This window comes from Saccharopolyspora sp. NPDC002578 (assembly GCF_053592695.1).
Genome location: NZ_JBSFWJ010000026.1, coordinates 1 through 54,420, shown reverse-complemented (window position 1 = coordinate 54,420; position 54,420 = coordinate 1). Strand labels below are relative to the sequence as shown.

General features: G+C 71.6%; 63 protein-coding genes and 2 tRNA genes (1 of these 65 only partly in view). 45 read left to right on the top strand and 20 right to left on the bottom strand.

Annotation, left to right across the window (positions count from 1 at the left end; genetic code table 11):
• From ACWD38_RS14970 to ACWD38_RS14940, 7 genes are all read left to right on the top strand, one after another.
• Positions 1–992, top strand: partial view of a sensor histidine kinase gene (locus ACWD38_RS14970; RefSeq protein WP_184476518.1) — the 3' portion only. The gene continues 223 nt to the left of window position 1, outside the view; 992 of the gene's 1,215 nt are visible here — the last part of the coding sequence; its start codon lies beyond the left edge, outside the window; its stop codon occupies positions 990–992.
• Complete coding sequence (locus tag ACWD38_RS14965) at positions 989–1,642, top strand: response regulator (RefSeq protein ID WP_450124248.1); 654 nt, start codon at positions 989–991, stop codon at positions 1,640–1,642. Before ACWD38_RS14970 ends, ACWD38_RS14965 begins: the two co-directional genes overlap by 4 nt.
• A 364-nt stretch (positions 1,643–2,006) precedes the next feature.
• Positions 2,007–2,459 carry a fluoride efflux transporter CrcB gene (gene crcB / locus ACWD38_RS14960; protein WP_450124247.1) on the top strand — a complete coding sequence of 151 codons (453 nt, stop codon included), beginning with the start codon at positions 2,007–2,009 and terminating at the stop codon, positions 2,457–2,459.
• Position 2,460: 1 nt separating this feature from the next.
• Positions 2,461–2,787 carry a DUF190 domain-containing protein gene (locus ACWD38_RS14955; RefSeq protein WP_184476524.1) on the top strand — a complete coding sequence of 109 codons (327 nt, stop codon included), beginning with the start codon at positions 2,461–2,463 and terminating at the stop codon, positions 2,785–2,787.
• Positions 2,784–3,152: a fluoride efflux transporter CrcB gene (crcB, locus tag ACWD38_RS14950; RefSeq protein ID WP_450124246.1), complete on the top strand. Its 369-nt coding sequence runs from the start codon at positions 2,784–2,786 to the stop codon at positions 3,150–3,152. The genes ACWD38_RS14955 and crcB (ACWD38_RS14950) overlap by 4 nt, the downstream gene beginning before the upstream one ends.
• Before the next feature lie 164 nt (positions 3,153–3,316).
• Entirely contained in the window at positions 3,317–3,985 is a 669-nt protein-coding gene (locus ACWD38_RS14945; RefSeq protein ID WP_184476528.1) for an HAD-IA family hydrolase, read from the top strand.
• A 300-nt stretch (positions 3,986–4,285) separates the two neighbouring features.
• A complete protein-coding gene (locus ACWD38_RS14940; protein ID WP_184476530.1) occupies positions 4,286–5,482 on the top strand; it encodes a VanZ family protein in 1,197 nt (398 codons plus the stop codon).
• 27 nt (positions 5,483–5,509) lie between these two features.
• Here the strand turns inward: ACWD38_RS14940 and ACWD38_RS14935 are convergent, their stop codons facing one another.
• From ACWD38_RS14935 to ACWD38_RS14925, 3 genes are all read right to left on the bottom strand, one after another.
• Positions 5,510–6,661: a cytochrome P450 gene (locus ACWD38_RS14935; protein ID WP_450124245.1), complete on the bottom strand. Its 1,152-nt coding sequence runs from the start codon at positions 6,659–6,661 to the stop codon at positions 5,510–5,512.
• 144 nt (positions 6,662–6,805) lie between these two features.
• Entirely contained in the window at positions 6,806–7,000 is a 195-nt protein-coding gene (locus ACWD38_RS14930; RefSeq protein ID WP_450124244.1) for a DUF397 domain-containing protein, read from the bottom strand.
• A 5-nt stretch (positions 7,001–7,005) separates the two neighbouring features.
• Positions 7,006–7,851 (bottom strand): helix-turn-helix domain-containing protein, encoded by an 846-nt coding sequence (locus tag ACWD38_RS14925; RefSeq protein WP_184476536.1) that lies wholly within the window; start codon positions 7,849–7,851, stop codon positions 7,006–7,008.
• Positions 7,852–8,010: 159 nt separating this feature from the next.
• Here ACWD38_RS14925 and ACWD38_RS14920 point away from each other — a divergent pair, with 159 nt between their 5' ends.
• On the top strand, positions 8,011–8,262 hold the full coding sequence (locus ACWD38_RS14920) for a hypothetical protein (RefSeq protein WP_184476538.1): 252 nt from the start codon (positions 8,011–8,013) through the stop codon (positions 8,260–8,262).
• Positions 8,259–8,654 (top strand): hypothetical protein, encoded by a 396-nt coding sequence (locus ACWD38_RS14915; protein ID WP_450124243.1) that lies wholly within the window; start codon positions 8,259–8,261, stop codon positions 8,652–8,654. The genes ACWD38_RS14920 and ACWD38_RS14915 overlap by 4 nt, the downstream gene beginning before the upstream one ends.
• Before the next feature lie 180 nt (positions 8,655–8,834).
• Here the strand turns inward: ACWD38_RS14915 and ACWD38_RS14910 are convergent, their stop codons facing one another.
• Positions 8,835–9,686, bottom strand: a complete 852-nt coding sequence (locus ACWD38_RS14910) for a helix-turn-helix transcriptional regulator (protein ID WP_450124242.1) — start codon at positions 9,684–9,686, stop codon at positions 8,835–8,837.
• 125 nt (positions 9,687–9,811) lie between these two features.
• Between ACWD38_RS14910 and ACWD38_RS14905 the strand changes: the two genes are divergently transcribed.
• Together ACWD38_RS14905 and ACWD38_RS14900 are read left to right on the top strand one after the other, a co-directional pair.
• Positions 9,812–10,804: an aldo/keto reductase gene (locus ACWD38_RS14905; RefSeq protein ID WP_184476544.1), complete on the top strand. Its 993-nt coding sequence runs from the start codon at positions 9,812–9,814 to the stop codon at positions 10,802–10,804.
• Between the two features lie 137 nt (positions 10,805–10,941).
• Complete coding sequence (locus ACWD38_RS14900) at positions 10,942–11,277, top strand: hypothetical protein (RefSeq protein WP_184476546.1); 336 nt, start codon at positions 10,942–10,944, stop codon at positions 11,275–11,277.
• 30 nt (positions 11,278–11,307) lie between these two features.
• On the opposite strand, the gene ACWD38_RS14895 is transcribed toward ACWD38_RS14900, so the two are convergent.
• Positions 11,308–13,047 (bottom strand): transglycosylase domain-containing protein, encoded by a 1,740-nt coding sequence (locus ACWD38_RS14895; RefSeq protein WP_450124241.1) that lies wholly within the window; start codon positions 13,045–13,047, stop codon positions 11,308–11,310.
• 226 nt (positions 13,048–13,273) lie between these two features.
• On the opposite strand from ACWD38_RS14895, the gene ACWD38_RS14890 reads away from it, so the two are divergent.
• Entirely contained in the window at positions 13,274–13,768 is a 495-nt protein-coding gene (locus ACWD38_RS14890) for a hypothetical protein (RefSeq protein WP_184476550.1), read from the top strand.
• 44 nt (positions 13,769–13,812) lie between these two features.
• Here the strand turns inward: ACWD38_RS14890 and ACWD38_RS14885 are convergent, their stop codons facing one another.
• Complete coding sequence (locus ACWD38_RS14885; protein ID WP_184476552.1) at positions 13,813–14,157, bottom strand: hypothetical protein; 345 nt, start codon at positions 14,155–14,157, stop codon at positions 13,813–13,815.
• 206 nt (positions 14,158–14,363) lie between these two features.
• Here ACWD38_RS14885 and ACWD38_RS14880 point away from each other — a divergent pair, with 206 nt between their 5' ends.
• The 3 genes from ACWD38_RS14880 to ACWD38_RS14870 are packed head-to-tail and all read left to right on the top strand — an operon-like array spanning position 14,364 to position 16,469.
• The gene (locus ACWD38_RS14880; protein WP_184476554.1) at positions 14,364–15,029 is read left to right on the top strand and encodes a response regulator; all 666 of its coding nucleotides are present in this window, start codon (positions 14,364–14,366) and stop codon (positions 15,027–15,029) included.
• Positions 15,026–16,174, top strand: coding sequence for a sensor histidine kinase (locus ACWD38_RS14875; protein WP_450124240.1), 1,149 nt, complete (start codon positions 15,026–15,028; stop codon positions 16,172–16,174). Before ACWD38_RS14880 ends, ACWD38_RS14875 begins: the two co-directional genes overlap by 4 nt.
• Before the next feature lie 37 nt (positions 16,175–16,211).
• Positions 16,212–16,469, top strand: coding sequence for a hypothetical protein (locus ACWD38_RS14870; RefSeq protein WP_221315673.1), 258 nt, complete (start codon positions 16,212–16,214; stop codon positions 16,467–16,469).
• Positions 16,470–16,600: 131 nt separating this feature from the next.
• Here ACWD38_RS14870 and ACWD38_RS14865 read toward each other — a convergent pair whose 3' ends face one another.
• Entirely contained in the window at positions 16,601–17,572 is a 972-nt protein-coding gene (locus tag ACWD38_RS14865) for a ferritin-like domain-containing protein (protein WP_450124239.1), read from the bottom strand.
• Positions 17,573–17,954: 382 nt separating this feature from the next.
• On the opposite strand from ACWD38_RS14865, the gene ACWD38_RS14860 reads away from it, so the two are divergent.
• Positions 17,955–18,836 (top strand): phosphotransferase family protein, encoded by an 882-nt coding sequence (locus tag ACWD38_RS14860; RefSeq protein WP_450124238.1) that lies wholly within the window; start codon positions 17,955–17,957, stop codon positions 18,834–18,836.
• A 72-nt stretch (positions 18,837–18,908) separates the two neighbouring features.
• Here the strand turns inward: ACWD38_RS14860 and ACWD38_RS14855 are convergent.
• Positions 18,909–18,981, bottom strand: a tRNA-Arg gene (locus ACWD38_RS14855).
• Positions 18,982–19,142: 161 nt separating this feature from the next.
• Here ACWD38_RS14855 and ACWD38_RS14850 point away from each other — a divergent pair.
• The gene (locus ACWD38_RS14850; RefSeq protein WP_450124237.1) at positions 19,143–21,173 is read left to right on the top strand and encodes an AAA family ATPase; all 2,031 of its coding nucleotides are present in this window, start codon (positions 19,143–19,145) and stop codon (positions 21,171–21,173) included.
• Here the strand turns inward: ACWD38_RS14850 and ACWD38_RS14845 are convergent.
• The 7 genes from ACWD38_RS14845 to rpmB form a co-directional block, all read right to left on the bottom strand.
• Positions 21,170–22,330, bottom strand: a complete 1,161-nt coding sequence (locus tag ACWD38_RS14845) for a hypothetical protein (protein ID WP_450124236.1) — start codon at positions 22,328–22,330, stop codon at positions 21,170–21,172. The genes ACWD38_RS14850 and ACWD38_RS14845 overlap by 4 nt on opposite strands.
• Positions 22,331–22,506: 176 nt before the next feature.
• Positions 22,507–23,997 carry a GGDEF domain-containing protein gene (locus ACWD38_RS14840; protein WP_184476562.1) on the bottom strand — a complete coding sequence of 497 codons (1,491 nt, stop codon included), beginning with the start codon at positions 23,995–23,997 and terminating at the stop codon, positions 22,507–22,509.
• A gap of 74 nt (positions 23,998–24,071) precedes the next feature.
• Positions 24,072–24,740 carry a 5,6-dimethylbenzimidazole synthase gene (bluB, locus tag ACWD38_RS14835; RefSeq protein WP_184476564.1) on the bottom strand — a complete coding sequence of 223 codons (669 nt, stop codon included), beginning with the start codon at positions 24,738–24,740 and terminating at the stop codon, positions 24,072–24,074.
• Between the two features lie 328 nt (positions 24,741–25,068).
• Positions 25,069–25,308: a 30S ribosomal protein S18 gene (rpsR, locus tag ACWD38_RS14830; RefSeq protein ID WP_184476567.1), complete on the bottom strand. Its 240-nt coding sequence runs from the start codon at positions 25,306–25,308 to the stop codon at positions 25,069–25,071.
• 5 nt (positions 25,309–25,313) lie between these two features.
• A complete protein-coding gene (gene rpsN, locus ACWD38_RS14825; RefSeq protein ID WP_184476569.1) occupies positions 25,314–25,619 on the bottom strand; it encodes a 30S ribosomal protein S14 in 306 nt (101 codons plus the stop codon).
• 29 nt (positions 25,620–25,648) lie between these two features.
• On the bottom strand, positions 25,649–25,813 hold the full coding sequence (rpmG, locus tag ACWD38_RS14820; protein ID WP_184476571.1) for a 50S ribosomal protein L33: 165 nt from the start codon (positions 25,811–25,813) through the stop codon (positions 25,649–25,651).
• Complete coding sequence (rpmB, locus tag ACWD38_RS14815) at positions 25,813–26,049, bottom strand: 50S ribosomal protein L28 (protein WP_184476573.1); 237 nt, start codon at positions 26,047–26,049, stop codon at positions 25,813–25,815. The genes rpmG and rpmB overlap by 1 nt, the downstream gene beginning before the upstream one ends.
• Positions 26,050–26,135: 86 nt before the next feature.
• Here rpmB and mrf point away from each other — a divergent pair, with 86 nt between their 5' ends.
• The 9 genes from mrf to ACWD38_RS14770 all read left to right on the top strand — a co-directional run bounded on the left by mrf (position 26,136) and on the right by ACWD38_RS14770 (position 34,780).
• A complete protein-coding gene (gene mrf, locus ACWD38_RS14810) occupies positions 26,136–27,395 on the top strand; it encodes a ribosome hibernation factor-recruiting GTPase MRF (protein WP_450124235.1) in 1,260 nt (419 codons plus the stop codon).
• Between the two features lie 100 nt (positions 27,396–27,495).
• Positions 27,496–27,747 (top strand): type B 50S ribosomal protein L31, encoded by a 252-nt coding sequence (locus ACWD38_RS14805; protein WP_184476575.1) that lies wholly within the window; start codon positions 27,496–27,498, stop codon positions 27,745–27,747.
• Positions 27,748–27,759: 12 nt separating this feature from the next.
• Positions 27,760–27,912, top strand: coding sequence for a 50S ribosomal protein L32 (rpmF, locus tag ACWD38_RS14800; protein ID WP_184476577.1), 153 nt, complete (start codon positions 27,760–27,762; stop codon positions 27,910–27,912).
• A 194-nt stretch (positions 27,913–28,106) separates the two neighbouring features.
• Positions 28,107–28,802, top strand: coding sequence for a response regulator transcription factor (locus tag ACWD38_RS14795; RefSeq protein WP_184476579.1), 696 nt, complete (start codon positions 28,107–28,109; stop codon positions 28,800–28,802).
• The gene (locus ACWD38_RS14790; RefSeq protein ID WP_343071170.1) at positions 28,799–30,202 is read left to right on the top strand and encodes a sensor histidine kinase; all 1,404 of its coding nucleotides are present in this window, start codon (positions 28,799–28,801) and stop codon (positions 30,200–30,202) included. The genes ACWD38_RS14795 and ACWD38_RS14790 overlap by 4 nt, the downstream gene beginning before the upstream one ends.
• Positions 30,203–30,572: 370 nt before the next feature.
• A complete protein-coding gene (locus tag ACWD38_RS14785; RefSeq protein ID WP_184476581.1) occupies positions 30,573–31,418 on the top strand; it encodes a DeoR family transcriptional regulator in 846 nt (281 codons plus the stop codon).
• On the top strand, positions 31,415–32,491 hold the full coding sequence (galT, locus tag ACWD38_RS14780; RefSeq protein WP_184476583.1) for a galactose-1-phosphate uridylyltransferase: 1,077 nt from the start codon (positions 31,415–31,417) through the stop codon (positions 32,489–32,491). The genes ACWD38_RS14785 and galT overlap by 4 nt, the downstream gene beginning before the upstream one ends.
• 160 nt (positions 32,492–32,651) lie before the next feature.
• Entirely contained in the window at positions 32,652–34,088 is a 1,437-nt protein-coding gene (locus ACWD38_RS14775) for a S1C family serine protease (RefSeq protein ID WP_246456652.1), read from the top strand.
• A 191-nt stretch (positions 34,089–34,279) separates the two neighbouring features.
• Positions 34,280–34,780: a MogA/MoaB family molybdenum cofactor biosynthesis protein gene (locus tag ACWD38_RS14770; protein ID WP_184476585.1), complete on the top strand. Its 501-nt coding sequence runs from the start codon at positions 34,280–34,282 to the stop codon at positions 34,778–34,780.
• 72 nt (positions 34,781–34,852) lie between these two features.
• On the opposite strand, the gene ACWD38_RS14765 is transcribed toward ACWD38_RS14770, so the two are convergent.
• Positions 34,853–35,224 (bottom strand): antitoxin, encoded by a 372-nt coding sequence (locus ACWD38_RS14765; protein WP_450124234.1) that lies wholly within the window; start codon positions 35,222–35,224, stop codon positions 34,853–34,855.
• Positions 35,225–35,412: 188 nt separating this feature from the next.
• Here ACWD38_RS14765 and ACWD38_RS14760 point away from each other — a divergent pair, with 188 nt between their 5' ends.
• Complete coding sequence (locus ACWD38_RS14760; protein WP_184476589.1) at positions 35,413–35,601, top strand: hypothetical protein; 189 nt, start codon at positions 35,413–35,415, stop codon at positions 35,599–35,601.
• 17 nt (positions 35,602–35,618) lie between these two features.
• On the opposite strand, the gene mscL is transcribed toward ACWD38_RS14760, so the two are convergent.
• From mscL to ACWD38_RS14740, 4 genes are all read right to left on the bottom strand, one after another.
• Complete coding sequence (mscL, locus tag ACWD38_RS14755; RefSeq protein ID WP_184484620.1) at positions 35,619–36,110, bottom strand: large conductance mechanosensitive channel protein MscL; 492 nt, start codon at positions 36,108–36,110, stop codon at positions 35,619–35,621.
• Positions 36,111–36,200: 90 nt separating this feature from the next.
• The gene (locus ACWD38_RS14750; RefSeq protein ID WP_450124233.1) at positions 36,201–36,923 is read right to left on the bottom strand and encodes a hypothetical protein; all 723 of its coding nucleotides are present in this window, start codon (positions 36,921–36,923) and stop codon (positions 36,201–36,203) included.
• A 198-nt stretch (positions 36,924–37,121) separates the two neighbouring features.
• Entirely contained in the window at positions 37,122–37,472 is a 351-nt protein-coding gene (locus ACWD38_RS14745; protein ID WP_450124232.1) for an FmdB family zinc ribbon protein, read from the bottom strand.
• Positions 37,473–37,571: 99 nt separating this feature from the next.
• A complete protein-coding gene (locus ACWD38_RS14740) occupies positions 37,572–38,189 on the bottom strand; it encodes a 5-formyltetrahydrofolate cyclo-ligase (protein WP_425503511.1) in 618 nt (205 codons plus the stop codon).
• A gap of 37 nt (positions 38,190–38,226) precedes the next feature.
• Between ACWD38_RS14740 and ACWD38_RS14735 the strand changes: the two genes are divergently transcribed.
• The 18 genes from ACWD38_RS14735 (at position 38,227) to ACWD38_RS14650 (ending at position 54,312) form a co-directional block, all read left to right on the top strand.
• Complete coding sequence (locus ACWD38_RS14735) at positions 38,227–39,126, top strand: UTP--glucose-1-phosphate uridylyltransferase (protein ID WP_184476597.1); 900 nt, start codon at positions 38,227–38,229, stop codon at positions 39,124–39,126.
• A gap of 42 nt (positions 39,127–39,168) precedes the next feature.
• Positions 39,169–40,392, top strand: a complete 1,224-nt coding sequence (gene glp / locus ACWD38_RS14730; protein WP_450124231.1) for a molybdotransferase-like divisome protein Glp — start codon at positions 39,169–39,171, stop codon at positions 40,390–40,392.
• A gap of 8 nt (positions 40,393–40,400) precedes the next feature.
• A complete protein-coding gene (locus ACWD38_RS14725; protein WP_184484622.1) occupies positions 40,401–41,063 on the top strand; it encodes a GNAT family N-acetyltransferase in 663 nt (220 codons plus the stop codon).
• A 263-nt stretch (positions 41,064–41,326) separates the two neighbouring features.
• The gene (gene sepX / locus ACWD38_RS14720) at positions 41,327–42,100 is read left to right on the top strand and encodes a divisome protein SepX/GlpR (protein WP_450124230.1); all 774 of its coding nucleotides are present in this window, start codon (positions 41,327–41,329) and stop codon (positions 42,098–42,100) included.
• A gap of 76 nt (positions 42,101–42,176) precedes the next feature.
• Positions 42,177–42,249, top strand: a tRNA-Ala gene (locus ACWD38_RS14715).
• A gap of 943 nt (positions 42,250–43,192) precedes the next feature.
• A complete protein-coding gene (locus ACWD38_RS14710; RefSeq protein WP_184476602.1) occupies positions 43,193–43,954 on the top strand; it encodes an AfsR/SARP family transcriptional regulator in 762 nt (253 codons plus the stop codon).
• A 65-nt stretch (positions 43,955–44,019) separates the two neighbouring features.
• Complete coding sequence (locus tag ACWD38_RS14705) at positions 44,020–44,820, top strand: BTAD domain-containing putative transcriptional regulator (protein WP_184476604.1); 801 nt, start codon at positions 44,020–44,022, stop codon at positions 44,818–44,820.
• Positions 44,821–44,962: 142 nt separating this feature from the next.
• On the top strand, positions 44,963–45,226 hold the full coding sequence (locus ACWD38_RS14700; RefSeq protein WP_184476606.1) for an acyl carrier protein: 264 nt from the start codon (positions 44,963–44,965) through the stop codon (positions 45,224–45,226).
• Positions 45,227–45,253: 27 nt separating this feature from the next.
• Positions 45,254–46,498 (top strand): beta-ketoacyl synthase N-terminal-like domain-containing protein, encoded by a 1,245-nt coding sequence (locus ACWD38_RS14695; protein WP_184476608.1) that lies wholly within the window; start codon positions 45,254–45,256, stop codon positions 46,496–46,498.
• On the top strand, positions 46,491–47,291 hold the full coding sequence (locus tag ACWD38_RS14690; RefSeq protein WP_450124229.1) for an alpha/beta fold hydrolase: 801 nt from the start codon (positions 46,491–46,493) through the stop codon (positions 47,289–47,291). The genes ACWD38_RS14695 and ACWD38_RS14690 overlap by 8 nt, the downstream gene beginning before the upstream one ends.
• Positions 47,288–48,265 (top strand): hypothetical protein, encoded by a 978-nt coding sequence (locus ACWD38_RS14685; protein ID WP_450124228.1) that lies wholly within the window; start codon positions 47,288–47,290, stop codon positions 48,263–48,265. Before ACWD38_RS14690 ends, ACWD38_RS14685 begins: the two co-directional genes overlap by 4 nt.
• On the top strand, positions 48,262–49,386 hold the full coding sequence (locus ACWD38_RS14680) for a beta-ketoacyl synthase N-terminal-like domain-containing protein (protein WP_184476612.1): 1,125 nt from the start codon (positions 48,262–48,264) through the stop codon (positions 49,384–49,386). The genes ACWD38_RS14685 and ACWD38_RS14680 overlap by 4 nt, the downstream gene beginning before the upstream one ends.
• Positions 49,383–49,739 (top strand): hypothetical protein, encoded by a 357-nt coding sequence (locus tag ACWD38_RS14675; RefSeq protein WP_450124227.1) that lies wholly within the window; start codon positions 49,383–49,385, stop codon positions 49,737–49,739. Before ACWD38_RS14680 ends, ACWD38_RS14675 begins: the two co-directional genes overlap by 4 nt.
• Complete coding sequence (locus ACWD38_RS14670; protein WP_184476617.1) at positions 49,736–50,224, top strand: 3-hydroxyacyl-ACP dehydratase; 489 nt, start codon at positions 49,736–49,738, stop codon at positions 50,222–50,224. The genes ACWD38_RS14675 and ACWD38_RS14670 overlap by 4 nt, the downstream gene beginning before the upstream one ends.
• A gap of 296 nt (positions 50,225–50,520) precedes the next feature.
• A complete protein-coding gene (gene fabG, locus ACWD38_RS14665; protein ID WP_184476619.1) occupies positions 50,521–51,267 on the top strand; it encodes a 3-oxoacyl-ACP reductase FabG in 747 nt (248 codons plus the stop codon).
• Positions 51,264–51,962: a DsbA family protein gene (locus ACWD38_RS14660; protein ID WP_184476621.1), complete on the top strand. Its 699-nt coding sequence runs from the start codon at positions 51,264–51,266 to the stop codon at positions 51,960–51,962. Before fabG ends, ACWD38_RS14660 begins: the two co-directional genes overlap by 4 nt.
• 257 nt (positions 51,963–52,219) lie before the next feature.
• Positions 52,220–53,200: a LysR family transcriptional regulator gene (locus ACWD38_RS14655; protein ID WP_450124226.1), complete on the top strand. Its 981-nt coding sequence runs from the start codon at positions 52,220–52,222 to the stop codon at positions 53,198–53,200.
• Positions 53,201–53,382: 182 nt separating this feature from the next.
• A complete protein-coding gene (locus ACWD38_RS14650) occupies positions 53,383–54,312 on the top strand; it encodes a 3-oxoacyl-[acyl-carrier-protein] synthase III C-terminal domain-containing protein (protein ID WP_450124225.1) in 930 nt (309 codons plus the stop codon).
• The last annotated feature ends 108 nt before the right edge of the window (positions 54,313–54,420 follow it).

Sequence of the window (54,420 nt, the reverse complement as noted above, 5' to 3'; positions counted from 1 at the left end):
TGGAGGCCGCGGCGGTGCGCGCGCTGCTCGACGATCCCGCACCGGACGCGGAGGTCGACGGCCCGGCGGTGCGGGGGCGGGCGAGCGCGCTGTTCGTCGCGCACGCGCTCATCGGAGGGGTGATGAGCGCGCTGAGCGTGGTGCTGCCGGTGCTGTTCGTGCTGTCGGTGCCGGCACCGTTCACCGGGTTGCTCGGGCTGGGGCCGGGCGCGGAGGTGGCGGTGCCGACGGGGTGGGCCGGTGCCTGGGTGCCTGCAGCGGCACTGCTGGGGGTAGTGCTGCTGCTCGGCGCGATCGCAGGCACCGGCGGGTTGTTCCGCCGCGCCGCCGCCGCGCTGCTCGGAGTGCCCGCGGGGCAGCGCATCGCGCAGCTGGAGCAGCGGGCCGAGCAGCACGCGGAACGCACGCGGCTGGCCCGCGAGCTGCACGATTCCGTCGGTCACGCGCTGAGCGTGGTGTCGGTGCAGGCCGGGGCCGCTCGCCGCGTGCTGGCGCGCGATCGGGAGGCCGCTGAAGCGGCGCTGCTGGCGATCGAGGAATCGGCCCGCGCCGCGCAGGACGACCTCGACCACGTCCTCGGGTTGCTGCGGGACGAGGCGCCGCGGGAGCCGGTGGGCCTGGCCCGGTTGCCCGCGTTGCTGGCCGCGACCGAGGACGCCGGGCTCCCGGTGGACGCCGAGCTGCGCGGCGACCTGCTCGCCGTGGGCCCGGAGGTGTCCGGCGCCGCGTTCCGGATCGTTCAGGAAAGCCTGACCAACGTGCTGCGCCACGCCGGTAAGGTCCCGGTCGAGCTGCGGGTGGACGTCGAAGGCGGGCAGCTGGCGGTGGTCGTGCGCAATCCGCGCGGCGGCGCCCGGCTCCGCGCCGCAGGGGGCGGTCGCGGCTTGGCGGGCATCGCCGAACGCGTGGAGCTGCTGCGCGGGGAGTTCCACGCGGGACCGCGTGGCCAGGACTGGGAGGTCGCGGTGCGGATTCCGCTGGGGCGCTCGTGAACCGCATCGGCGTGCTGCTGGTCGACGACGAACCGCTGATCCGGTCGGGGCTGCGCGCGATCCTGGACTCCGAACCGGACATCGTCGTGGTCGGTGAAGCGGCCGACGGGGCGGAGGTGCCCGGCCAGGTGCGCCGGGCGCGGCCCGACGTGGTGCTGATGGACGTGCGGATGCCCGCCGTGGACGGCATCCGCGCCACCGAGCACTTGCTGTCCGCTGTGGATGGTTCGCTGAAGGTGCTGGTGGTGACGACCTTCGAGAACGACGATCACGTCTACGACGCGCTGCGGGCGGGCGCCAGCGGTTTCCTGCTGAAGCGGGCCGGGCCGGAGCAGATCGTCGCCGCGGTGCGCACCGTCGCCGCCGGCGAATCGCTGCTGTTCCCCGCCGCGATCCGGCGCCTCGCCGCCCGCCACGCCCACACGGCGAGCGGACTCGACGACGCCGGGCTCAGCGGTCGCGAAGCGGAGGTGCTGCGCCTGATGGCGACCGGCCTGTCCAACGGCGAGATCGCCCAGCACCTGTTCCTGGGCGTGCAGACGGTCAAGACCCACGTCGGAAACGTCTTGGCCAAACTAGGCGCCCGAGACCGAACCCAAGCAGTAATCAGAGCCTTCGAATCAGGCTTCATCCCACCCACCGAACCCTGACAACACCGACGCAGGACGGGCGAAGCCCCGTCTGCCTCGCGGCCGAAGGCCGTGCCTGTATGTGCGAAGCACATAGCCCACGTCGAAAAGCCGACCACCGGCGGGTTCTCAGTTGCTTCCTCGCGAGGACAGCTTTTTCCCCCGTGGCGGAGCCACTCGGGAAAAAGATCCCGCAGCGAGAGACCGGCTGAGGTTCCGCCACCCGACCACCCAAGCCACACGAGCCGTGCAAACACCCCAGGTAGAATCGGCCTAGCGGCGGTGGGACTCGCCGTATCGGGCTCCGGAGAACCGCGGCAACGGCGCCGCCGATGGTCCCTGCTGGCCCCGGCGAACGTCGCCGGGTGCACGTAGGAGGCTGCGCATGGCGAACGAGACCGCGGACGTCCAGACCCCCGCACATCGACGGCGATTCACGCGCTCCCAGGGTGCGGTGTTGCTGGTCATCGCCTTGGGCGGTGGTCTCGGAGCCGTCGCCCGCTACGGAATCCTGCGGTGGCTGCCGACCGCTCCCGGGCAGTTCCCGTGGGGGACGTTCGCGATCAACGTGCTCGGTTGCCTGCTCATCGGCGTGCTGATGGTGCTGATCACCGAGGTGTGGACGGCGCATCCGCTGGTGCGGCCGTTCCTCGGTGTCGGCGTGCTCGGTGGCTTCACCACTTTCTCCACCTACGCGGTGGAATTCAGCGAGCTGCTGCGGCCGGGCGACGTCGTGGTCGCCGCCGCTTACCTGGCGGGGACGCTGGTGTGCGCGCTGCTCGCGGTGCTCCTCGGAGTCGCGGTCACCCGGTGGGCGATCTCCCGGAAGGAGAGCTGAGATGGCACTGCGCATGTCGATCTTCCTCGGGGCCGACGACCGCTGGCACCACAAGCCGCTCTACCACGAGATCGTCAAGCGGGCGCGCGACGCGGGCCTGGCCGGGGCGACGGTGCTGCGCGGCGTCGAGGGCTACGGGACGTCGTCGCGGGTGCACACCACGCGGCTGCTCGACCTCGCCGAAGACCTGCCGATCCTGGTGGTCGTCGTCGACTCGGAGCAGCGGATCCGGGCGTTCCTGCCGGAGCTGGACGAGCTGATCACCGATGGCGCGGTGATCCTCGACGAAGTCGAGGCCATCACCTACCGAGGGGGCAGGCGATCGTGACCGCCGCACTGGTGTTCCTCGGGGCGATGGTCGGCGCCCCGCTGCGCTACCTCGCGGACCGGGCGGTGCAGTCCCGCCACGACACGCTGTTCCCGTGGGGGACGTTGACCGTCAACGTGCTGGGTTCGCTGGTGCTGGGCGGGCTCACCGCGGCGGGAACGGTGCTGCCGCCCGCGGTGTCCGCGGTCGTCGGGGTCGGGTTCTGCGGTGCGCTGACGACCTACAGCACGTTCGGCTACGAGACGCTGCGGCTGGCGCAGGACGAGGCGTACTTCTACGCCGCGCTCAACGTGGTCGTGAGCGTGTTCGCGTCGGTGGGCGCGGCGCTGCTCGGCCGGGTCGCCGTGCTGGCCGTGCTCGGGTGAGCCGTCCGGCTCGAACCTCGTCGTGAACGGGCCGGATTCGCGATCGGGCGATTCGCGGGCGGTGGAATCGCGTGCCGGTTCTCGGCGATTCGGCGGGGTCTGGTGCGCGATGCCGAACACCGCGATGGTGGTAGCGCACGAATCCGGGAACAGGAAGGACCGCCATGCCCGCTCCGCTCACCTCGCGCGCACTGCTGTTCGACATGGACGGCACGCTCGTCGACTCCACCGCAGTGATCGAGCGGACGTGGCGCTGCTTCGCCGATCGGCACGGCCTGGACGTGGCGGACATCCTCGCGGATTCGCACGGCCGCCGTGGTGAGGAGACCATCGCGCGCCACCTGCCCGACGGCGCCGACCTCGCCGCGGAGATCGCCCTCGTCGATGAGCAGGAGATGCGGGACCTCGACGGCGTGGTCGCCGTTGCGGGGGCCGCCGAACTGCTCGGCGAACTGCCCGCGGGCCGGTGGGCGCTGGTCACCTCCGCGAATGCGGCTCTGGCGCAGCGGCGGATGTCCGCGGTCGGGTTGCCGATGCCGGACGTGGTGGTCACCGCCGACGACGTGAGCCTGGGCAAACCCGACCCTGAGGGGTACCGCAAGGCCGCCGCCGCGATCGGCGTGCTGCCCGAGCAGACCGTGATCTTCGAGGACGCCGAGGCCGGGGTCGCCGCCGCGCTCGCCGCGGGCGGGCGCACGGTGGTCGTCGGGTCGCACGCGGGCCCGGCGACGTCCGGCCTGGCCCGCATCCAGGACTTCCGCGGCGTCCGCGTGCGCCACGAACAGACGGGACTAGTCGTCGAGCTGTCCACGGACCAGCCGGCACGACGTTGAGCCTGCGTTCGGTCTCAGCCTGGTTAGGGGGCGGGTGGCGGAACCTCAGTGGCTTCCTCGCTGCGGGATCATTTTTCCAAGTGGCTCCGCCACGAGGAAAAATGCTGTCCTCGCGAGGAAGCCACTGAGAACCCGCTGCGGTGCCGGTTGCTCAAGCTGGTCACTGCTCAGCGGCTTCGCCGCTGACGGGGTGAGGACTTCGCTCGCTCGGGACGCGGCGGTGATTCTCGGCCCAATGGCCGGGGTGGGCGTGCCTAACGGCCGAAGCGCGGTGGGGCGTCCGGGCGGGACGCTGCTGCGGTGGCCGACGCGTACCTGCTCCCGATCCGCACCGCCGCGGTGCTGTTCCCGCTGCTCGCCTTCCTGCTGCTGGTCCCGGTGGCGGTGGTGCTCTACCGCAGGCACGGGGTGATGCGCTGGTGGGCGCTGTCGTTCTACGCGTTCCTCTACTACCTGATCACCGCGTACTGCCTGGTGCTGATGCCGCTGCCCAGCCCTTCGCTGGACGTGTGCGCCGAATATCCGCGGATGCGCGCGTGGCAGCTGATGCCGGGCAACACGTTCCGGGATGTGTGGAAGGAAGCCGAGCACCGCGTCACCTTCGGTGATCTCGTGCTGCACAACTCGGCGGTGATCGAGACCGGGTTCAACCTGCTCCTGCTGCTGCCGCTGGGCGTGTTCCTGCGCTACCACTTCCGCCGCGGTCCGCTGGTGTCGCTCGCGATCGCGGCCGGGGTGGCGCTGTCGTTCGAGGTGACGCAAGGGACCGGCGTGTTCGGGCTCTACGAGTGCCCGTACCGGCTGTTCGACGTGGACGACCTGGTGGTGAACGTCGCCGGTGCGATGCTCGGCTGGGTGATCGGCGGCCCGGTGTCCCGCGCGCTGCCGCAACTGACCACATTGGACGGACGAGTGCTGGCGCGGCATCCCGTTCCGTTCGGCCGCCGCGTGGTGGCGCTGCTGGTCGACTTCGGGGCGACGGTCGTGCTGAGCGGGTTCGGCCTGCTGGCCGCGCTCGTCCTGGACCTGCCGCTGTGGCTGCCGCCGTTCGCGGTGCTCGGCGCGTGGTTCGTGGTGCTGCCCGCGCTGACGGGCGCGACACCGGGCAAGCGCCTGCTGCTGCTGGAACTCGTCGACGCCGAGGGACGCCGACCGGCGGTGTGGCGCCTGCTGGTGCGGGCGGTGGTGCTGGCGGTGCCGTTCCTGCCGCCGCTGGTTCCCGTGCTGCTGGTGGCCGAGCGGGGAGCGCTCGCCGACCTCGTCCGGTTCGCGCGGGCCGGGGAGATCGACACGGATGTGCTGCTCGTGGTGGCGCTGGGGGTGGCGATCGAGTTCGTTTCGCTGTTCCTCGTGCTCACCTATGCGCTCGTGGTGCGGTTCCACCCGAGGGACCGCAGCGTCCACGACCTCGTCTCGGGCGTCAGCAACCGCGCGTTGCCGCACCACAACGCGGATCGGCGGACCGCCGAGGACCGCGAATCCGTCCTGACCGGATAGCCGGTCGGCACGCCATCGAGACCGGCCTCAGGAGTCGAGCGCCACCACGAGTCCGCGGAGCTCGTAGCCGCTGATGGCGTCGTTGAACGAGACCCGAGGCGACGACTCCATCCGCACCGGCAGGCTCAGCAGCCGGTGCAGGAACACGTCGGTCTCCAAGACCGCGAGGTGCGCGCCGGGGCACTTGTGCGGCCCATCCCCGAACGACAATCCCGCCGCCCCGCTGGGAATCGCCCGGCCGGGCCGCAGCTCCAGCGGTTCGTCGCCGACCTCCGCCGCGTCCGCGTTGGCGTCGTCGAGCACGAGTTCCACGGTCGATCCGGCCGGGATCACGTCGTTCCCGGGGAGTTCCACGGCGGCGGTGGTGCGCCGCCGGAGCCGGCCGATCACCGGCTCCAGGCGCAGGATCTCGTGCAGCAGCCCCAGCCGATCCGCCTCCGGCGCCGCCAGGTAGCGCCCGCGCAGCTCCGCGTCGGAGAGCAGGTGCCACGCGGCGAGGTTGATGAACTCCCGCGTCGTCACCATGCCCGCGGCGGCGAACGTGATGCACTCGCCGAGGACTTCCGCGTCGGAGCAGCCCTCGTCGAGCAGGTGCGAGATCAGGTCGTCGCGCCGCTGCCGCCGCCGCTCCCGCACCGCGGGCCGCACGTCGCGGAAGTAGATCGCGCTCCAGTTCCGCGCCTGCCGCCACACCCACGTGAGGCCGGTCCAGCTGGTGAAACCGGGTGCGTCGAACTCCTCCGGGAAGAACCGCTCCAACCGGCCGCGGATGCCGGGGCGGCTCTCGGTCAACCCGATCACGGCGGAGGTGACGCCGATCGCGAGCTCGAACCCCAGGTCCGCCAAGTGCGCCCGCCCGTCCCGGCGCAGCACCGCGAGCTGCGCCTCGGTGACGTCGCCCATGAGCTCGCGGTACTGCTCGTCGACGCGCCGCGGGGTGAAGAACCGCGCCGTCTGCCGCCGGTGCTCCCGGTGTTCGGGCCCGTCCCGGTAGAGCACCGGACGCCGGATGCCCGAGGGCATGTGCCGCATCGTCTCCACGCCCAGCCCGGCCTGCTCGGCGTCCGCGCGGCGCAGCACCGTCCGCGCCGCCGCCTGCCCGCGGATCCGCCACACGCCGTCGGAATCGAGCTGCACCGGGCAGCCCCCGGTGTCCGGTCGGTCCACTTTGCGCACCATGCGAACGCCTCCCCGCGGCTCGTGCGGTTCTTGCGTAGCAGCCGACGCGGTGCCCCGACCACACCTCACCCCCGACCGGCCTAGCGCCGCACCGGACGCGCGAAGCCCCGGCGGGGGTTGTGCCGCCGGGGCTTCGGGTGGTGGTCAGATGTCGAAGCGGCCGTTCTTGGTGGCGGCCAGGAACGCGGACCACTGCGCGGTGTCGGCGGTGAAGTGCCCGGCGTCCCGGTCCTTGCTGTCCCGAACCGCCGCACCGCCGAGAACCCTGCCGACCTCGACGCACGCTGTCTGCTGGCCGGAGCGGGTGGATTTCCGCCAGCCCGTCACCTGGATGTCCATGAGTCCTACCCCTCTAAGCGCTCGATCTGGGAGGAGATGAAGTCGGCCGTCTGCTCCTCGTCCATCGCTTCCTGGCGGAGGGTACCGACCGCGTCGCGGTATGCCTTGATCGTCGCCGGGCGGGAGATGAACACGCCGGTCGCGAACATCTCCACGTGCACGATCGGCGCTGCCTGCGGGAATTCGAAGAACATGAAGTGGCCGCCGCGCATCGGTGTCCACCGGTGCAGGCCAGCGGCGAGCACGTGAAGTGAGACGTTCGGCTTCTGCGCTGCATTCAAGAGGTGGCGGAGCTGATCGGCCTGTTCCTCCGGGCCGCATACTTGGTCGGTGAGGGCCTGCTCGGCGATCAGGGCCTCGAACTTCGGCCCCTTGCGCTTGTCCAGCAGGTCACGCCGACCCGCGCGCATTCCGATCTTCGCTTCGCGTTCGCCTACCGGGAGATCTTTCATGACCGCGCGGGCGTAGTCCGACGTCTGCAGGAGACCTGGGATCAGCAGCGGAGCGACTTCGGTGATCTGGGTGGCGGTCCGCTCGTACTCGATCAGCGTCACCAGCTCGTCGCGCACGCCGGGGATGCCGGGCCTGATCCAGTCCGGATCGTCGGCTTCCCGCGCCATTTCGACCAGGCGCTCGCGTTCACCGCTGGAGATCTCCAGCGCGGACAGGATCGAGCTGACGTCTTCCGCGGTGATCGGACGCGAACCGGCCTCGGTACGAGTGATCCAACCGTGCGAAACGCCGATCCGGCGAGCCAGTTCGCGCACGCCGACACCGGTGTCGATGCGTAGTTTTCGCAGTTCTGCGGCGAGAGTTCGCGCTTTCGGGCTGCCAGCTGTGGATCGTGCCATGAACCAGATCCAAGCAGGTCATCGGCATATTCGCTGTCACCTGGTCGGGGAATTGCCGTGGAGCGCCCGGTCGCTCAAAGTGGATTGCGATACACCGAGCGGATCGAGATACGGTCTCGCGGAATCGAGCGACTGCTCTGGACATCTCAGGAGGCCTTCATGGGCGTCGGTGACGTCGTGCGCGTGCGGTTTCGGCCGGGAGTGGTCGGGGAGGCGGCACGCGTCGTCCACCAGGCGGTGGTCCTGCCGACCGGGGCCTGCTTCTCCTTGTGCGAGGCCGTGATCGGGGAGTCGGAGGCCGAATTCCTCGACGGGGTCGGCGGAATGCCGTGCATGGTGTGCGTCCGCGTGATGGCCCTGCGGTCGTCCGCCGGAGGACGCGAACTCGACGCACCGGGCGCGGCCTCGTGATCGGGCGGGCGTGGCTCACCTCGGAGTGGTGCTCGACCTGGCACGTCGTGGATCGGGCGGCGCGCGGGACGCTGATCGTCGCCACGTGCGGGCATCCGCTCACCGGCCGCATGTCCCGAGTCCTCGACGGCCCGCCGCCGCCGGACGGGCGCGAGGTGTGCCAGTCCTGCGTCGCGGTGACCGGGAACGAGCACGTGCCGGGATGGGCCTCCGCGTTCGACGTCGCCTTGGTGGTGCTGGCGGAGCGCCGTTCCTTCCGCGCCGCGCTCCCGCCCGAACCGCGGATCGACTGGCCGGAGCGGGATCCGGACGCGCCGGGGCTCGTGCCGCGTCCGCAGTGGCTGCCACCGATTCCAGGCTTCGGCCGCCGCGCGCTCGCAGCGGTGGCCTGACCCCGACCGCGATCCACCGCTTCCCCCGGCGGTGGACCGCGCCTCGCCGGAAGCGGCTCGCGACCCCGACCGCGAACGCTCCGGCGAGGCATCCGGCGCCCGGCCCTCCTCCCCGGCGGGCGCTGGAAGGCCGGACCGGTGAGCGGCCCACACCTCACCGGTCCGGCCACCCCGCGGGGGTCACCTGTCCGGTGTGGACTCCGCCGGGAACTCCTCGGTGCCGAGGACGCGGAGCAGGTCCAGGCGTTCGCGGGACTCGGCGTCGGCGGCGGTGAGCACCAGGAGTTCCTGGCGCTGGTCCGGGGTGACGAGGGTTTCGCAGTCCACCAGCACCGGGCCGACCCTCGGGTGCACCACCGTCTTGCGGTCGGCGCGGCGCACACCCACCTCGTGCTCGTCCCAGCGGCGGCGGAAGTCCTCGCTGACCGCCCGCAGCCGCTCCACGAACGCCGCGACCTCCGGATCACCGGAACGCCTGCCTGCCGTCGCGCGCAGGTCGGCGACGAGCTCGCGGGAATGCCGCTCGCGCTCCTCCGGCAGCTGGGCGTGGTCCTCGGACTCGGTGAACCAGCGGTAGGCGAGGTGGCGGCGATCGCCGGTGAAACCCATCTGATCGCCCATCAGCAGGACGCCCATCCGGTTCTGCGCCAGCACCTCCCCGAGGTCGGAGAGCACCGCCGCCGGAACGTCGCCGAGCAGGTCGAGCATGCGCAGCAACCCCGCTCGGGCCAACCGGGCCGCGCTCTCCGCGAACGGCGGATGGTGCCCGGCGAGGTGGAAAAGGTGGTCGCGCTCGTCATCGGTGAGCCGCAGCGCGCGAGCCAGCGCGCCGATCAGCTGCTCCGACGGCTGGCTGCTGCGGCCCTGTTCGAGCCGCACCACGTAGTCCACGGACATGCCCGCCAGCATCGCCACCTCCTCGCGGCGCAGCCCGGCGGTGCGGCGACGCGGGCCCTCGGTGATGCCGACATCGGCCGGACGCACCGATTCCCGGCGCCGGCGCAGGAAGTGGGCCAACTGCTCGCGCTGCATGCCCCCATGCTCCTCGGCCGCCTCGGCGCGAGCCAGGGAGCGGCTCTCCCACGATGAACGCTCGCTGCCACCACGCCCCGTCGCGGCCCAAGGTGGACGGCAGGACGACGACAGAGGAGCACACCATGCAGACACGCCACCTGGGCAGCACCGGACCGACGACCTCCGCACTCGGGCTGGGGGCGATGGGCATGTCCGGCGCCTACGGCGACACCGACCGGGCGGAGAGCATCGCCACCGTGCACGCCGCGCTCGACGCGGGCGTCACCCTGATCGACACCGGCGACTTCTACGGCGTGGGCCACAACGAACTGCTGCTCGCCGAAGCCCTGCGCGACCGCGACCGCGACGACTACCAGCTGAGCGTCAAGTTCGGCGCCCTCAGCGGACCCGACGGCATCCCCCGCGGCTACGACGGGCGGCCCGAAGCGGTGCGCAACTCGCTGGCCCACAGCCTCACCCGGCTCGGCACCGACCACATCGACCTCTACCGCCCCGCCCGCCTCGACCCGGCCGTGCCCATCGAGGACACCGTCGGCGCCATCAAGGACATGGTCGAAGCCGGGTACGTGCGCCACATCGGACTCTCCGAGGTCGACGCCGACACGATCCGCCGGGCGCACGCCGTGCACCCGATCGCCGACCTGCAGATCGAGTACTCGCTGCTGTCCCGCGCGGTGGAGGCTGAGGTGCTGCCGGTGCTGCGCGAACTCGGCATCGGCCTGACCGCCTACGGCGTGCTCGGGCGAGGGCTCATCTCCGGGCACTGGAGCGCGGACCGCAACGCTCCCGGCGACCACCGCGTGCTGTCGCCCCGGTTCAGCAGCGGCAACGTCGAGCACAACCTCGCCCTGGTGGAGGCGCTGCGGCGAGTCGCGGAAGCCAAGGACTGCACCGTCGCCCAGCTCGCCATCGCATGGGTCGCCGCGCAGGGCGAGGACATCGTGCCCCTGGTCGGCGCCCGCACCCGCGAGCGCCTGAACGAGGCGCTGCCCGCCGAGCGGGTGCTGCTCACCGCGGAGGACCTGGCGGAGATCGAGCGGGCGGTGCCGCGCGGATCGGCCCGCGGCGACCGGTACCCGACGGCGTTCATGGCCGACCTCGGCGTCGGCAACTGAGCGCCGACCCGGGCCCCGGGCCCCGCGTTGCTCTGAACGAGTGAACATCGACTTCGTGGGCTTGGGGAATGTGCGCCTGTGGCAGGGTCCTGCGCTTGCAACGACACCGTCAACAGGAGCAACCGATGGGGGTTTCCATGAGAACAGGTCACAGGCGGCTCGCCCTGGTCGCAGCCTTATGCGCGCTCGGCTTCACCGCGATGGCACCGGCGGCGCTGTCCGCCTCGCCGCGCGGTGGCGAGGGGGACTACCTGGTGGACGGCGCGGCGATCCGGCCCGAGCCGAACAGGAGCAAGGGGCCGATCGGGTCCGGTTACGTCGCGCACCAGGTCGACATGCACTGCGGGGCGTACGGCGAGGAGATCGACGGACGCTCCGATTGGTACTTCCACACCGATGTCACCACCGGCGTGACCGGATGGACGCACGGCTCGGCCGTCGACCCGTACTCCGACTACTTGCCGGAGTGCTGACCTAGGACGGTCACCGGGAACGACGCCCCGCTACTCGACCACGCTGATCATGAACTGCTCCCAGATCTTCTCCGCGGTGGATTCGCCGGGGAGCGGGCGGCCGTCGGCGTCGACGAGCGAGCGGGGTTTGTTCTCCGCGTCGGCGGCGCTGAGCACGATCGACGTCGCGTACCGCGAGGTGAACCCGTTCGCCCACGCCGTCATCGAGTAGTAGCGCCCCGATTCGAGCGCCGCCGGCCGCGGACGGACCTCCGGCCAGATCGTGCGGGTGATGCCGCTCGCCACGCGGCCGGTGTCGCCGTCGAAAGCGGGCCGGGAATCCGGGGTGGTGGAGAAGATCTCGCGGCCGTCCCGGTCGACGATCGCCGCGAGGAAGTGCGGCCGGGCCCGGTGGCCGTCGACGAGCGCGGCGTAGGCGGTCGCGAAATCGGTCGCGCTCAGCGGGTGCTCGCCCGCGAGCAGGTCGACGACGTCGGCCCGGCCCGCCTCGTCGCCGAGCAGCCCCAGCCGGATCGCGGTGTCCCGGACGGAATCCGGGTCGGTCGGGGTGGCCTGCGCCGACTCGCCGCAGTCCAGCCCGTCGCACGCCACGACCGCGGTGGGACCTTCGCGCACCTGGGCCACGCGGACCACGGGATCCACCGCAGTGCCGGGTTGCTGCGGGGCCGCGGCCCAGTCGTAGCCGCCGACGGTGTCGGTGCCGCTGTGGTACGCGCGCACCGCGCCGGTGCCCGGTTCGACGGCGACCAGCGCGGCGTGCAGCTCGGGGCCGCCGACGCCCGCGACGGCCCCCTCGGCGGCCCGCTGCGCGTCGGCGTCGATGGTGGTGACGAGCGAGGCGCCGTTGCGCTGGAGCAGGTCCTCGGTGAAACCGGCGCGTTCGGCTTCCGCCAGCGCGAGCTGCCGGACGTGGTAAGCGGTGCCGGTGGTGTTCTCCTGCTTCCACTCGGTGCGACCGCGGGTCTCGGGCAGCCGCATGTCCGCCGGGGCGTCGACGAGGCCGTGGCGCTGCATCTGCCCGGCGACGTACTCCCAGCGCGCCCGCCCCTGCTCCGGGTCGTACGCCGGATCGTTCTCGGTGGGGCGCTGCACCATTCCCGCCAGCAGCGCGGATTCGCTCGGATCGAGGTCGCGGGGCAGCTTCCCGAAGTACGCCTCGGCGGCGGCGTGGATCCCGTAGGCGCCGCGCCCGTAGTAGGCGGTGTTCATGTAGGCCTTGAGGATGTCGTCCTTGGACAGCTCGTTGGTCACCTTGAACGCGAGCACCACCTCCTTGAACTTCCGGAAGTAGCTGTGCTCGTCGGCGCCGGTGGCGAGCTTGATGTACTGCTGGGTGATCGTGGAGCCGCCCCCGGCGCTGCCCGTCGCCTGCGCCCACATCGCCCGGAGGATGCCGGCGACGTCGAAACCCGGGTTGCGGTAGAAGGAGATGTCCTCGGCGGCGAGGGTGGCGTCGCGCATCGGCCGCGACACCTCCCCGTGCAGGTCCGCCACCATCGTCCGGTCGCCGGAGGGCGGCACGATCCGCGTCATCTCGGTTCGATCGGAGTGCAGCACCGCCACGGACTGGTTCGTCTCCGCCGCGATCAGCCGAGGATCGGGGGTGGGCCAGATCCAGTAGCCGATCCCGAAGGCGACGGCGCCGACGAGCAGCACCGCACCCGCGGCGCCGAGCACGACCCTGCGCACCGTCCGCCACGGCCGTCGCACCCGCCCGGCACCCCGCTCGTCCGCCGCACCGCGCACGCGTCCCCCGATCCCTCGCTCCACCGACCAGCCCCTGGAAGGGCCGTGACACCACTGATCATGGTCGGGTTCGCGGAGCCGTGCCTCGGCCGTTCGGCCGCGGAAGGCGGTTGCGGCCTCGGCTGAGCGGCCGGATCCGCACCCCCGCCGGAGGAAGTGGACGAGCCGCCCGTGCACGGGGCCCGGTTCTGGTTTGCTGATGGCGCAAGCGAAACGCGCCGGGACGTTCCCGGGGGGAGAGGGGCGAGTCGTGGGATCGACGGAGGAACCGCGCGAGACCGGACGCGACGAGGACGCCCCGCCCGCGCCGGCCCGCGGCGACATGCCCTACGGCGGAGCACCCGGGGCGCTCGTCGACTACGTCGAGTACGTCGTCCAGGTCGCGTCCTACGTGGGGGCCGCCGGTCTAGGTGGCGTGATCGGCAACCGCGCGGACGCCTCCACCGTGGCCGCCGCCAAAGCGCTGTTCCGGTCGGCGACCTCGCGCTGGCATCGGCGGCGCGAGGACGCGGCCGACGCGGCGCTCACCGAACAGGAGGCCCGCGACATCGCCCGCGGTGCCGCCCTGACGATGCACTGGGTAGGCGAGGATTCCCTGCTGGAGGTCGTGGAATCCGAGCGCCACGGGCAATCCTGGACGGTGCGCCTGCGGCACCGGCGCAGCGGCGGCGCGGCCGAGATCCTCCACGTCACCGTCGGTTCCGGTGATCCCGGACAGGCGCGGATCATCGTCGTCGCGGGTTAGCGGAACGGCTCCCCGACGTGCCAGGACGTCGGGGAGCCGAACGGTCACTCGCCTGCCGGGTTCGCGGGGACGGCGGGCGTGCCCGGCTCCAGCTCGACCGGCAGCGACTGGATCGGCTGCGCGGGAACGGCGGGCGTGCCCGGCTCCAGCGGGACCGACGGCGCGCACTCGACCGGCGTGCCCGGCTGGTCCTGCGCCGCACCGATCTGCTTCGCGGGCTCGGTCTTCAAGCCGGGGGCGCCGCGCTCCAACGGGACGGACGGCGAGCACTCCAGCGGCGGGGTCGGTGCGGAGTCCGACCCGGCGAACGCGACGGCGCCGCCCGCGCCACCGAGCACGATGGCGAGACCGGCAGCGGCGACGACGACCTTCTTGCGCAGAGCGAGCATGGGAATGTCCTTTCCTGGTGCGGAAATCCGCCCGGCGGCCGATCCGCCGGAGGTGAACCTCGGCGGTGCGCCGCGTTCGGAACCCATGAAGCCAGACCGGGGTTATCGCGGGTGTCTGGCGATCTCCATATGTCCGCCATATGCCCGCGGGTGGACGATGTGCACGCTCCCGCCAGGTGGAGCGCGGGCGCGGAAAGGGCGGCACAGTGCGGGTGTTGGTCGTGGAGGACGAGGACTTCCTCGCCGAGGCGTTGCGGTCCGGCCTGCACAAGGAGGGCATGGCCGTGGACATCGCCGGGGACGGGATCACCGCGCTGGAGAGCGTCGCCGTCAACGAGTACGACGTGATGGTGCTGGACCGGGACATCCCCGGTGTGCACGGCGACGACGTCTGCCGGCAGGTGGTCGCCGAACACCCCGAATGCCGCATCCTGATGCTCACCGCCGCCGGGCGCCTCGCCGACAAGGTCGACGGGCTCTCCCTCGGCTCGGACGACTACCTGGTCAAACCGTTCGACTTCCCCGAACTCGTCGCCCGGCTGCACGCCCTGCGCCGCCGCGCCGCGCCCGCGGCACCACCCGTGCTGCACCACGGCGACCTGCGGCTCGACCCCGCGCGCCGCGACGCGCACCGCGGCGACCGGCCGCTGCGGCTGACCCGCAAGGAATTCGCCGTGCTGGAACTGCTGATGCGCGCCGACGGCGCGGTGCTCAGCGCCGAGCAGCTGCTGGAGAAGGCGTGGGACGAGCACGCCGACCCGTTCACCAACGCGGTGCGCATCACCGTCTCCACGCTGCGCCGCAAGCTCGGCGACCCGCCGATCCTGCGCACCGCCACCGGAGTCGGCTACTACCTGGGAGCCACCGCGTGAGCATCTCGGCGACCCTGCGGCGCAGCCGGATGTCCATCCGCGTCCGGCTCACCCTGCTGCTGGGCGGGGCCGTGCTGGCCTGCGGATTGCTGCTGCTGGCCACCGTCTACGCCCTGATGCGCTACGTCCCGCGCTACGCCCCGGCGCCGAGCACGCTGCTGCAACGACCGGGCACGCCGTCCGACGGCGCGATCGCGATCCGCCCCGCCTTCGAGGCGACCATCGCCACCAGGGACGACTTCCTGGACGTGCTGCTGCAGGTCTCCAGCGTCGCGCTCATCGGATTGGCGCTGGTCGCGTTCCTGCTCGGCTGGATCATCGCCGGGCGCATCCTCGCCCCCGTCCACCGCATCGCCTCCACCGCGCGCACCGTCGCGGGCGACAACCTGCACGAACGCATCCAGCTCGACGGCCGCCGCGACGAGTTCACCGAACTCGCCGACACCATCGACACGATGCTCGACCGCCTGCACACCAGCTTCGAAGCCCAGCAGCGCTTCGCCGCCAACGCCTCGCACGAACTGCGCACCCCGCTGGCCACCACCCGCACCATGCTGCAAGTGGCCCTCGCCCACCCCGCGGACCACGAACTCGCCGCGCTCGCCCCGAAACTGCTCGCCACCAACGACCGCAGCATCACGACAGTGGAGTCCCTGCTCGCCCTGTCCCGCGCCGACCACGGCATCGCGGACCCGCACCCCGTCGACCTCACCGCCGTCGCCGAGCACGCCCTGGACCAGGTGCGCGACGAAGCGGCCGCGAGCGGTATCGACCTCCGCGCCGACCTGCGCCCCGCCCGCGTGGACGGCGACCAGGACCTGCTGCACCACCTGGTGATCAACCTGCTGCAGAACGCCGTCCGCCACAACCACCCCGGCGGCAGCGCGCACCTGACCATCGCGACGTCGGAGGGCGCGGTGACCATCCGCGTCACCAACACCGGCGAGCCGATCCCCGCCGAAGCCGCCGACCGGCTCTTCGAGGCGTTCCACCGCCACCGCACCCGCACCCGATCCCGCGGCCACGGCCTCGGCCTCACCCTCGTCCGCGCCATCGCGGGCAGCCACCACGGCACCGCCACCGCCACCGCGCGCCCCGACGGCGGCCTCACCATCGAGGTCGACCTGCCCGGACCGATCGGCTGATGCCGGTGCGGTCGGCGCACTGGCACCGTCGATACCCATGGGAATGTTCGAGATGAAACCGAAGCTCGCCACCGTGAAGGGGCGGGCCGTCCGATGCGTGGTGTGCGGGCACGACGCGTTCTGGTCCCGCGAGGTCAAGCTGAACTCCTCGGGAGCCGAGCTGATCAGCATGGCGTGGGCGAACCAGTCCGCCGTGGGCCTGATCTGCGCCGACTGCGGCTACGTGCACGAATTCGCCGGCAAGCGCCCGAAGCTGTGGAGCCAGAAGCGCGGTTACCCGGAGGGCGCGAAGTGATCGGCCGGTGCCGCTCCGCGAGGTGAAGGCCGTTCGGCGGCGGACGCCGGGTGCCGCCCGGGCATCGTGCCGACGCTGGCCGATCCGCCCGACCCGGGGAGCCGCACCGGGCCAGGCGAACCGGCGCGCGCTCAGCCGTTGGCGGCGCTCGTGTTGATCTCGCCGTTGACCCCGCGCGGGAAGAACCCGCCCGAGGTCGCCTCCTTGTTGGTCAGGTACACGATGTTGAGCACCTGACCGGCGCTGCGGCTGTAGGTGACGCCGAACTGATCGGTGGGCACGATGTTGGCCCGCCCGTTCTCGTCCACGACGCCCTGATCGAGATCGTCGGCGCCGTCCAAGGAGTCCCGGGCATCGGAGAGCTTGACCGAAGCTTCCTTGAGGTCGCGGCCGAGCAGCCCCGTCCCCAGCAGACCGGTGTCCTTCGAGTACAGCGCACTGCGGATGTTCGCCGCGTGATAGGCCTCGGCCGCGAGAATCCCCGCCGCCGCCTCCAGATAAGTCTTGTTCGACACCAGCGGCGCGGCACCCTTGTACGCGCTCACCCCGACGTCTTCGAACAAGTAGGCCGCCAGCAGGAAGTTGTCCTCGTTGGCGAACGGGTCGAACGCCTCCCCGGACCGGACCAGACCGGCGGCCTGCGCCGCGGCGGTGAAGCTGTTCTGCAGATCGATCTCCGGCTGCGCCACCGCGGCCGAGCCCAGCGCGCTGCGCAGGAACTCCACGTGCGCCCGCTCGTCCGCCGCGATCTCCTCGGCGTACTGGCGGACCATCTTGCTCTCGAACCGCACGGAGTGGCCGCCGGTCACCCCGCCGCGAGCCCCCGCACCACCGGTCAGCTTGTCCGGGATGCCCGCTCCGGTCACGGCGTAGGAGTAGAACTGCGCTTCCAGGTACTCCAGGTTGAGCGCGAAGTTGAGGACCGCCCCATCGCTGGGCGCCTCCGCCGCGGTGGCCGCCGGAGCGAACACCGCGGACGACATCGTGGTGGCACCGACCACCCCCAGACCGCCCAACCCGGCACTGCGCAGGAAGCGGCGCCGATCAGTCTGGTTCTCCGAGCTCCGGTTGATCATCTTGACGACTTGGTTCCGACCGAACACGTGGTTCCTTCCCCCACCCCGGCGGCTTCGACCGCGTCACCCGGCCACCGCCCGAATGGTCATCTCGACGGACACCGGAGATTCGTCACCGATCACCCCGGCGCTTGGTCGACGGCGAGGGTCGTTGCACCAGGCGGTGGGAAAGGCGCCAGGCGGCACCGACGGGTGGCACCTGATCGGGGCGGTGCCCCGGGCCAGTCCCCGGCGAGCGTGCGGGATGCACGATCGACGCCATCCGCCGCGCCGGATACGCCGTCGACGCTGAGCTGTGGATCGTGGACGCCTACAAGTGCGGTAGCTGCCACGAGGAAGGCAATTGCGCTGCGTCGGGCACGGACGGCAACGAGAACACCGACACCCGCAAGTGATCGAAGGGGCCGACGTGACCACCTGGCAGGAACTTCCCGGCGAGGTGCGGGATTTCGTGCGGGGGCACGTCGGCCCCGTCTCGTCCGCGGTTGACATCACCAACGGGCGCAGCAGCGACCTCGCCGCGGTGCTCGACACCGCCGCCGGGCGCGTGTTCGTCAAGGGCGTCGAAGGCGTCAGTCGGCGAATGCGGCACCTGCGCAACGAGATCACCACCAGCACGCTCGCCGGAGACTTGGCGCCCGCTGTGCTGTTTTCCGAGGACATCGGGGAATGGCTCGTGGTCGGGTTCGAGTACCTGACCGGTCGCCCCGCGGATCTGAGCACCGGATCGGTCGATCTGCCGGTCGTAGCTGACGTGGTCAATCGGATCGGGGCTCGCCCCGGTGACGACACGCGGCCCTTGCGGAAGCGGTTCGGCGCTTACGATTGGTGGGGACGCCTCGACGCCGATGCGCCTGAGCTCATCGAAGGGTGGGACCTAGCCGATGCGGCTCGATGGTCGGCTGCGTTCCCGACGCTGGTCGACGGTGATCGGCTCGTGCACACCGACCTGCACGGGGATCAGATCATCATCGGCGACGGCCCCGCCCGCGTGATCGACTGGGCGTTCCCCGGCGCGGGAGCTGCCTGGGTCGATCCGGCGTTCATCGTTCTCCGGCTGATCGAAGCCGGACACGAGCCAGCCGACGCCGAGCAGTGGGCGCGCACCCACTTGAAGGGGTTGCAGGGCACCGACGACGCGCACCTGACCGCGTTCGCCGTCTACCTCGCGGGCATGTGGACGCACTGGACGATCACTCGCACCGGCCCCGGCCTGCACCACCGGGCCGGTCTCGCCCGCGACTACGCGGCATGGCGACTCGCACAGGAATCCGAGGCGTCGGAGAACTGATCTCGATTGCAGGGTTCAGCGGGGGTCGATCTTGAACCGACCGAATCCTCGCGTCCTTCACCAGCGAAAATGCGCCCCCGGCAGGATTCGAACCTGCGACACCGGCTTTAGGAGAGCCGTGCTCTATCCCCTGAGCTACGGGGGCGTGCGTCGACGTGTCGACCCTCGGAGGGTACCGGCCGGGGATCGCCGGGCGACAGCAGGGAGTGGTGAAGCGGCCGTTGGTGATCGAGTGGTCGCGTATGGTGAGGTGATCGTCACTGGAGAGCCGAGCCGGCCGTGCCGATGCGGTCTGGGGGAGTGGGCATGGGCAACGAGAACCGCGGCGACGTCGAGCAGCTCATCCAGGCAGGGTCGATCGGGCAGGTGCACGTCCACCAGCGGGTTCCGGTGGCGTTGCGCGCGGAGGAGATGCCGCCGGGGCAGGCCGGGTTCGTGGACCGCGAAACCGAGCGCGCCGAGCTGGATGCGGCGGTGGCTCGCAGCGGGGACTACCCGGCCTGCGTGCTGGTCACCGGGCCGCGGGGGTCAGGGAAGACGGCACTGGTGCGGCAGTGGATGCACGAGTCTTCGCAGGTCTTCCGGCACGTGGTCCGCATCGATCTGCAGGATCGGCCCGCGTCGAAGCAGCGGGTGATCGAGCACTGCCTGCGCGCCTTCGGGCTGGAGGTGCCCGTCGACGCGGACTCGGCCGAGGGGCGGTTCCGCAGCTTCACCCGCGAGCACGACGTGGCGCTGGTGCTCGACAACGTGGCGGCACCAGCGGAGTTCCTGCCGTTGGTGCCGACCTCGGCCAACGGCTTGCTGGTGCTCATCGGGTGGCGGCAGTGGCCGGAGCTCGTCGTCCGGGGCGTGGTTCCGCTGGGGTTGCGGCGGCTCGACGCGGAATCCGGTGTGGAGCTGCTGCGCGTCGGGGCCCGGGAACGGGTGGACGACGAGCCGGAACAGGCGCGGCGGCTCGTGGAGCTGTGCGGCGGGTTGCCGATCGCGCTCCGGATCACCGCGGGCCTGCTGGCGAAGCGGCCGGGGCGCGCGTTGGCGCGGGTCGTGGCCGACCTGGAAGGCGAAGGGCGGCTGGAGAAGTTCATCGAGGACGGTGTGCCGGTCGTGCTGGAGCACTTCGAGCAGGTACTCGCCGCGCTCACCGAGCGGCAGCGCGAGCTGTACCGGTCGCTGGGGCACGTGCCCGGGCCGACCTTCTCCGCCGAGGTCGTCGCCGCGCTCGCCGAGATCTCCTCCGACGACGCCGAAGACCTGCTCTACGACCTGCACGACGCGAACTTGCTGGAGTGCACCGACCGGGGCGAATACCGGTTCCACGACCTCGTCCGCCTCCACGCCGCACGGTTGCGCGGTGAGGACGGCGGCGCGCTGCGGCGGCTCGTGGACTGGTACCGGGCACGGGGTGCCTACGCGGACCGTGCCGTCATGGAGCCGGACCGGCTGCGGATCGGGCAGGACGACCCGCTGGTCGCGGGGCCGCAACCGTTCACGCGGGACGCCGCGCTGGCGTGGCTGGAGCGGGAGCGGGTGAACCTCGTCCACGTCCTCGCCGCCGCTTTCGAGCACGGGTGGGACCGTGCGGTGATCTCGCTCTGCGACAGTCCGCTGTGGACTCTGCACCACCAGCACAAGTACTACGCGGACATGGTGCCCGCGCTGGAGCTCGGCGTAGCCGCGGCCGAGCGGTGCGGTGACGCCGTCGCCGAGTCGCGGCTGCGCACGCTGCAGACCCAGCTCCTGCTGGAACTGCGGGACTTCGCGGCGGCGCGGCGATCCGGTGAACGGGCGCGGACGCTCGCGGAGCAGGCCGGGCACCGGCGGGTGCTCGCCTCGGCGCTGGAATTCCTCGGCAAGGAGCGGGCCGCGGTGCAGGACTGGGACGGGGCGCTGGCGCTGTTCGCGCAGTCCCGGGAGATCAACCTCGAACTCGGCAAACCCCGTGCCGTCGCGCTGCAGGAATACCTCATCGGGCGGTCGCTGGTCGGGCGGGGAGATCCGCGGGCTGCGCTGGAGGCGTTGGACTCCGCGCGGCACCGGCTCCGGGAGTTCCCGAACGATCGGCGCACGCCCGGCCGCATCCGGGTCGTCGCCGCACGCGCGCACCAGGCGCTGGGACGGCACGCGGAGGCGATCGAGGAACTGCGCGTCGCCGAAGCCGGGATCCGGGCGGGCGGCGGAGGACACGACCTGGCCGAACCGCTCGAACTGCTCGCGAAGTCCTTGCGCCACAACGGGAACGAGGCCGCGGCCCGGGACGCGTTGGCGGAGGCGGTCGACATCCTGGAGACCGAGCACGACCCGGACGCCCCGCGCCTGCGCGCGCTGCTCGACTAGTCGAGCCAGGGCTGCGGGGTGAACGGGGTGACCGGTTCCGGGGCGGCCGGGAACGCGGGTTCCGGCAGGCCCAGCCGGTCGTAGAGGACCGCGCGGAGCCGGGACACCGCGTTCAGCGGCGGCAGGAAGGCCCGCGCCTCCAGGTCCTCGTGGCCGGGGACCGGTGTCGCGCCGTCCACCTGGCGCACGAGATCTCCCGCGCGCAGCCGCCGCGCTCGCGCGCCGAGCTCCGCGATCGGCGTGCCCGGCGCGACCTCGGTGTCGCCGAAACCCGCCGACAGCAGCGGTTTCCCGAGCGCCGCCGCGTACAGCGCCAGCGAACCGTGGTCGGCCACGACCACGTCCGCGGCCACCAGCGCAGCGCGCCAACCCCGCTGCGGCGGGACCACGACCAGCCCCGCCCGCCGCGCCCGGCGGGTCCACTGGCCCAGCTGCCACGTGCCGTGCCGGGACCAGACGTTCGGGTGCAGCACCAGCACGACCTGCGAATCCGGGAACATCGCGGCGAATTCCGCGGGCAGCTCCGGGTGGCGGGCGAACAACGAGTGCGGGCCCCAGGTCGAACTGATCAGCACCGTCCGCCGCCCGCCCAGTTCCGCGCGGTAGTGCTCGCGCATCGGCAGGCTCGCTCGGAGCCGGGCGTAGCAGGGATCGCCGACGACGATCGCGCGCTCGGCCGCCTCGGGGCAGGAATCGCGCAGCAGCGCCAGCTGGTTCTCGTGCGAGAGCGCCAGCACCTCCGGGACCACTCGGCCCCCGTGCAGCAGCTGCTCCGGCGACAGACCGGAAATCCCCCGCGCCACACCCGAATCCGTCGGGCGGAGCTTGTGGTAGCCCGCGCCGTGCGGGAGCGTCAGCACCGGGACGTCCAGCTCGTGCAGGGCGCCGTTGCTGCTGGGGGAGATCGCCAGGTCGACGTGGTCCTTCGTCGCGTCCCGCCACGGCAGCGAACGCATCCGTGCCGCGTCCAAGTGGTCCTGCAGATCCGCCTCGAACTCCGAACCGGCCGCGACGGTGAAGCGCGCCTCCACGCGGAAATCGTCCGCGAGCACGGCGAAGACGTCGTGCAACCGGTCCAGCGCGGTCAAGGTGCGGACCACCCCGAGCACCCGGCGGCGAACCGGGATCGTGGACCAGCGATCCGCCCGCTCAGCCACGACAGCCCCCGCTCCGGGACTCCGGGACTCCGGGACTCCGGGACTCCGGGACTCCGGGACTCCGGGACTCCGGGACTCCGGGACTCCGGGACTCCGGGACTCCGGGGCGGATTGTCCACGCGTGATCGGGGAGTCCGCGTCGGGGGCGGCGTCGGCGGCGGGCACGGCCGCCGATCCTAACCGCCCTGGATCTCCGGCCGGTCCTGCTCCGGATCTCCCCGGTCGATCTCCACCCGGTTCCGCCCGGCCCGTTTCGCCCGGTACAGCGCGATGTCCGCCGCCGCGAACAGGTGGTCCAGCTTCGCGGGGCCACCGGCGACGCCGATGCTCACCGTCGGCGGCTGCCGGGTGCGGCCCAGCACCAGGCGCCAATCGTGCCGGTCCACGGCCGCGCGGATCCGTTCCGCGACGACCGGGCCCGCATGGCGGGGATCCTCCGCGTCGTCCACCAGCAGCACCACGAACTCGTCCCCGGCCCAGCGGCAGAGCAGGTCGTCCGCGCGGCACTCCCGTCGCAACAAGTGCGCGACCTCCTGCAACGTCGCGTCGCCTGCCGCATGACCTGCAAGATCGTTGACATCCTTGAACCAGTCCACGTCGAGCAGGACCAACCACGGGATGCGCCCCTGGGACGCCGTGGTCTCCAGCAGGACCGGCGCCTGGCGCTGCAGGCCGAGGCGGTTCACCAGGCCCGTCAGCGGATCCCGCACCGCGGCCTCCTGCGCGGCCGTCGCCATCCGCTGCGCCTGCACCGCGACCCGCCGCTGCTCCAGCGCCTGCCCCAGACCCTCCTGCAAGGTCTCCACCGCGATCCCGCTCGCGCGCACCGTGCGCCGCAGCGCCGCCGCCTCGCCCACCGCGTCGCCGAGCTGCACGCAGATCGCGGCCAAGTCCAGCGAATACCGCATCATCTGCATCGTGTCGCCGATGCTCTCGGCGTTGTCCAGCGCGCGGCTCGCGAAGGTCCGGGCCTCGTGCAGATCGCCCTCGTCCCGGTGGACCACGGCCAGCACCCAATTGGCCACCGCCATGCAGAACCAATCGTCGGTCTGCTTGCTCAGCTCCAAGGAACGCCGGGCCAGCCGGTCCGCCTCCGGCAGCCGGCCCAGCCCGGCCAGCGCCCGCGCACCGCCCGCGAGCGCCACGCGCTGCAGCTGGCCCTTGTCGACGACCAGCAGCGCCTCGTCGAACAGGTCGCGGGCCGTGGTGAACAGCCGCTCCGCCGACTCCACGTCCCGCGCCACCGAGCGGAAGATCAGCGCGCTGGCCTGGCGGACCAGGCAGTGCGCCAGCGTCTCCGGATCACCGGCCTTGCGCGCCACCTGCACGGCGAGCGTCATCAGCTCCAGCGCGGAGGCGCGGTGCCCGATCGTCTCCAGCAGGTTGCCGAGGATGCTGATGGTCTGGGCCGCCGACTTGCCCGCGGGCTGGTCGGAATCCAGCTCCGTCCAGCCCTCCGCTGCCAGTTCGAGCGCCTGCGGGATCCGGTTGAGCCGCCAGGACAACCACGCCCGGTGCACCAGCACCGTCGCCCGGTTCCACTGCTCGCCCACCCGGTTCACGCCGGTGGCGATGAGCTCGTCGAAGGCCACGTCGGCCTCGTGCAGCCGACCGGAGTCCAGCAGCAGCCGCACACGACGATCCTGCGCGGGGATGTGCCCCGACATCAACGAATCATCCTGTCGCACGGCGTCTCCGAGATCGTGTCCCTCGTGCCCCGTTCCCCGCGTCCTGCTACAGGCTACCGGGGCTCGCCGCGCCGGTACTTGTCGTGATGGACCACGTCCTCCAGCGGAGCGCGCCGCCGCCAGCCGTGTCGTTCGAGGTCAGGGGTTTCCGCGAGGGCGTCGACGGGACCCACGCAGAGCCACGCGACCGGCCGCACGCCGCTCGGGATGTCGAGCAGGCGGCGCAGGAAGTCCTCCCGGTAGAAGCTCACCCAGCCCACACCGAGCCCTTCGGCGGTCGCGGCCAGCCACAGGTTCTGGATGGCCAGGCAGACCGAGTACAGGCCGGCGTCGGCGATCGCGTGCCTGCCCAGCACGGCGGGGGAGCCGCGGTCCGGGTCGTAGGTGACGGCGATGCCCAGGCCGGATTCGACGATGCCCTCGACCTTGATCTTCGAGAAGGTGTCGGCGCGCTCGCCGCTGAGCTCGGCGGCGAACACGCTGCGTTCGGCGAGCACGTGTTCGCGGAAGGCGCGCCGGGTGGACTCGTCGCGGACCAGCACGAAGTCCCACGGCTGGCTCAGGCCCACGCTGGGCGCGCTGTGGGCGGCCGTCAGCACCCGGTGCAGCACGTCGGCGGGGATCTCGCCGCCGGTGAACTCGGAACGGACGTCGCGGCGGCGCGCCAGCACGTCGTAGAGGTCGGCCGCGGGCATCGGGTCGGTGGATCGAGCGGTGGTCATTGGCTCGATCCTGCCGTGCCGTCCGCTCCGGGCGTGATGGTGGGGAGCACATCGGGACGGGTCGTGACCCGCTGTGCACGCGGCGGCACCCGCCGGTCCACGGGACGGTGACCGGCCGCCTCGACCATGGCGGAAACGGCGGTGGACGAATCCGCCACCTGTGGACGACTCGCGCAATTTCACGAGAAATCGAAAGCCCGCCACGCCGCCATGATCGACTCACGGAGGTCGTGCGCTGGGGTGATGGCTGATCCTGGCGCGTTCCTTTGCCGGGCCTCCCGCAATTTCTCGCGAAATTGCGGGAGGCCCGCTCGGGGGTCCGGTGGGGTCAGCGCTTGGCGGGGCTCGGGTAGGGGAGCAGGGCCATCTCGCGCGCGTTCTTGATCGCGTTCGCGACTTCCCGCTGCTCCTGCATGGTCAGCCCGGTCACCCGGCGCGATCGGATCTTGCCGCGATCGGAGAGGAACTTGCGCAGCAGCGCCGCGTCCTTCCAGTCCACCTGGACGACGCCCTCCTTGCGCAGCAGGTTCTGCTTGCGGCGGGGTGGTCTGCGGTCGTTGGTCGCCACGGTGATCACCAGCTCGACTTGGTCACGCCGGGCAGCTCGCCGTGGTGCGCGAGCTGGCGCAGGCGCACTCGGGAGAGCCCGAACTTGCGGAAGTACCCGCGCGGCCTGCCGTCCACGGCGTCGCGGTTGCGGACGCGGGTCGCGCTGGCGTCGCGCGGCTGGCGGGACAGCTCCGCCACGGCGGCGTCGCGCTGCTCGGCGGAGCTGCCCGGCGCGGAGATGATCCGCTTGAGCTCCGCGCGCCGCTGGGCGTGCCGGGCCACGATCACCTTGCGCTGCTCGTTGCGGGCGATCTTGGACTTCTTGGCCACCTGGCCTCCTTCGGGGTAGTCGGGCGCGCTCAGCGCTCCTCGCGGAACTCCACGTGCCTGCCGAGGACCGGATCGAACTTGCGCAGGCGCAGGCGGTCCGGGTTGTTCCGGCGGTTCTTCCTGGTCACGTAGGTGAATCCGGTGCCGGCGGTGGAGCGCATCTTGATCACCGGGCGGATGTCGTTGCTCGCCATCAGACGCGCTCCCCTCGTGCTCGCATCTCGCCGACGACGGACTCGATGCCGCGCTTGTCGATGGTCTTGATGCCCTTCGCCGAGACCCGCAGCCGGATCCAGCGGTTCTCCGAGGGCAGCCAGTACCGGCGTTGCTGCACGTTGGGCAGCCAGCGGCGGCTGGTGCGCACGTGGGAGTGCGACACCTGCTTGCCGTAGCCGGGCTCCTTCCCGGTCACTTGGCAGCGGATTGACACCTGAGCCTCCTGGTAACGACAGTCGTTTTCATTAAGGGTACCGTGTCGGCACAGCAGATGAAAACCGTTCCCGATTGGGGCCGCAGGTGGGCAACAGAACCGAACCGTCCCGGACCGCCCGAGTGCCGTTGATCATGGTGGCCGGGCTCCACGAAGAGCACGTCGCGGCGACCGCGGAATCCGCCCGCGCCACCGACCCGCAGGGCACCGCCGTCGTGCACCACGACCTGCGCGAGGTCACCGGCGGAGTCGTCCGCCGCCACCTCCGGCAAGGCGACTCCGAACAGCTCACCGTGCTCGAACTGGCCCACGGCTGCGTCTCCTGCACGCTGCGCGAGGACTTCCTGCCGCTGCTGCGCAGGCTCGCCGCCGCCCCCGACGTGCGGCGCATCGTCGTGCGCCTCGACCCGTCGCTGGAACCCGAGGCGATCTGCTGGGCCATCGAGCACGTCGTCGTCGACTCCGCGCCCGTGGCCGAGGACGTCGAAGTCCAGGCCGTCGTCACCGCCGTCGACCTGCCGAGCTGGCTCACCGACGCGGGCGGCGACGAACCCCTCTACGAACGCGGGCTCGCCGGCAGCCCCGACGACGAGCGCACCGTCGCGCAGGTCGGCGTCGGGCAGGTCGAATTCGCCGACGCCGTCGTGCTCGCGGGCGACGCCGACCGCTGGCAGGCCGTGCGCAGCGAAGCCGTGCTGCACCGGCTCACCCCGGCCGCGCCGTTCGCCGCGCTCGCCGGGCTCGACCTGCCCGCGCTGCTGCGCCGCGTCCCGGACAACGCCCGGCGCGGCGAGGTCGACGGCGCGCACGGGCCGCTGCTGCGCGGGCAGCCCCCGCTCGACGACGAGGCCGGGGTCTCCGTGGTCGTCTTCGAGCAGCGCCGCCCGTTCCACCCCGAGCGCCTGCACGACTCGCTGGACGTGCTGCTCGACGGAGTCGTGCGCACCCGCGGCCGCGCCTGGGTCGCCAGCCAGCCGGACACCGCGCTGTGGCTCGAATCCGCGGGCGGCGGTCTGCGCGTCGGGCACGCCGGGCCGTGGCTGGTGACTCAGAGCCCCGAGCAGTGGGCCGAAGTGGACCCGGAACGCCAGGTCAAGGCCTCGCTGAACTGGGACGACTACTACGGCGACCGGCTGCAGGAGCTCGTGGTCATCGCGCACGAGGCGAAGCCCGGCGACATCCGCGACGCGCTGCTGGCTGCGCTGCTCACCGACGAGGAGCTGGCGCTCGGCGAGGCCGCGTGGCGCGACTTCCCGGACCCGTTCGGGGAGTGGCACGAGGACCCGTGCGCCGAAGACGAACCGGAACAGGCGCCCGCGTCGCGCGAACGCGGCGGCGACCGGTGAGAACCCGCACGGCGGGCATGAGCAGGCGGTGCCGCGGGGTAGTCCCGGCACCCGAGCCCGCTCGGGCGAGCAAGGTCGTCCCAGCACGAGGAGGAGACACGTGAAACCGAACATCCATCCCGAGTACGGCCCGGTCGTGTTCCAGGACCGCTCCACCGGAACCCGGTTCCTGACCCGCTCGACCGCGACGTCGGAGGACACCGTCACCTGGGAGGACGGCGAGACCTACCCGCTGATCGTCGTCGACATCACCGCCGACTCGCACCCGTTCTGGACGGGGAACCAGCGAGTCCTCGACAGCGAAGGCCGCGTCGAGAAGTTCCGCCGCCGCTACGGCAACCGCACCCGCTGAGGAGAGCACCGCATGGCAGTTCCGAAACGCAAGACGTCCCGCAGCAACACCCGGCACCGGCGCTCGCAGTGGAAGGCGACCGCTCCCGAACTGGTGCCGATCGTCGTCGACGGAGAGCGCAAGCTCGTCCCGCGCAACCTGATCCGCTACTTCCAGCAGCGGTGAGAAGCCGTCGCGCCGGTGTTGCCCGGTGGCCTGCTCGCAACGTGATCGCGGGCAGGCCACCGGGACGTCTCCGTTGACGGGGCGGGCGGCGAAACCGCTGGTGCGGCTGGGAGTCGAGTCACATCCGGGCGGGTCCGGGGCGCGTTGAGGCCCGTTCTCAGGTCCTTCTCAGGGCTTCGCGCAACACTGTCCGCATGCGCATCCTCGTCGTCGACGACGACCGGGCCGTGCGCGAGTCGCTGCGTCGCTCGTTGCAGTTCAACGGCTACCAGGTGGAACTCGCCGCGGACGGTCAACAGGCCCTGAACTGGCTGGCCGACCAGCGGCCGGACGCGATGGTCCTCGACGTGATGATGCCGCGCCTGGACGGCCTGGAGGTGGCGCGCAGGTTGCGCAGCACCGGCGACGACCTGCCGATCCTGGTGCTCACCGCCCGCGACGCCGTCTCCGACCGGGTCGCCGGCCTCGACGCGGGCGCAGACGACTACCTGCCGAAACCGTTCGCGCTGGAAGAGCTGCTGGCCCGGCTGCGCGCCCTGCTGCGCCGCGCCTCCCCGGCCGAGGACGACGGCTACGACAGCCCGCCCGCGCTGCACTTCGCCGACCTCGACCTCGACCCCGGCACCCGCGAAGTGCGCCGCGGCGACCGCCCCATCAGCCTCACCCGCACCGAGTTCGCGCTGCTGGAACTGCTGATGGCGCACCCCAAGCAGGTCCTCACCCGCAGCCGGTTGCTGGAGGACGTGTGGGGCTACGACTTCCCGACCTCGGGCAACGCCTTGGAGGTCTACGTCGGATACCTGCGCCGCAAGACCGAGGCCGAAGGCGAACCCCGCTTGATCCACACCGTGCGCGGCGTCGGCTACGTGCTCCGCGAGACCCCGCCGTGATCGAATCCGCCCCGCCACCGCCCGAAGCGAGCCCCGGCCGCGACCGGTTGCAGCGCATCTCGCTGCGCAACCGGGTCACGCTGCTGGCGGCGATGTGCGTGGCCGGAGCCGTCGCGCTCGTGTCGCTCGGCGCGTTCTTCACCGTGCGCGACAGCCTCTACGAGCAGCTCGACGACAGCCTGCTGCGCCGTGCCGTCGAAGCCGAAGCCGGGCCGCTGATCAGCGCTCCCGCAGGGTTGCAGGGCGTCCCCGTGGCGTTCTACACGGCGGCGAACCTGCAGATCAGCGTGCTCTATCCGAACGGAGCGGAGCTGGCGCCGGGCAAGCGGCCGCCGTCCGGGGCGCTGGAACTGGCCGTGGCGCAGGGGAAGCTGCCGAAGTCCATCCGCACCGACGACGCCACCAACAGCCGCATCGTGGCGGTGCCCGCGGACAACGGGGCGCTGGTCATGGCGCAGTCGCTCGCCCCGACGAAGGCCACGCTGGCGCAGCTGAGCCTGGTGCTGGTCGTGATCGGCGGGGCGGGGATCTTGCTCGCGGCCGCCGCGGGCACCGCCGTGGCCAGCGCCGGGCTGCGCCCGGTGCAACGGCTCACCGCGGCCACCGAACGCGTCGCGCTGACCGGGGATCTGCGGCCCATCCCCGTGTCCGGGGACGACGAGCTCGCCCGGCTCACCACCTCGTTCAACGACATGCTCGGCGCGCTCGCCGAATCGCAGGAGCGGCAGCGAAGACTCGTCGCCGACGCCGGGCACGAGTTGCGCACGCCGCTGACCTCGTTGCGCACCAACCTGGAACTGCTGATGGCCGCCGCGCAGCCGGGGGCGCCCGCGCTGTCCGAACAGGACCGCGAGGAGATGTTCGAGGACGTGCGCGGGCAGATCACCGAGCTCTCCGCGCTCGTCGGCGACCTGGTCGAACTGGCCAGGGAGGACGCTCCGCAGGCCGTGCACGAACCGGTCGAGCTCGTCGACGTGGTCGAACGCGCGCTGAACCGGGCGCGCAGGCGCGCGGGTCCCGTCGAGTTCGACGTGCGGTTGCAGCCGTGGTCGATGATGGGCGACGCCACGGCGCTGGAACGCGCGGTGCTGAACCTGCTGGACAACGCGGCGAAGTGGAGTCGCGACGGCGGCACCGTGCGGGTCGGCATGCACTCCGACGGCGCCGGCTCGGTGGTGCTGGAGGTCGCCGACAGCGGGCCGGGCATCGCCGAGGCGGATCGGCCGCACGTGTTCGAGCGGTTCTACCGGTCGTCGCTGGCGCGCACGCTGCCCGGCTCGGGGCTGGGGCTCTCGATCGTCAAGCAGGTGGCGGAGCGGCACGGCGGTAGCGTCTGGGCCGGTGCCGCGCCGGAGGGCGGCGCGCTGCTGCGGATGATCCTGCCGGGGCACCTGGCGTGATCCCGCCGCGGTCCCGGCGGGAGGTGTTCGACCCGGTCGTGGGCGCGGACTGCTCCGGCCGGAGGTGGCGAGCGGCTGATCGGCGGCGCCGGTGGTGACCTGTTTCGCGGGCGTTGGTGCCTGCGTGTGATCCTCGTACCGTCCGGAAGGGTTCATTCGGAGCAATCTGCCCGAAAATCCAACAGCATCGAACACATTTGGTGATCACTTTCGGTGGATACCCCGATTTTCCCGGTGAGTCATTGCGGGTAGTGTTGGTTCATGTTGACTTGACGAGTCAAGTCAGCAGCATCCTCACGAACAGGATGCGCACCGACGCAGTGCCCGCCCGATGACGAGCGGTCCGGGCCGGCTGGATGGGACGGGTGGAGTGCTCGCACGCCAACGCCAGGAAGTGATCCTCGACGAGGTGCGGCGCACCGGCGCCGTCCAGGTCAGCGAGCTCGTGCTGCGCCTGGGCGTGTCCGACATGACCATCCGGCGCGACCTCGACGCGCTCGCTCGCCAAGGGCTCGTCGAGAAGGTCTACGGCGGCGCCACCACCACCCTCGGCCGCAGCACCGACGAGCCCGGCTTCGAAGCGAAGTCCGTGCGCCAGCTCGCCGAGAAGGAAGCCATCGCCCGCGCCGCGGCGAGCCTCGTGCGACCCGGCACCGCCATCGGCCTGTCCGCGGGCACCACCACCTGGACCCTCGCCCGGCACCTCGACGACATCCCCGACCTGACGGTCGTGACGAACTCCGTCCGCGTCGCCGACGTGCTCCAGCAGCGCGGTCGCACCGACCGGACCGTGGTGCTCACCGGCGGCGTCCGCACCCCGTCGGACGCCCTGGTCGGTCCGGTCGCGGTGCAATCGCTGCGCGCCCTGCACCTGGACCTGGTGTTCCTCGGCGTGCACGGGATGGCGCCGCGCGCCGGGTTCACCACGCCGAACCTCAACGAGAGCGAAACGAACCGCGCACTGGCCGAAGCGGCCAGCAGGCTCGTGGTGGTCGCCGACCACGCGAAGTGGTCCACGGTCGGCATCTCCACCATCGTCGACTTCGCCGAAGTCGACGTCCTGATCAGCGACGACGGCCTGCCCGCCGACGCCAGGCAGCTGCTCGCCGAGCAGGTGCACGAGCTCGTGATCGCCGAATCGGTGCTCACCGCGGAATCCGCAGCAGACAAGCCCGGCCCCGAACAGGCCGGCAGCGATCAGGAGGCCGCGCGGTGAAGCGCACCGTCCGGGAACTGGCCGACGGCAGGCAGATCCTCTACTACGACACCGATCCGGCGAGCGCGCGCGACGCCGTCGACGGGCGCGACCTCCCGTCGCGGCCACCGGTCTCCGAGATGCGGCGGGATCCGCTGACCGGCGAGTGGGTCGCGATGGCCGCGCACCGCCAGACCCGCACCTACAAGCCCCCGGCCGACCAGTGCCCGCTGTGCCCGAGCACGCCGGGCAGGCTCACCGAGATCCCCGAGGCCGATTACGAGGTCGCGGTGTTCGAGAACCAGTTCCCGTCCTTCGCCGCCGCCGAACCCGATCCGTCCGCAGTGGACGGAATGCCGATGGTGCCGACCGGGCGGGCGCGCGGGCGCTGCGAGGTCGTGTGCTTCACCTCCGACCACAACACCTCGTTCGGCCAGCTCACCCCCGCCCAGGTGCGGACCGTCGTGGAGGCGTGGGCCGACCGCACCGCCGAACTCGGCGCGACACCCGGCGTGGAGCAGGTCTTCTGCTTCGAGAACCGGGGCGAAGAGATCGGCGTGACGCTGCACCACCCGCACGGGCAGATCTACGGGTACCCGTTCGTCACGCCCAAGACGGAGCGGATGCTGCGGACCGCCGAGGACTACCGGGCGCAGCACGGCAGGCCGGTGCTCGGCGACGTGCTCGCGGCCGAACGCGCCTCCGGCCGCCGCGTGATCGTGGACTCCGAGCACTGGACCGCGTACGTGCCCGCCGCCGCCCGCTGGCCCGTCGAAGTGCACGTCGTGCCGCACCGCCAGGTGCCCGATCTCGTCGCCCTCACCGACGCGGAACGCGACGACTTCGCCACCACCTACCTGGAAGTGCTGCGGCGCCTCGACGGCCTCTACGACCGGCCGCTGCCCTACATCGCGGCCTGGCACCAGGCCCCGGTCCGGACCGGCCGGGACCTGTCCTGGTTGCACCTGGAGCTGTTCTCGGTGCTGCGCTCCGCGGACAAGCTGAAGTACCTCGCCGGATCGGAATCCGGCATGGGCGTGTGGATCAACGACGTCACGCCGGAGCAGGTGGCCGACCGGCTCCGCGCGGTGTGAACCACCGGGCCGCCGGGAGCGCGCGCTACGCGCGGTGAACGGCGGCCGAAGCCGAGCTCCCGTCCGGGGGACGTGTCGCGGGGGAGTTGTCGATATTTCGTCGGCCACTCCACAGGCGGGTCTCAGGCGGTTCTCAGCTGAATGCCCCAAAGTGGGGAACATGAACGACGAGCCCCAGCGCGGCTCGGGCGAACCGTCCGAGGACCCGCGGCAGCAGGCAGACAGCAGCGGAACGGCGCACCTTCCGCAGGCGACCGGCGACACGCCGCCTGCCGGGGCGTTCGACGGATCCGCCACCGCCCAGCAGGCCCACCCGTACGGTGATCCGGCGTACGGGCAACCGGTCCAGCAACCCGGTGGCCACGCCGCGACGCAGCAGCAACCCGGCCCCTACGGGTACGAGCAGCAAGGAATCGGCGGCGCCCCCGGCGGGCAGTACCCGCACATGGGCGCCCCGCAGCAGCACGGCTGGTACCAGCAGCCGATGGGCGCGGTGCCGGTGCAGGAGAACCGCGCGGGCAAGCGCACCGGCCTGGTCGCCACGGCGCTGGTCGGGGCGCTGGCCGTCGGTCTCATCGGCGGTGGCGTCGGCGGCTTCGTCGGCTACCGGCTCGGTTCCTCCGGCTCCGAATCGCAGGCCACGAGCCTCGAACAGCAGCCGCCCGCGCGCAGCGCCAGCGTCGCCCCGGAAGGGTCGGTGCAGGGCGTGGCGCAGAAGGTGCTGCCGAGCGTGGTGCAGCTGCAGGTGCAGAGCGCGCAGGGATCCGGCGAGGGTTCCGGGATCGTGCTCAGCCAGGACGGCTACATCCTCACCAACGCCCACGTCGCCGAAGGCGCCGGTCAGGGCAACTTGACGGCGCTGTTCCACGACAACCGGTCCGCCTCGGTCCGGGTCGTCGGATCCGACCCCAAGTCGGACCTGGCCGTGGTCAAGGCCGACATCACCGGGCTGACGCCCGCGGAGCTGGGACGGTCGGACGATCTGCCGGTCGGCTCGCCCGTCGTGGCGATCGGTTCGCCGTTCGGGCTGTCCGGCACGGTCACCAGCGGCATCGTCAGCGCGAAGGACCGGCCGGTGCGGGCCGGCGGCCAGAGCGGTGACCAGTCGAGCGTGCTCAACGCGCTGCAGACCGACGCCGCGATCAACCCCGGCAACTCGGGCGGCCCGCTGGTCGACATGGACGGACGGGTCGTCGGCATCAACTCGGCCATCTACAGCCCCGGTACCGGGCAGGAGCAGGGCGGCTCGGTCGGCCTCGGCTTCGCGATCCCGATCGACCAGGCGCAGCGCACCGCGAAGGAGCTCAAGGACACCGGCTCCGCCACCCAGACCACGCTGGGCGTGCGCATCACGAGCGCTCGGGAGGGCGGCGCGGTCATCGCCGACGTCGTGCCGAACGGTCCGGCGCAGGCGGCGGGGATGCAGAACGGCGAGCGGATCACCAAGTTCGACGGCCGGTTCATCGAAGACGCCGACGCGCTCGTGGCGACCGTGCGTTCGCACCAGCCGGGGCAGAAGGTCCAGGTGACCTTGACCGGCGCGAACGGTGGCCCGGAGCGGACGGTCGACGTCGTGCTCGCCGGCCAGAAGGGCTGATCGACCACCCGGCCGCACCGGCGGCCATCCGCACGGCCCGTCGGGCCGCGGTGACAAGGAGAACGCGACAGATGTCCGAACGGAACGGTCATGTCATTCCGCACCGGCCCCACCAGGACCGAGCTCGGCTGGTCGAGCCCGGCGGGTCACTGGATCTCCCCCCGGAGCTGCTTGCCACTACGGTGAACGGCATGGAACGCAGCGCGCAGCGGCTGGGACGCGCCCTGGTGGTCGTGGTGGACGACCGGGCCGCGCAGGGCGAGCAGGAGGACAGCATCGGTCCGCTGGTGACCGAACTGCTGGAGGAAGCCGGATTCATCGTGGACGGAACCGTCGCGGTGGCCGGGGAGACGGTGGACATCCGCAACGCGCTGAACACCGCGGTGATCGGCGGCGTGGACGTGGTCATCACGGTCGGCGGCACGGGCGTCTCGCCTCGGGACGTCACACCGGACGCCACGTCCGGCGTGCTGGACATGCCGGTGCCCGGCATCGCCGAGGCGTTGCGGGCGTCCGGGCTGGCCGCGGGAGCGGTCGACGCCGGGGTCTCGCGCGGGCTCGCGGGGGTGTCCGGCAGCACGCTGGTGGTCAACCTGGCCGGTTCGCGGGCCGCGGTCCGCGATGGGATGGCGACGTTGTCGCCGCTGGTCACGCACGTGATCGAGCAGCTTTCGGGGCTCGAACAGGCCTGATCTCGGCATCGGGAGAACGGTGGCGGCGCCCGGCACGGGTGCCGCCACCGTCGTGTCCGGTGCTGCGTGCGGTCAGGCCGAGGGCGTCCCGGTGCCGCCGGGGCCGTCGGTGTCCGGCTTGCGCGGCGTCTCACCGGGCTGAGCAGTCCCGGACTGGCCCGTGCCACCGGAGCCGGTGGAGCCAGGGCCGGGGCCCTGCTGCGCGGTGCCGCCGGAGCCGTCCGCGGTACCGCCGGAGGTCCCCTCGTCGCGCTTGAGCACGCCTTCGACCTTGCTGCTCACGTTCTCGATCTGGTCGTGGTACTTGCCGCCGGTGGCCTTGTCCAGCTTCGACTTGGCGGCGTCCAGCCCCTTCGTGGCGTTCGGACCCGCTTTGTCGGCGAGTTCGCCCGCCTTGTCCTTGGCCTGGTTGGCCAGGTCCTTCGCCTTGTCCATGAAGCTCATCCGCTGCCTCCAGGTGGCTTTGCCGCTGTCGGCGGCCGGAACGCCGCGGTGCCGCACGCGGCCCGAAGCCGCGGGCGTCCGCGCGCCCCGGCCGCCACCGGGAAATCCCCGGGTGCGGCATCCATGGTGGCACCACGATCTTGACGGAGGAAGCGAGCCGTGGCGTCCGTCGTCCGCTCTTCCCCGAGATGGGGGACGATGGCGGGGTGACGGAAACCGAACGGCAGCGCAGGCGCCGCCTGGCCGAGATCTTCGGCGAGGTGCTCCCGCAGACCACCTCCGACGAACGATCCGAGGGGCCGGACCGGCGAGAGGGTGATCAGCGGGAGACCGACCGCTGGTACCGGGAGAACCGGCCGCCGCACCACGGCGGCTGACCCGCCCGGACGGTGGCTCAGTTCTTGCTGGCGTCGCCGTTCGCGGACTTCGCGGTCACCGAGGTGCTGGCGGTGGCCGTGCTGTCGTCGACCTCGGACAGGCCCTTCACCATGGGCAGGCCCTGCTCGCGGCGCAGCAGGTCGCGGATCTCCAGCAGCAGCTCCACGTCGGTCGGCTCCGACTGGCCTTCTTCCTTGCCCTTCTTGCGGCGCTCCTGGATCTTCTGCATCGGCATGACGAACAGGAAGTACACCACCGCGGCGGTGATCAGGAACGTGATGATCGAGTTGATCACCACGGCGAAGTCGATGATCGAGGCGTCGTTGCCCGCGCGGATCTGGAACGACAGCCCGGTCACGTTCGACCCGCCGGTCGCGGCGATCACGGGCTTGATGACGCTGGTCGTGACCGCGGTGACCAGGGCGGTGAACGCGCTGCCGACGACGACCGCGACCGCGAGGTCGATCACGTTGCCTCGCATCAAGAAGTCCTTGAAGCCCTTGAGCACGGCATACTCCTTCATTCGTCTGGAAGTGCCCGAGACCGTCCCGAGCGGGTGGAACCGCGGAAGCCGATCCGGAGGCATCCCTGCGGCTGCTCAGCGGAGGGTAACGGTCACCGAATGGATCAATGACGCTCCGGCCACTGCTGGCGCCCGCTGCTCCGGTATCCCGAGCAGCACGAGTCGTCCCTGGTCCGGGCGGCTGCCCGTGGTGCGCACGGCGAGCACCGGCGCTCGCTCCGCCAACACCGAGCCGCCGGCGGAGCCCTCCGGATTTGTGACCAGGTCCACTCGAACGCCGGGATGCAGCAGGTCCGCCACGCCGGGATCGGCGAGCCGGACGGGCACCGCGACCTGTCCGGGCTCCGGTGGTGCGCCCGCGGGCCCGGTGTCCGCGGGCTCGGTCGTGACCGGTTCGGCGCCGGTGAGCCGGACGTCGGCCCCCGGCTCGCCGGACCGGCCGGTGGGCAGCACGGCGAGCACGCCGGCCAGCACGAACAGCGCGGCCGCGGCGATGCGGCGCGCGAGCAGCGCGCGGGTCCCCCGCGGTGGCGGTGGGCCGGGCAGCAGCGCGCCGATCCGCTCCCGCAGGTTCGGCGCGAGCGAGCGGTCCTTGCCGCGCCCGGCTCGGGCGCGGGCTCGCGGGGCCTGAATCCGCTGCGCGGAATTCGGAGGATCCGGTGGTCTCTCGCGCCATGCGAATTCAGCGCGTTCCGCGCGCGGCGAATCGGTGGAATCGAATGAATCGGTCGTCCGCGCGGATTCCTCCGGCAGTGCGTTCTCGGATCCGCCGCGCCTGGTTTCGTGCCGCCCGCCCATGGCTCCTCCTCGTCGTCGACCAGCTGTGATCGACGTTAGGGGAGGTCGCGAGCGGCGGACAGGGTCAAGTTCGGAATCTGTGGATGGATCGGCCGCCTGTGGACAACTTCGAATCCGAAGCCTGAAATTTGCCACTAATGCAGAAAAATCGCCGACCGCGAGTGCGGTCGGCGATCTCGTGGATCCAGGTGGAACGGCTCAGGAGGCCGCCGCGGTGGTCGAGGACGAACTCGACGACGACGAGCTCGACGACGAGCCGGAAGAGGAGCTCGACGAGGACGAGGAGTCCCCGGACGAGCTCGACGAACCGGAGCTCGTCGACTCGCCGGACGACGAGGACGTCGACGACGAGCCCGAACCCGAATTCGAGTTCGACCGGTTGTCGGTGCGGTAGAAGCCGCTGCCCTTGAACACGATGCCCACCGCGTTGAACAGCTTCCGGAGCCGACCGGTGCACTGCGGGCACTCGGTCAACGAGTCCTCACTGAAGGACTGCACCGTCTCGAAACGGTGATCGCATTCAGTGCAGGCGTACTGGTAGGTGGGCACGGCCGTCAACCTCCGGGCGTCATCGTGTTGGCACTCGAATGAACAGAGTGCCAGCACGATGATGCGTCAAACGAGGTGCCCAGCGCAAACACTCTTAGGTCACACCGCGTGCCCGGCGTCCCCGGCGCCGATCGCGACGACGCCATGACCAGGCGTCATCACCGCGTGCATCCGCACGTCGTGCTCCTCGCCGGGCAAGGCCGCCACGAACTCCGCATCGCGCACCACCCCGATCAGCCGAGCCGCCGGGTCCGCCAGCGGCAACGACCGGTCGTAGTGCCCGGCGCCCCGGCCCAGCCGGACACCGCGGTGGTCCACCGCCAGCGCCGGCACCAGGATCGCCTCGGCGGCCCCGATCTCGGACGGCCCCAGCCGCGGCCCGTTCGGCTCCAGCAGGCCGTACCGGGCAGGGTCCAACGAGTCCGCGCCGGTGTACTCGGCCCAGTCCAGCGGCGCGGCACCGACGACGACCGGCAGCAGCACCCGGCACCCGCTACCGCGCAGCGCGTCGAGCATCGCCGCGGAGCCCGGCTCGCCCCGCACCGGCACGTACGCGGCCACCACCCGGGGCGTGCGCTGCTCGGCCCAGCGCAGCACCACCGAACGAAGCGCATCCGCTTCCGCTGATCGTGTGGTTTCGCCGATGCTCCGTCTGCGTTCCTCCAGGGTGCGCCGCCATTCGGACTTGGATTCCCGTAGTTCTCCCAGCGAGGTCACAGCTCCACCATAGGTGCGCCCGATAGGCTCCCGAGCCATGAACACCGCTGCCAGCAACCCCGCGTTCCGCACCGCCATCGTGCCCGCAGCGGGCCTGGGCACCCGGTTCCTGCCGACCACCAAGGCCGTGCCCAAGGAATTGCTGCCCGTCGTCGACACTCCGGGGATCCAACTGGTGGCGACCGAAGCCGCCGAAGCGGGCGCCGAGCGCCTCGTGATCGTGACCTCCCCGGACAAGAAGGCCGTCACCGACTTCTTCCAGCCCGCCCCCGAACTGGAGCGGACGCTGCGCGACCGCGGCAAGGACGCCCTGCTCGACAAGGTCCGCCGCGCCCCCGAGCTGATCAAGGCGGAGACGGCCCTGCAGCACGAGGCCCTCGGCCTCGGCCACGCCGTCAGCTGCGCGGAGGACAACCTGGACGCCGCCGACGACGCCGTCGCGGTGCTGCTGCCCGACGACCTCGTGCTGCCCAACGGAGTGCTGTCCAAGATGGCCGAGACCCGCGCCCGCCACGGCGGCAGCGTGCTCTGCGCCTTCGACGTGCCCCGCGAGCAGGTCTCCTCGTACGGCGTCTTCGACGTCGCCGACACCGACGAGGACGACGTCAAGCAGGTCCGCGGCATGGTGGAGAAACCGGCTCCCGAGGACGCGCCCTCCAGCTTCGCCGCCGCCGGGCGCTACCTGCTCGATCGGGCGGTGTTCGACGCGCTCAAGCGCATCGAACCCGGTGCCGGAGGTGAGCTACAACTCACCGATGCCGTAGCGTTGCTGATCTCGGAGGGGCATCCGGTGCACGTCGTGGTGCACCGAGGGGCGCGACACGACTTGGGAAATCCTGGCGGTTTCCTCAAAGCTGCGGTGGACTTCGCGCTGGACGATCCCGAGTACGGGCCGGATCTGCGGAACTGGCTCGGTGCAAGGCTGAACAGGAGCTGACGCCCAGGCGGCCTCGGCTCCACCCGGAAGAGGTCGAGTGCCATGAGGTCAGTGGACGAGCAACTCGCGCGTGTTCTCACCGCCGCGGTGCGGCCCGCGCCGGTGCGGGTGGCGATCTCCGAAGCGCAGGGACTGCTGTGCGCCGAGGAGATCGTGGCGGGGCAGGCACTTCCCGGTTTCGACCAGGCGGCGGTGGACGGCTACGCGGTGCGCAGCGTCGACGTGCGCGCCGAATCGGACGAGACGTCGGTGCTGCCGGTGGTCGGCGAGATCATTTCCGGCTCCCGGCAGCCCCGGCGGCTGCAACCCGGCCAGGCGGTGCGGGTCACGGCCGGTGCGCCGCTGCCGACGCTGGCCGACGCGGTCGTGCCGCTGGACTACACCGACGAGCACCCGTCGAAGGTCACCGTCCGCCAAGGCGTGCCCTCCGCGGCGTTCGTGCGCCGGGCGGGGGAGGACGTGCAGACCGGTGACCTCGCGGTCCGCCGCGGCTCCGCGATCGGCTCCGCGCAGGTCGGGTTGCTCGCGGCCGTCGGCAGGGACAAGGTGCTGGTGCATCCGCGACCGCGCGTGTCGGTGCTCTCGCTGGGCGACGAGCTGGTCGACGTGGACCGGACGCCCGGCCAGGGGCAGGTCTACGACGTCAACTCCTACGCGCTGGCCGCCGCGGCTCGCGACGCCGGCGCCGAGGTCACCCGCGTCGGCATCGTCAGCACCGACCCGAAGCGGCTGCGCGAAGTCGTCGAGGGACGGTTGCTGCTCTCGGAGATCGTGGTGATCGCCGGTGGCGTCGGCGGCGCGCTCGGCAGCGAGGTCGGCGCGGCGCTGGGCGACCTCGGGGAGCTCGACGACACGCGGGTCGCGATGCAGCCCGGTTCCATGCAGGCCTTCGGCAGGCTCGGCCCGGACGAGGTGCCGACGTTCCTGCTGCCCGGCAACGCCGTGAGCTCGCTGGTCGTCTTCGAAGTCCTGGTGCGGCCGTTGATCCGCTCCGCGCTGGGGCGCGGCAACCCGCACCGCCGCACCGTCTCGGCGAACCTGCTGTCCCCGGTGACCTCGGCTCCCGGGCGCCGCGGGTTCCTCCGCGGGCAGCTGCTGCGCGACCCGGAGACCGACGCCTACTTGGTGCAGCCGCTGGGCACTTCCGGATCGCACCTGCTCGCGTCGCTGGCGGAGGCGAACTGCCTGATCCTGATCGACGAGGACGTCACCGAAGTCGGGACCGGAGAGGACGTCCGGGTCCGGTTCCTGTCCCAGCGCGCGTGACCCGAGCCATGTCCGAGGACGCCGAAGCGCTGTTCCCCTCCCGCCACCCGGGCTGGCCCGCCCGCCCGGGACCGCTGCTGGTGCCCGCGGGCGCCGTCGAACTGCGTCCGCCCCGGTTGCTGGACGCGTCGGCGTGGAGCGGGTTGCGGCTGCACGACCGGACGTACCTGCAGCGCTGGGAACCGACGACGATCGGGGACTGGCGGGACCGCAACGCGCTGCTGGCCTGGCCCGCGCAGTGGAGCGCGCTGCGGGGCCAGGCGCGCCGGGGCCAGGCGCTGCCGTTCGCGATCACGGTCGACGGCCGGTTCGCGGGGCAGCTGACCGTCGGCAACATCGTGCGCGGTGCGCTGCGCTCGGCCTGGGTCGGCTACTGGGTCGCCGAAGGGCGGTCCCGCGGCGGGGTCGCCACGGCCGCCGTCGCCCTGGCCGTGGACCACTGCTTCGGCCCGGCAGGCCTGCACCGGCTGGAAGCCACGGTGCGCCCGGAGAACGCGCCGAGCCTGCGCGTGCTGGAGAAGGCCGGGTTCCGCCGCGAGGGCCTCTTCGAGCGCTACCTCGACGTCGAAGGGGCGTGGCGCGACCACTACGTCTTCGGCCTCACCGCCGAGGACCACCCGTCGGGCGCGACGGCGGCGCTGGTGCGCAGCGGACGGGCCCGATACGCCTGATCTCGGGCCTCCGGGGCACCGAGACCTTCATCACCGAGCCGCGGCGGCCCGTCGCTCGACCGAGTGCATTTTCCCTGCTCCCAGGCGTGCGGATGCCGACACGCCAGGACGTCGCTTCCCGTCCCGCGTTTCGGACGTGCGGTTTTCTGCCTCCGGGACGGAACGAAATCCGGTCGGCGTGGCTCAGAGACAGATGTGACAGAAGTGGCTAGCGTGGCGGTCGCAGCAGTGTGCGGCAGGCAGCCAGGGGGAGGTGGCGAGGCGTGCCCAGTTCTTTGATCTTCGCGGCGCTTGCGGCGGCATGGTTGGTCGTGCTTGTTCCGATGTTCGCCCGTCGCCGGCAGGAAGTGTCCAAGACGACGGATTCGGCGCTGGCGGCGCGAGTGGTGCGCAGGGGCAGTGACCGGTCCGCGACCGGCGTGGGAACGGATAGGGCGCAGGAGGCGTACGGCATGGCCGACACCGACCGGCACGAGGACATCGACCCCGACGAGCTCGAGGACTTCGACGACGCGGACGACGGTCAGGCTCGCCGGGTCCACAGCGACGACGTCCGCGCCGGGCGCCGGTACCGGCCCGGTCGCGGCGGGTTCGACCCCGAGGCCGCCGCCCTCGCCGCTCGGACCAAGTACGCGCGCAGGCAGCGGATCACCATCGCGATGGTGATCACCGCGATCACCACCGCGCTGATCGCGGCGCTCGCCTGGACTCCGATGTGGACGCTGCACGTCCTCGTCGACCTCGCCATCGTCGGCTACCTGACCTACCTGCGCCGCCAGGTGCGCATCGAGCAGGAGATCCGGGAGCGCCGGCTCGCGCGGATGTCCGCGGCCCGTGAGGACGAGGACGACGACGACTTGGAATACGGCGAACCCGCGCTCGACGAGTACGACGAGCAGGACGAGTGGGACGAGCCGCGCGGTCCGGCGCCGCGCAACACCGGCGCCGTCGTCGTCGAGATCGACGACGAGGATCCGATGTTCGACGAACTCGACGAGCGGACCTGGCAGCCCTACCGCCGTGCGGTGGGCGAATAGGTCCCGCACCCCCCAACGGAGGGGGGTGTGCGAGGTGCTGTTGGGGCCCTGCTAAGCTACAACAGCACTAAGGCAAGGGGCTGTAGCGCAGTTGGTAGCGCGTCTCGTTCGCATCGAGAAGGTCAGGGGTTCGATTCCCCTCAGCTCCACTCGGAGGAGTCTGGTTGACGCTGTTGCGTCTTCCCGGCTCCTTTTTGCTTGTACGGGGGCCGAGCCCCCGTAGACCCCCACGGTGCGGTGGCCGGGTGGCGTCGGCTTCTTGCGTGGGGAGCGTTCCCGGTCTGGTCGTCGACCAGCGGTTCCGGGTTCGAGTCAGGTCCCGCAGTCTCCACTCCGAGAGTGGGAACGCGCTGCTTGCGCGGGGCGTTTTGCTTTACCTCGCCGTCTTGATTTCGGGGGGAGCGACTCCCCCGAGCCCCCTACGGTGCGGTGGTCGGCTTCGGTGGCTTCTGCCGGTGGGGAGGGTTCCCGGCCTGGTTGTTGACCAGCGGTTCCGGGTTCGAGTCAGGTCCCGCAGTCTCCACTCGGAGGAGTCCGGTCGACGCTGTTGCGTCTTCCGGGCTCCTTTTTGCTTGTACGGGGGCCGAGCCCCCGTAGGCCCCCACGGTGCGGTGGCCGGGTGGCATCGGCTTCTTGCGTGGGGAGCGTTCCTGGTCTGGTCACGGACCAGCGGTGCGGGGGGTTGGTGAGCGCTCTCCGCTCTCCGCTTTTGTGGATGGGTCGGCGTTCTTCGGAGCGTCGGTCCTTTTTGTTGGTGGGGCGCTTCGGGGGCGTTGTTCATGGTCGGGCGCCCAGGTGGGGCGTGGTTCTTGTGGGCCGTCGTTCGGGGTGTGGGCTGGTCTGGGGCTCTTGGGTGTCCGGACCGGATGTCAAGAAGTCGCCAACGTTCGGTGGCCGCGCGGACGGCTACCTGCGGATATATCTCCGCCGGGGGGTGGTGCGGGGCATGAGGTATTTCCAGGAATTCGGGCGGCTCCGGCAGTATCCGGATCGGCTATCTGTACTGTGAACTGTTGTCTGCACGGGGTTCCCGGCCACTTGAAATCTGGGGAGTGCCGAGGGATTCGCGTGCATGCGCTGGGGGATAGGTGCATGGAGATCCGTTTGCTCGGTTCGGTGGCATTGAGTTCGGGAAGTGACGACTCGCTCTTCGGCGTTCCGTCGGGGAAAGTTCGCACGGTGTTGGCCGTGCTCGCGTTGTCACCGGCGAAGTCAATTGCTTCCGAACAATTCGTGGATGAACTCTGGTTGGACAAACCCATCGGCAATGCGCGCAACGCGCTGCAGGCCAACATCGTGCGGCTGCGCAAGTTCCTGGAGCGGCGCACCGGGCGGGCCGGCGATGAGTTGGTGCGCACCGTCCAGGGCGGCTACCGCCTGGACGTGGACCCGCAGACCGTCGACGCCGAGCGGTTCGTGGCGCTGGCCGAGCGGGGCGGCGAGCTCGTCGACTCGCACCCGGAGCAGGCCGTCGTGCTGCTGGAGCGCGCGCTGCGGTTGTGGCGCGGGCCCGCGCTGCTCGACACCGACACGCTGCGCTGCCGGCTGGAGGCGGTGCGGCTCGACGAACGCAGGCTCACCGCCCAGGAAGACCTGATCACCGCCAAGCTGGCCATCGGCCAGGAGCGCGCCGTGGTCTCCGAGCTGCGCAGGCTCACCGCCGAGTACCCGGAGCGGGAGCGGTTCAGCGGGCAGCTGATGGTCGCGCTCTACCGCAACGGCAGGCAGACCGAGGCGGTCAACGTCTTCCACCGGACCCGGCAGCGACTGGTGCGCGACTTGGGGCTGGAACCCGGTCGCGAACTGCGCAAGCTCTATGAATCGATCTTGATTCAAGATCAGGTGCTCGGCTGAGCGCCAGGTCCCGGGAGGACCAGGCGCGCACGCAGGCATCGGACGATTCGTGAATGGGGTGACACGTGGAGTACCGGATTCTGGGCCCCGTGGAGGTGCTGCGGGACGACGGCGAACGGGTCGTGCTGGACGGGACGAAGCAGCGGACGGTGCTGGCCGCGCTGCTGCTGTCCGGGCCGAACCTGCTCTCGGACGCGCGGCTCAGCGAGTTCCTGTGGGGTACCCGCCCGCCCGCGACCAGCACCGCGCAGATCTACACCTACGTGTCCCGGCTGCGGAAGCTGCTGGGGCGCGAGGTGACCATCGGGCGCCGCTCGCCCGGATACGTGCTGGACATCGGGGACGGCAGGCTCGACCTCGCGGAGTTCGAGCAGCACGTGCGGCTGGGGCAGGACGCGCTGGGGGCGGCCCGCTGCGAGGAGGCGGTGCGGCACCTGCGGCGCGCGCTGAACCTGTGGCGCGGCCCGGCGCTGGTCGACGTCGCGGAGTCGCTGGCCGCGGAGGAGGACGGCCGGTTGCAGGAGCTGCGGCTGGTCGCGCTCGAAGGCCTCGTGGAGGGCGAACTGGTGCTGGGCGGGCACGCGCGGCTCACCGCGGAGCTGTTCGGGCTGGTGCGCCTGCACCCGCTGCGCGAGCGGTTCCGCGCGCAGCTGATGATCGCGCTGCACCGCTGCGACCGGCAGGCCGAGGCGCTGGCCCTCTACGACGAGGGGCGGCGGCTGCTGGCCGCGGAGTTGGGCGTGGACCCGGGGGTGCGGTTGCGCCGGGCGCACCACGCGGTGCTGACGGCCGACGCGGCCGACCCGGTCTCGCTGGAACCGCCGCGGGAATCGGCCCGGGTCGGTGCCGCCACGCTGCGAATATAGAAATCCCATATCCCCGAGTCGCAGTGTGGGACTCGGTAGAACGGTCCGGGTGCGCTGGGGGCGCCCCACGTCGCTGGCGCGATTTCGCGTCCCCCGAGTTCTCCGGTTTGCATTTCGCTATTCCACGAGAATGGGAGTTGGCATGACCACCACGAATGCGCGGGTCGACGAGGCCGGTCGCGGGAAAATCAAGGAAATCGTCTGCGACATTCTTGAGATCGAGCCCGCGGACATGACCGACACCAGCCTGTTCAAGGACGATCACGGGGCCGATTCGATGGGCGCCATCGAGATCCTCTCGGCGCTGGAGAGCACCTTCGACGTCACGATCGAGCAGTCCGAGCTCACCCGCATGGTCAACCTGGACAACGTGGTGGCGGTCGTCAACGAAGCGCCGGCCAACTGAGCCGTCCACCGGGGAACGGGGCGAGCAGTGAGCGAGCAGCAGCAGACCCACCGCCGGGTCGTGATCACCGGTCTGGGCGTGGTGACCTGCCTGGGGGTGGGCGTCGAGGAGTTCCGCGACGGACTGCGGTCCGGGCGCAGCGGGGTGACCCCGCTCGTCAGCTTCGACACCACCGGGTTCGCGCACGCGAACAGTTGTGAGATCACCGAGTTCGCTCCGGAGCAGTACATGCACCGGGTCGATCCGGAGGAGCTGGGACGGGCCAGCCAGTTCTCGGTGGCCGCCGCGCGGATGGCCGCCGAGGACGCGGGGATGCCGCTGGACGTGCTGCGGCGGCAGCGGGCGCTGGTCTCGGTCGGCACCACCGACGCCGAGTCCCGAGACCTCGACGGCCTGGTCGCCGACCAGCTCGCGGACGGGCCGCAGCAGTGGGACCCGGTGCGGGCGCGGCGGGCCACCGCCGGGCGGTTGTCCACCAGCATCGTCCGCGAGCTGGAGCTGACCGATGTCGAAGCCGTCACCATCCCCACCGCCTGCGCGGCGGGCAACTACGCGATCGGCTACGGCTTCGACGCGATCCGCGAGGGCGACGTGGAAGTGGCGTTGTGCGGCGGGGCGGACGCGGTGTGCCGCAAGACCTTCACGGGCTTCTACCGGCTCGGCACCATCGCGCCCGAGGTGTGCCAGCCGTTCGACCTGGACCGCAAGGGGATCCTCACGGGTGAGGGCGCGGGGATCTTGCTGATGGAGAGCCTGGAGTCGGCGCAGGCGCGCGGCGCGCGGATCTACGCCGAGGTGCTGGGCTACGGCCTCAACTGCGACGCGCACCATCCGGTCGCCCCGGACCAGGGCAGCATCGCGCGGTGCGTGGAGCTGGCGCACCGCAACGCCGGTGTGACGCCGGACGAGGTGGACTTCATCTCCGCGCACGGCACCGGGACGAAGGCCAACGACGTCACCGAGGCGGGCGCGATCCGCCAGGTGTTCGGCACGCCGCCGCCGACGGTGTCGATCAAGTCGATGATCGGGCACACCATGGGCGCGGCGAGCGCGCTGGCGTCGGCGGCGTGCGCGCTGGCGCTCACCGAGGGCTTCATCCCGCCGACGATCAACCACCGGGAGACCGACCCGGACTGCGGCGTGGACTGCGTGCCGAACGAGGCGCGGCCCGCGCGGCTGTCGGTGGTGCAGAACAACGCGCTGGCCTTCGCGGGCAACAACGCGGTGCTGCTGCTGGGCAGGCACGACCGGAAGGTCACCGCCGATGCGTGACGGGGGTGCGCCGCGGCTGCGCCGCCCCGCGGCGGAACCGGGCGCGCCGCGGGCGATCCTGCTGCACGGGCTGGCGGGCCGGGCGGACGTGTGGCGGCCGTTCCTGGACCGCGCGCCCGGGGGCTGGGAGTGGTGGGACGTCGAGCTGCCCTGGGCGGGCATGTCCGACCCCACCTGGGCGCACCGGGGCGATCCGGTGGAGCTGCTCGCGGCGGTGCTGGACGGGCGGCACTTCGACCTGGTCGTCGCGCACTCCTTCGCGGCGAACCTGGTCACCGAGGCCGGTTCCCGCGGGTGGTTCCGGGAACTGCCCGCGGTGCTGGTGAGCCCGTTCTACCGGTCCCGCGCCGACGAGTTCGACTGGTCCTCGATCAGCTACTACCTCAACGAGTTCCACCGCACGTTCCTGGAAGCGATGACCCTCGGCGAGGCCGCGCGGTTCCCGGCGAACTACCGGACCTGGATGGCGCACCGGTTGCGCGACTGGGTCGGGCCTTACGGCTGGATGCGCTTCTTCGACGTCTACCTGCGGAGTCCGCTGGTGGACCTGTCCAGGACCACCGCCGCGCGGCTGGTGGTGGTGGGCGAGCAGGACGTCGCGGCGCGCCCGGAGGACGGGCGGGCGCTCGCCGCGGCGCTGCCGGACGGGCGGCTCGCGCGGCTCGCCGACTGCGGCCACTTCCCGATGGCGCAGGACGCCGACGGGTTCTCCCGCGCCGTCGCGGACTTCCTGACCACGCTGCCGAGCGAACGCCGGCGGCGCGAACCCGAACCGAGCATGGAGTTGATGTGAACGCCAACAGCAATGCCGTCGTGACCATCGAGCGCGGCACCGCACCGGAAGCCACCCGGACCGAGCTGCGCCCCCGCTACGAGGGCTCGAACATCTGCACCTGGATCGGTTTCAAGCACGTCAACTTCATGGTCGAGGAGGCCGTGCTGGACCACCTGCGCCAGCGCGGGTTCCCGGCGGGCGCGCTCTACGAGCGGTACGGGCTGTGCACCGACATCTCCACGATCGACACCAAGATCCTCACCGCGTTCCACATCGACGACCTGGCCGTCGCCGAGGTCCGCCCGGTCGCCGGGCCCGGTTCGGGGATGTCCTTCGAGGTGGAGCTGACGGTGCGGCGGGCGGAGCAGGTCAAGGCGGTGACCGCGAAGGTGACCGTCTCGTTCCGCGCCGACGACCGCGGCCTGCCGGCGGAGCCGGTTCCCGCGGAGCTCGCCGAGCACGTCGTCGCCGAGCTGGGGCGTCCCGCCGAGGCCGTCGAGGTCGGCGACCGGGACCCGATCGAGCTGCTCACCGAGGGCGCGAACGCCTTCGGCTGGGCGTGGCGGATGCCGTACTTCTACTGCCACTTCACCGAGCGGGTGCAGATGTCCGGCTACCTGCGGCAGATGGAGGAGGTCGTCGACCTGTTCCTCGCGGACCGCGGGGTGTCCATCAAGAAGTTGCTGGACGAGCAGGACTGGATTCCGGTCGTGCCGCACTCCCGGATCGAACTGCTCGGGGAGGCGCGGATGGAGGAGGAGCTCTACACGATCTTCACCGTGGAGCGGGTGTTCAAGCGCCTCACCTACACCGCGCGGATGGACTGCTACGTGCTGCGGGACGGCGTGCTGGTGCCGACCGCGACCGGGCGGATCACGCACGGCTACGCGGTGATCGACAACCGCCGGGACTGGTCGCTGGTGGACTTCGACGACCAGATGCTCGCGGCCCTGGGCGGCGGCAGCGGCTCGGCGGCGGGGCGCGGGCGATGATCGCGATCGCCGCGGACGACCACCGCGCCGGGGGCGGTGAGCTGGTGCTCTCGGCCTGGTCGGCGGTGTCCCCGTTCGGCGTCGGGCGCGCGGCGTTCGCGGCGGGCATCGCCGGTGGTCGCGGCTGCGTCGCGGAGCTGGACGAGTCGGCGGGGCCGTTCCGCCGGGGCGGGGTGATCCCGGACTTCGTCGCCGCGGAACAGCTGGGGCGCAAGGGAACCCGTTCGATGGACCGGGTCACCGCGATCTCGGTGAAGACGGTCGGGGCGCTGCTGGAGGAGTGCGGCCCGGAGCTCACCGCGGAGTCCGACCGGCTGGCGCTGACCTGGGGGACCGGGTCGGGCAGCGCGCAGAGCATCATGGACTTCACCAGGGATTCGCTGACCGGCGCGAAACCGTTCCACGTGGACCCGGCGAAGTTCCCGAACACCGTGATGAACCGGGCCGCCGGGCAGAGCGCGATCTGGCACTCCATCAAGGGCCCGAACACGACGATCGCCGGTGGCGCGCTGACCGGGTCGCTGGCGCTGCGCAACGGCGTGCGGCTGGTGCGCGGCGGGCACTGCGACCGGGTGGTGTTCGGCGCCTCCGAGGAGCACACGCCGCAGCGCTCCTGGCTGGAGTGGCGGGCAGTGGACGGCCGGGCCGAGGACGGCTGGGCGCTGGGGGAGGGCGGTGCGGCCTTCCTGCTGGAGCCCGCCGCGGACGCCGCCGCAGCGGGCCGGGCGCCGTTGGCGCGAGTGCTCGGCAGCCGGTTCCGGGCGTTCGGCGAGCCGGGCCGGGCGGACCGGGCGCTGGCCGAGTGCGTGTCGGCGAACTTCGCCGAGACCGGTGCGTCGGCCGGTGCGGTGCGGGTGGTGGCTCCGCTGGACGACTCGGGCGAGTGGGGCGAGCGGGAGCGCGCGGTGCTCGACGAGCTGGTGCCGGACGCCGAGCGGATGCGGCCGCGAGCGCTCATCGGGGACACCTCGGCCGCGGCCGGGGCGATGCAACTGGCCGCCGTGCTGGCCTGGGCGCAGGCGCGCGGAACCGAGCCGGGCGACCTGGCGTTGATCACCGGGATCGAGCGGGACGGCACCGCGGGGTCCGTGCTGCTGGCGCTCGGCGGGGACGGCTCGTGATCCGCGTCGAGGTGCGGGCGGTGACCTGGTCCGAGCACGCCGTGTCCGGGACGGTGCGGGTGGATCCGGCGGAGCCGGTGTTCACCGGGCACTACCCGGGTTTCCCGCTGCTGCCCGGTTTGGCGTTGCTGGACGTGGTGCAGGCCGTCGTGCGCAGGTGCCCCGGCCGGGAGTGCGCGCGGCTGGAGGGCGTGGAGCGGGTGCGCTTCTTCCACGAGGTCCGGCCGGGCGACGAGCTCGCGGTCGACGTGGAGTTCGGCGCGGACGGCGGCTGCGCCGTCGCGATCGGTTCCGGGCGGGGGAGGGTCGCGCAGCTGCGCTGCGGGCTGCGGGTGCCGGCGGTGGCCGCGTGACCGGGCAGGCGCGGATCCGCGCGACGATCCCGCACCGGCATCCGATCCTCCTGGTGGACCGGGTCGTGTCGGTCGAGCCGGGGGCGCGGATCCGCACCCGGAAGGCGATCAGCGGGACCGAGCACTGCTACGCGGGCCTGCCGGACGACGCGCCGGAGGAGGAGTACGCCTACCCGCTGAGCCGGTTGCTGGAGTCCTGGGCCCAGTCCGCGGTGCTGCTGGCGAGTTGGGAACGGCCGAACGCGGACGTGCTCACCGGGCAGGTGGAGCTGCTGACCGGCTTGCGCGGCGTCGAACTGGTGGAACCGGTGTACCCGGGTGACGTGGTGGAGCACGTGGTGATCGCGGTGCGGGAACTTCCCGACGCGGCGATCTTCCGCGGCGAGTGCGCGGTCGACGGCCGAATCGCCGTCCGCGTCGGCCAGCTCACCGTGGCACGACGCGATGCGGACTTCCTGCGTCCGGGCGGAACAGGCGCTCGATGAACGATTCCGGGGAAGCAGCGTTCCCTCGCTGCGCCCTGTCAGCGGCGGAGCCGTCGTGCACTGGCCGGGCGGAGCCACGGCTGCCTGGCGGCCGAAGGCCGTGCCTGCATGTGCGAAGCACATAGCCCACGTCACCAAGGTGACCACCGGCGGGTTCTCAGGTGTCTTCTCGCGAGGACGGCTTTTTTTCCCAAGTGGCGGAGCCACTCGGGAGAAAGATCCCGCAGCGAGAAGACGCCTGAGGTTCCGCTACCTGCCCACTACGCAGATCAAGTCCAGGGAGGAAAAGGAATCCGATGTCCGAAAGTACAAGGCCCGTGGCGTTGGTGACCGGTGGCTCGCGGGGGATCGGGCGGCACGTGGTGACCCGGCTCGCCGCCGCCGGTCACGACGTGGCGCTGTGCTACCAATCCGATGCGGACGCCGCGGCGGAAGTGGCGGAGTTGGCCGCGGAGTCCGGTGCCGCGGTGCTGGTCCGGCAGGTCGACGTGGCGGAGCGCGCCGAAGTGGACCGGTTCGTCAAGGACACCGAGAAGGAGCTCGGCCCCGTGGAGTCCGCGGTTGCCTGCGCCGGGATCGTCAAGGACAACCCGATGGCGCTGCTCAAGGACGAGGACTGGTCCCGGGTGCTGCGGGTGAACCTGGACGGCACCTACAACCTGTGCAAGTCGGTGCTCTTCCCGATGATCAAGCGCAAGCGCGGTTCCGTGGTGACGTTGTCCTCGGTCGCCGGGGTGCACGGCAATGCGACGCAGGCGAACTACTCGGCGTCCAAGGCCGGGATCATCGGGCTCACCAAGGCGCTGGCGAAGGAGGTCGGCCGGTACGGGATCCGGGTGAACGCGGTGGCGCCCGGGTTCATCGAGACCGACATGCTCTCCGGGCTCTCCGAGCAGGCGCTCGCGGCGTCGACCGCGGCGGTTCCGCTGGGGAGGCTGGGGCGCCCCGAGGAGGTCGCGGACCTGGTGGAGTTCCTGGTCTCGGACCGCGCGTCGTACCTGACCTGCCAGGTGCTGCAGCTCGACGGCGGGCTGGTCCTGTGAGCACCGCGCGCGGGCCCCGGTTCTACTTCTCGCTGCGCAGCCCGTACTCCTGGCTGGCCTACCGGGAGATCCGGGAGCGGCACCCGGGCCTGGTGGACCGGCTGGACTGGATCCCGTTCTGGGAGCCCGACGAGCGCTCCACCGAGCTGCTGGCCCAACGCGGCGGCCGCTTCCCGTACGCGGCGATGTCCCGGGCCAAGCACCTCTACGTGCTGCAGGACGTGGCGCGGCTGGCGAAGGCGCGGGGGCTGCGGGTGTCCTGGCCGGTGGACCGGGACCCGGTGTGGGAGGTGGCGCACCTGCCGTACTTCCTGGCGCTGCGCGCCGGGCGCGGGCACGACTACATCTCCCTGGTGTACCGGGCGCGCTGGGAAGAGGGGCGCGACGTCAGTGATCCGGCTGTGATCGCCGAGATCGGTGCCGAGCTCGGCCTGGACCCCGCGCGGGTCGCCGGGGCCGTCGACGACGAGGAGCTGCGCGCGGAAGGCGTCGGCAGCTTGCTGCGGGTCTGCCGCGAAGGCGTGTTCGGGGTGCCGTTCTTCATCGCCGGGCGCGAGAAGTTCTGGGGCTTGGACCGGCTGGAGCCGTTCCTCGCGGCACTGCCCGACGGTGCCGGGACCGCCGCGATTCCCGGCGTCGGGCCGGAATCCGGCTGGGGCTCGGTCGACGGCGGACATGCGGGGGGCTGCGGCTGACGAGACCTTTCTAGAGGTTTTCCGGATCTCATGGGAATACTTCGGCGCTGGATCGGCCGTTCCGCGAGGTATGATCTTCCCCGAGCAACATGTTCTGGGGGTTCATGGTGTTCCTGCGGAGCGTGCCGCCCTTCCGGCGGGCGTTCCGAACGTCCCTGCGCTCGTGACGGACAGGTCACGGGCGTCGTCGGCGGGCACACCACCGGAACTCGCAGACCTCCGCCGTTGAGGCTCGGAAAATGCGAGGTCGTCCGAAGATGCAGATCGAGGTACGCCATGCACGCGTGGTCGCGGCACTAGCGAACGAGGGCAGCATCTCGCGGGCCGCGCAGCGGCTCACGCTCCCGCAGCCGAGCCTGACCATGCAGCTGCGACGCATCGAATCGGCGCTGGGCGGGCCGCTGTTCGTGCGCTCCAACTCCGGCATCAGCCCCACGGTGCTGGGGGAGCGGATCATCCCGCTCATGGTGGAGCTGGCCGCGCGGGCCGACCAGATCGCCTCCGAGTCCAGTTCGGTGTCCGCCGGCGTGATCCGGGTGGCCACCGCGGAGTGGACACCCGTCGGGCTGCGCTCCGAACTGGCCGAGCGGCTGCCGGACGTCGAACTGCAGACCGTCACCCTGGAAGCGGCGCTGTGCGTCCAAGCCGTCAGCGACGACGCGCACACCGCGTGCGTGGTGCCCTGCGAGGAAGCCGAGGACCCGGTGCGCGGCGCCACCGCCGACCTGGTCTCCGAAGTGATCTTCCGGGAACCGATGTGGCTGGCGGTGCCCGCCGGGCACCCGCTGGCCGAGGCCGAACTGGCGGACCGGGCGCGGCTCCACTCGCTGACCTGGGTGCGCCACCGGCACGGGCACTGGTTCCACGTCCTGGAGCAGAAGTTCTTCGGCAAGCTGGAACTGGTGGCGCCTGAAGTGGTGCACCACGCCGCCGGCCAAGCGGAAGTGATGTCGTGGGTGACCGGCGCCGGTGCGGCCGCGCTGGTGAGCCCCACCGGCCCGCTGACGTCCGGGGTCGCGCTGGTGCCGCCGGAGGACGCCGTCTGGCGCAAGGTGCTGCTGGTCTCCCGGCGCGGAGCGGTGTCCCCGGACCGGTTGCGCGGCATCGCCGACGCGGTGCGGGAGAACTACTGCGTGCTCGCCCGCCGCGTGCCCGCCTACTGGACCTGGCTCCGCTGCCACCGCGGCGAAGTCCGCGAGCTCGAAGACCACTTGGACGCCGTCGCCTCCACCGGCTGAGCACCCCTCCCGCGTCGAACGAACGGCGCCGGTCTGCGCGCGCACCTCCGTCAGCGCCACGTCAGCTTCCCGTCAGCGACGGCTTGGACGCTGGACGTCGATCCGTCCGCTCGTGTTCGCGCGGCGCTCGACGAGGAGGAACCCATGAACTCCAGCAAGTGCGCTCCGGCGGCGGTGCGGCGATGACGTCGCTGGTCGAAGTTGCCCGGCACCTGCCGTCGACCGAACCGGTCGCCGCGCTGCAGGAACCCCTGGGGCTCAACGATCTCCAGCTGCGCCGGTTCACCCGGCTCTACGGCCTGGACCAGATCTGCAAGGCACCCGAGGAGTCCGAGACCGAACTGCTGCTCGCCGCCGCCCGCGGGCTGGACTCGTTGCGCGGCAACGAGCACCGCGTCCGCTACGTGGTGCGCGGCAAAGGACTGCGCACCACCGCGCCCTACCCGCACAGCCCGCTGCAACGGGTGCGCGACGAACTGGGGCTGGGCCACGCCCGCGGATTCGGAGTGGCCGACCACGGCTGCGCCACCGGGCTGCTCGCCATCGACGTCTGCGACACGCTGCTGTCCGCCGACGGCGACCCGGAAGCGATGGCGCTCATCCTCACCGGCGAGAAGACCTTCACCCCGTTCACCCAGTGGGTCACCGACGTGTCGATCATGGGCGAGGGCACGGCGGCGGTGCTGGTCCGCGCGGGCGGCGAACGGGACCGGATGCTCGGCTACGCCAGCCGGATCTACGGCCGCGCCGACGGCGTCATCGACATGAACGCCGAAGTCGCCGCGGACGCCCGCAAGATCTACCAGGACGTGCTCGCCGAAGTCGTGCTCGCGGCCGTCACCGAAGCAGGCCTCGAACTCGACGACATCGACCTGCTGCTGCCGCACAACGTGAACCGGGTGTCGTGGACGGTGGCGGCCGACAACCTCGGCATCCCGAAGCGGAAGTTGTTCATGGACAACCTGCCGCGCACCGGGCACTGCTTCTGCGCCGACCCCTTCATCAACTACCGGTCCGTGGTGGACGGCGGCGTGCTGCGACCCGGCGACCGCTACCTGATGACCTCAGTAGGCCTAGGGCAGACGTTCGCAGCGATGGTCTTCGAGCACTGAGCTGGTCGTTCTGCGTAGGGGTCGGGTGGCGGAACCTCAGTCGTCTTCTCGCTGCGGGATCTTTTTCCCGAGTGGCTCCGCCACGAGGGAAAAAGCTGCCCGCTCGCC

Bases quoted from the DNA above. Each gene is read 5' to 3' on its own strand.
- ACWD38_RS14910 (WP_450124242.1), bottom strand. From the start codon at position 9,686: ATGCAGCGCGAGCAGTTGGCCCACTTCCTGCGCCGGCGCCGGGAATCG.
- ACWD38_RS14700 (WP_184476606.1), top strand. From the start codon at position 44,963: ATGACCACCACGAATGCGCGGGTCGACGAGGCCGGTCGCGGGAAAATC.
- ACWD38_RS14920 (WP_184476538.1), top strand. From the start codon at position 8,011: ATGGGCGTCGGTGACGTCGTGCGCGTGCGGTTTCGGCCGGGAGTGGTC.
- ACWD38_RS14750 (WP_450124233.1), bottom strand. From the start codon at position 36,923: ATGGGCGGGCGGCACGAAACCAGGCGCGGCGGATCCGAGAACGCACTG.
- fabG (WP_184476619.1), top strand. From the start codon at position 50,521: ATGTCCGAAAGTACAAGGCCCGTGGCGTTGGTGACCGGTGGCTCGCGG.
- ACWD38_RS14765 (WP_450124234.1), bottom strand. From the start codon at position 35,224: ATGAGCTTCATGGACAAGGCGAAGGACCTGGCCAACCAGGCCAAGGAC.
- ACWD38_RS14905 (WP_184476544.1), top strand. From the start codon at position 9,812: ATGCAGACACGCCACCTGGGCAGCACCGGACCGACGACCTCCGCACTC.
- ACWD38_RS14795 (WP_184476579.1), top strand. From the start codon at position 28,107: ATGCGCATCCTCGTCGTCGACGACGACCGGGCCGTGCGCGAGTCGCTG.
- ACWD38_RS14925 (WP_184476536.1), bottom strand. From the start codon at position 7,851: ATGGCACGATCCACAGCTGGCAGCCCGAAAGCGCGAACTCTCGCCGCA.
- ACWD38_RS14655 (WP_450124226.1), top strand. From the start codon at position 52,220: ATGCAGATCGAGGTACGCCATGCACGCGTGGTCGCGGCACTAGCGAAC.
- rpmG (WP_184476571.1), bottom strand. From the start codon at position 25,813: ATGGCGAGCAACGACATCCGCCCGGTGATCAAGATGCGCTCCACCGCC.
- rpmF (WP_184476577.1), top strand. From the start codon at position 27,760: ATGGCAGTTCCGAAACGCAAGACGTCCCGCAGCAACACCCGGCACCGG.
- ACWD38_RS14725 (WP_184484622.1), top strand. From the start codon at position 40,401: ATGTCCGAGGACGCCGAAGCGCTGTTCCCCTCCCGCCACCCGGGCTGG.
- bluB (WP_184476564.1), bottom strand. From the start codon at position 24,740: ATGACCACCGCTCGATCCACCGACCCGATGCCCGCGGCCGACCTCTAC.
- ACWD38_RS14770 (WP_184476585.1), top strand. From the start codon at position 34,280: ATGGAACGCAGCGCGCAGCGGCTGGGACGCGCCCTGGTGGTCGTGGTG.
- ACWD38_RS14935 (WP_450124245.1), bottom strand. From the start codon at position 6,661: ATGGTGCGCAAAGTGGACCGACCGGACACCGGGGGCTGCCCGGTGCAG.
- glp (WP_450124231.1), top strand. From the start codon at position 39,169: ATGAGGTCAGTGGACGAGCAACTCGCGCGTGTTCTCACCGCCGCGGTG.
- ACWD38_RS14945 (WP_184476528.1), top strand. From the start codon at position 3,317: ATGCCCGCTCCGCTCACCTCGCGCGCACTGCTGTTCGACATGGACGGC.
- ACWD38_RS14840 (WP_184476562.1), bottom strand. From the start codon at position 23,997: ATGTCGGGGCACATCCCCGCGCAGGATCGTCGTGTGCGGCTGCTGCTG.
- ACWD38_RS14735 (WP_184476597.1), top strand. From the start codon at position 38,227: ATGAACACCGCTGCCAGCAACCCCGCGTTCCGCACCGCCATCGTGCCC.
- ACWD38_RS14710 (WP_184476602.1), top strand. From the start codon at position 43,193: ATGGAGATCCGTTTGCTCGGTTCGGTGGCATTGAGTTCGGGAAGTGAC.
- ACWD38_RS14870 (WP_221315673.1), top strand. From the start codon at position 16,212: ATGGGAATGTTCGAGATGAAACCGAAGCTCGCCACCGTGAAGGGGCGG.
- ACWD38_RS14650 (WP_450124225.1), top strand. From the start codon at position 53,383: ATGACGTCGCTGGTCGAAGTTGCCCGGCACCTGCCGTCGACCGAACCG.
- ACWD38_RS14885 (WP_184476552.1), bottom strand. From the start codon at position 14,157: ATGCTCGCTCTGCGCAAGAAGGTCGTCGTCGCCGCTGCCGGTCTCGCC.
- ACWD38_RS14930 (WP_450124244.1), bottom strand. From the start codon at position 7,000: ATGGACATCCAGGTGACGGGCTGGCGGAAATCCACCCGCTCCGGCCAG.
- crcB (WP_450124247.1), top strand. From the start codon at position 2,007: ATGGCGAACGAGACCGCGGACGTCCAGACCCCCGCACATCGACGGCGA.
- ACWD38_RS14900 (WP_184476546.1), top strand. From the start codon at position 10,942: ATGAGAACAGGTCACAGGCGGCTCGCCCTGGTCGCAGCCTTATGCGCG.
- ACWD38_RS14760 (WP_184476589.1), top strand. From the start codon at position 35,413: ATGGGGGACGATGGCGGGGTGACGGAAACCGAACGGCAGCGCAGGCGC.
- ACWD38_RS14690 (WP_450124229.1), top strand. From the start codon at position 46,491: ATGCGTGACGGGGGTGCGCCGCGGCTGCGCCGCCCCGCGGCGGAACCG.
- ACWD38_RS14775 (WP_246456652.1), top strand. From the start codon at position 32,652: ATGAACGACGAGCCCCAGCGCGGCTCGGGCGAACCGTCCGAGGACCCG.
- ACWD38_RS14680 (WP_184476612.1), top strand. From the start codon at position 48,262: ATGATCGCGATCGCCGCGGACGACCACCGCGCCGGGGGCGGTGAGCTG.
- ACWD38_RS14850 (WP_450124237.1), top strand. From the start codon at position 19,143: ATGGGCAACGAGAACCGCGGCGACGTCGAGCAGCTCATCCAGGCAGGG.
- ACWD38_RS14955 (WP_184476524.1), top strand. From the start codon at position 2,461: ATGGCACTGCGCATGTCGATCTTCCTCGGGGCCGACGACCGCTGGCAC.